Source organism: Pseudomonas sp. ArH3a, assembly GCF_022648765.1.
Taxonomy (GTDB): Bacteria; Pseudomonadota; Gammaproteobacteria; order Pseudomonadales; family Pseudomonadaceae; genus Aquipseudomonas.
The window spans coordinates 1,114,258-1,169,596 of the sequence record NZ_CP080330.1 but is presented as its reverse complement, the minus strand read 5'-3'; the positions used below and the strand labels follow the sequence as shown (position 1 = coordinate 1,169,596).

Below are 55,339 nucleotides of genomic sequence, written 5' to 3'. Positions count from 1 at the left end.
TACCAGCGCCTGCACCTGGACGCCCTGGCGACCACCAGCCTGGAAACCCTGAAACTCAACTACCCGGATCACCCAAGCCTGAAGGACGGCCAGTTCGTGCCTCAGGTTGCTGAAGCGGACAACCGTTCGTGGCTGAGCAAGTACACCTTGGGCCTGATCGAATCCCGTCCACCGCTGCCGCCGGGCGAAACCCGCGCCAACCAGGACGTGATGAAGCAGTTCCAGGATGCCAAGGAATCGATTCCTTCGGAGCTCAAGCCGCATGACGAAAACGGTGACGTGATCGAAGAGCAAGAGCCACAGGCCCTTGGCAACAACGAAGATCGCTCGTGGTTCAGCTACATGACGTTCGGCGTGTTTGACTGATTGCACCCGGCGTCATCAAGAAGGAGCCTTTCGAGGCTCCTTTTTTATTGCCGAGCATTATTGCGCTGTGCGCCTGCCACCACCTTGGCTAAACTGGCACATTCCCTGTCGAGAAACTGCCCATCATGCTCCGTCTACTGTTCTGGATTGCCGTCATTGCTGCCGCAGTATGGTTCTGGCGCAAATTCAAAAGCCCAGCCGCCAAACAGCAACGCGCCAGCGAGCCCGACGCCGCCTTGATGGTGCGCTGCGCCCACTGCGGCGTACACCTGCCGCAGAATCGCGCACTGAGCTCACGCCAAGAGTGGTATTGCACCCAGGCGCACCTGGAGCAAGGGCCGAAGTCTATCCAGCGTTGATCCGACCGGCGGGCGCATAGGGCGCCGGGTCGATGATCGGTGTACGCCCCAGCAACAAGTCGACAAACAACTGGCAGGATGCCGGGGCGAGCACCAGACCATTGCGGTAATGCCCGCAATTGAGCCACAGCCCTTTCACGCCAGGGACCTCGCCGATATAAGGAATACCTTCCGGCGAACCGGGCCGCAAACCGGCCCAGTGGCCCGCAACCTCGGCGTCCGCCAACGCGGGAATCAACTCCACAGCTGACGCTTTGAGGCTTTCCAGCGCCGATTCGGTCGGGGTCTTGTCGAACCCTTCATGCTCCAGCGTGCTGCCGATCAGAATGTGCCCATCCCGCCGCGGGATCGCATAGCGACCTTTGGCCAACACCATGCTCGATAAGAAATCCGACGCGCATTTGTACAAAATCATTTGGCCTTTGACCGGTTCTACGGGCAGTGACAAACCCAACGTGCCCAGCAACTCCCCGCTCCAGGCACCGGCAGCCAGTACGACCTGATCGCCAAGAACCTGCCCCGCAGCCGTGTTCACACCCACTACGTCTTCACCCTCAAGAACAAACCCAGCCACTTCGCACTGCTCATGGATGGTCACGCCGGGCAGCGCCAACAACGCCGACTTGAGGGATTTGACCAGTCGCGGGTTGCGCACATTGGCCACGTCCGCCATGTAGATCGCCTGGGAATACCCCCCGCCCAGCACCGGCACCGCATCATGGGCGGCCGACACATCAACTTTGCTCAGTGGTCGGCCTTCGCGTGCAGCCCAAGCCAGTGCCTCGGCCTCATCATCCAGGTCCAGCCAGTACAAGCCTGTGGTATGAACCTCTGGATCAATACCGGTGGCGGCGAACAATCGCTGCGCCAGTTGCGGGTAAAAATCCTGCGACCAGTGGGCCAGAGCAGTGACCGCCGGGCTGTAGCGCCACGGATACAGTGGCGAAACAATTCCGCCTCCCGCCCAAGAAGACTCCTGACCGAGGCCCGAACGCTCCAGCAGCACGACGGCCTGCCCTTGGGTGGCCAGGTTGTATGCCGTCAACAACCCGATTACTCCACCACCGACAATCACCACTTGCTGTTGCTTAGCCATCATTTGATCCAGCCGATAAAAAGGGAAAAGCGCACACGGCGCCCAATCATCCAGCACTCTCATCATTGCCCCCAGCACGCCTTGCGCGACATTTCAGGTGCCGCGCCCGGGTTGCTGCGCACACCTGAGCTGGTCAGGCTAAAGGCACCGCAAGGGTCGCCCACCATGACCGAGTCGACAACAGGCGTTGCCACCAGGCGAAATTCCTGGGGGTTTAATGCAGCGCTGATTCTATAGCGATCATTGCCCGCACTGACGCCGCTTGCATCAATAAAAGTGCCGTTGCGCGTGTAAAAACGCTCCAGGTAGTGCACTTGCTCGGACAACAACGCGACGATTTCTGCGCGATAGGCTTTTTTTACATGGCCGGTGTATCCGGGGTAAGCAATCCCGGCCAAAACCGCGATGATCGCTACAGCGATCAGTAACTCGATCAGGGTAAAACCTTGGCAATCCTTGCCCATTGATACGTACCTCATTGAAGTTGTCGCCATAAAACCCGACGAAATCGCGGGCCTGCCTCTTCGTTCACCTGGGCATACACCGTTTCCAAGACCGTGCGCGATTGGCCACTGAGCCCAACCGCCGTCACGCGGTACAACGCTGCAGCCGTTTGCGGCGGTAAACCCGCCAGCCCTATGCTCTGCCCCAGCGATTGAATGCCATACAAGCCGCCAGTCAAGGCAAACCAGCTGACCGCTGAAACAGGATTCGCCCCAACGCCCATTACCGAAAACGACTCCCCCGGCGGTGCGCAGGTACTGATCGACTTGCACAACGGCAGCACCACCCCTACGCGCCGGACAATCGACTCCCCAAGCCGCAAGCCGCTTTCGGCACTTTGAAATGATTGGTTGCGATGCCAGACGCCGCTGGCGATCTTTTGCTGGGACACGGCCCCTTGCATCGAGGCCAGGCCGATCAGTGACAACACCAACAAAAACACCAGACTAATTAGCAGGACCATGCCCGTCTGTCGCCGATAAAAGCAGTGATAGCTCTGCATGGTCGCCCTACCCCAACCGATTACGCAGCGCCGCCACGACACTGTAGGCCTGATCCTGAGCACGCCCGGCCGGGTCTTGCAGCGTCATCTGTATGCGTACGCTACGTATCAGCGACTCGTCAGCCGGGCTGGGGTCATAGCGTACGACCTGAGTCGAACCGGGTTTGGCCGCTACACCAAAACTGATGTCGAGCGCCTGTACGTTATCGACCAGCACCGTCCTGGCGGGCGTTGCGGGCGTGCTGACCTTCAATTGCCCTGCTTCAAAGGTGTAGGTGAGCTGGCGTATCGCAAACCGAATTTGGCCGGGTGCTGGCGGCGGCGAGCTGCCCGCATAGGCTTGGGCGGCGCTGGTGCAGTCGGAGAGTACCGTCCAGTCAGGCTTGCCACCCTCACTTGCTGCATCGGCGGTGACCACCGTCAATGACTTGGAGCTGCCTGTGGCACTCCACCCAACCGGTCGATCAAAGACCGCTGGCGCGTTATCGATGTAGGCCGTCGCCAAGCAGCCAAACATGCCCGCCTGGCGAATATCCTGAATCATCTTGCCTAGCACAAAGCGCGCATCATCCTGCAGCAGCATGGCGGCCTGCTGACTGGCGTGGGTAATCCGGGCACTGATGGCTACTTGGCTGACACCGAGTATCAGCACCAGCCCGACTGCCAGCGCCAGCAACAGCTCCACCAGGCTGAAGCCCCGCGAAAGGCGACTCATTGCGTCACCCCCAACTCGCCGGCAATGCGACTGGTGAGGGTGAAGGTTTCTCGCGCTCCACCGGTGTTCGCGCTTCTGGCGTCATCCCAGGTAATGCTGACGGTTACCTCGCTGCCGCTGACCACCACGGAACCTTTGGCGCTGGCCCCAGCGAACCCGACGATATTGGCTTCGAAATCATGCAGGTCCACGTCACGCACGCTGGCGCTGGAGGTAATGGGCGGTGCACCTTCAGTTCGGCCCCATGAGTAATTGACACCCGAGTTGGCGCGAACCCGGTCCAGCATGTCGTAGGCAATGAAACTGGCCTGGCTGATCATCCTTGCACCGTCGGTGTACTTGAGCGCATTGAGCTGAATCACCGCCGCACCCAGCAGGCCAACCGCGAGAATCAGTACCGCCACCAGCACCTCGATCAACGTCATGCCGGATTGGAGCCTGGGTAAAACACAGGCAGCGTGTGTGTTCGGGTAAGCAAGCATTACCGTCGTCATCCCTGTCGAAGGCCGAAAAAAAGCAGGAAAACCCTGCTGTGCGGCCCAAGACTAGCGCCGGTTTTTGACTCGTGCTGCTTCCGGAATAAAGGGAAATACTTTGGACATAAAGGCCATCATCCACCACCAGGACCGAGAGGCTATACCTATGCCTGTCACCGGCAACACTGACCACGTCCACGGAGGGACGGCACATGAGACAACACGGATTCACCCTGATCGAACTGCTGCTCAGCGTGGTTCTGAGTGGCATCTTGGCGAACCTGGCAATACCCGGTTTTAAAGGTTTACTTGAATCGCAGCAGCGACAAACTGCTGCGCAGGCCTTGGCCGGCGGGCTGCGCTACGCACGCACCGAGGCCATTGCACGCAATCGTGCGGTGGTCATTTATGCGCGGAATGAGGACTGGAGCCAGGGATGGCGGGTGATACTGGACGAGAGCGGGCGCGGCAACCTGGACGACGACAACCCGGTACTGCTGGAGCGACAGGACAGCGGGCGAATACCGATCGTGGGCAATGGGCCGGTGAAAAGCCAAGTGCGCTTCAGCGGGTTGGGCGAGCCGATATTTTCAGCGGGAGGTTTCCGCGCGGGCACCGTGCATGTGTGCGACGCGGACAAGGCGCAAAGCCTGTTTCAGGTGGTGCTCGCCCCCAGTGGACGCATCAGCCTGCGCAGTGAGGCCACCGAGCAGGCGTTGTGCCGGAATGATTCCGGCACCTTTGCACTCACAGCAGCGAGCGAACCCGCAGTTCCTTGGGCATGGAGAACGTGATGTTCTCTTCACGACCGGCCAATTCATCGGCACCGGTGGCGCCCCAGGCCTGCAGTTGCTGGATCACACCACGCACCAAGACTTCCGGAGCCGAAGCGCCGGCCGTAATGCCGATACGCTCAACACCGTCGAACCAGCTGCGCTGCATGTCTTCGGCGCCGTCGATCAGGTACGCCGGTGTGGCCATGCGCTCAGCCAACTCGCGCAAACGGTTGGAGTTGGAGCTATTAGGGCTGCCGACCACCAGCACTACATCGCATTCATCGGCCAGTTGCTTGACCGCGTCTTGACGGTTTTGCGTGGCGTAGCAGATGTCATCTTTGCGCGGGCCGCCGATGGCTGGGAAGCGCGTGCGCAGGGCATCGATCACACGGCTGGTGTCGTCCATCGACAACGTGGTCTGCGTGACAAAGGCCAACCGCTCGGGGTTTTGCACCTGCAAGTTGGCGACGTCTTTTTCGTCTTCCACCAGGTAGATGGCGCCGCCATTGCTGGCGTCGTATTGGCCCATGGTGCCTTCGACTTCCGGGTGGCCGGCGTGGCCGATCAGGATGCATTCACGGCCGTCGCGACTGTAACGTGCGACTTCGATGTGCACCTTGGTCACCAGTGGGCAGGTGGCGTCGAATACTTTCAGGCCACGGCCGGCAGCTTCGGTACGCACGGCCTGGGAAACGCCGTGGGCGCTGAAGATGACGATAACGTCGTCCGGCACCTGGTCGAGTTCTTCGACAAAAATGGCACCGCGTGCGCGCAGGTCTTCAACCACGAATTTGTTGTGGACAACTTCATGGCGCACGTAAATCGGCGGCCCGAAGACTTCCAAGGCGCGATTGACGATTTCGATCGCCCGGTCCACACCGGCGCAAAAGCCACGGGGGTTGGCGAGTTTGATTTGCATGCTGTGCCTCGTGTCTTGCAGGGCAAGAAATTGGATCATTGCAACCGCAGGCGCGGCTGGTCTCTATTTAACAACACGAATCAAATGTGGGAGCGGGCTTGCTCGCGAAAGCGGTGTGTCAGCCAACATATTTACTGAATGTGCCTCAGCATTCGCGAGCAAGCCCGCTCCCACACTTGCTATGTTTCGTCAGTTAGAGCGCTTTAACGTCGAAGATTTCAACGTCAAACGTCAAGGTTTTACCGGCCAGCGGGTGATTGAAGTCGATGGTCACTTGCGCGTCATCAAAGGTTTTCACCACACCGGGCAGCTCGGTATTCGCCGCATCGTTGAAGATCACCAGCAAGCCTTCCGACAGGTCCATGTCTTGGAACTGCGAACGCGGGATGATCTGCACGTTTTGCGGGTTGGGCTGGCCAAAGGCGTTTTCCGGCTGGATCTGCAGGGTACGCTTGTCGCCGGCCTTGAAACCGAACAGGGCCGCTTCAAAACCCGGCAGCAGGTTGCCATCGCCGACCTTGAAGGTCGCCGGTGCTTTGTCGAACGTACTGTCGACCGTGTCGCCATTCTCCAGGCGCAGTGCAAAATGCAAAGTGACTTCCGTGTTCTGGCCGATGCGTTGCTCAGCCAATACCTGATCAGTCATTGACGGTCTCTCCGGTTTTCTTACTTTTGAACATGTCCAACGCCAGCATAATTGCACCGACGGTGATGGCGCTGTCGGCAAAGTTGAACGCCGGGAAATACCAGCGGTTCTGCCAATGCACCAGGATAAAGTCGATCACATGGCCCAAGGCAATGCGGTCGTACAGGTTGCCCAGCGCGCCGCCCAGCACCAGGGCCAAGGCGATAGCCAGCCAGGTGTCATCGCGGCCCAAGCGTTTGAGCCAGACTACCAACACCGCACTGACCACCACGGCGATCACGGCGAACAGCCATCGCTGCCAGCCACCGCCATCAGCGAGGAAGCTGAAGGCGGCGCCGGTGTTGTAGGCCAAGGTCCAGCTGAAGTAGTCAGGAATGACCACGATCTGCTGGTACATCTGTAAGGCGCCTTCGAAATGAGCCTTGCTGAGCTGGTCGATAACCAGCACCAGCACGCTCAGTACGAGCCAGCCCAGACGTCCGAAACGGCTGGCTTTAGGCATAATGGCGAACCTCGCCGGCACCGCTGATGTTGTCGACGCAACGACCGCAGATTTCCGGATGCTCAGGGTTCATGCCAACGTCTTCACGGCAGTGCCAGCAACGCGCGCACTTAGGGAAGGCCGACTTGACCACTTGAAGCTTGAGACCAGGCACTTCGGTAGCCACGGCGTCCGCTGGCGCCTGGGCAAACGGTGCAAGGCTGGCGGTCGAGGTGATCAACACGAAGCGCAGTTCGTTGCTCAGTTTGGCCAGGTCGGCGGTCAGGCCTTCCTCGGCAAACAGGGTGACTTCGGCCTGCAAGTTGCCGCCAACAGCCTTGGCCGCGCGCTGCACTTCCAGCTCCTTGTTCACCGCAACCTTGACGGCCATCACGCCTTCCCAGTACTCGCGGCCCAGTTCGAAGTCTGCCGGCAGTTCGGTCAAGCCTTCGTACCAGGTGTTGAGCATCACCGATTCGTTACGCTCGCCCGGCAGGTATTCCCACAGCTCATCGGCGGTGAAGGCCAGGATCGGCGCGATCCAACGCACCAGCGCTTCAGAGATGTGATACAGCGCGGTCTGCGCCGAACGGCGCGCCTTGCTGTTGGCGCCGGTGGTGTACTGGCGATCCTTGATGATGTCGAGGTAGAAACCACCCAGCTCCTGCACGCAGAAGTTGTGGATCTTGGAATACACGTTCCAGAAGCGGTATTCGCCGTAGTGCTCCTGCAACTCACGCTGCAGCAACAGGGTACGGTCCACGGCCCAACGGTCCAAGGCGAGCATTTCCTCGGCTGGCAGGATGTCGGTGGCTGGATTGAAACCGGTCAGGTTCGACAGCATGAAGCGTGCGGTATTGCGGATACGGCGGTAGGCATCGGCGCTACGGGCCAGGATCTGGTCCGACACGGCGATTTCGCCCGAGTAATCGGTCGAGGCCACCCACAGACGCATAATGTCGGCGCCCAAGGTGTCGTTGATCTTTTTCGGCTCGATCACGTTCTTCAGCGACTTGGACATCTTGCGGCCCGTCTCGTCGACGGTGAAGCCGTGGGTCAGCAGTTCGCGGTACGGCGCGTGGTTGTCGATGGCGCAACCGGTCAGCAACGACGAGTGGAACCAGCCACGGTGTTGGTCCGAGCCTTCCAGGTACAGGTCGGCACGCGGGCCGGTCTCGTGGCCCATCGGGTGCGAACCGCGCAGCACGTGCCAGTGAGTGGTGCCGGAGTCGAACCACACATCGAGGGTGTCGCTGATCTTGTCGTACAGCGGCGCTTCGTCGCCCAGCAGTTCGGCGGCGTCCAGTTTGAACCAGGCTTCGATGCCTTCCTGTTCAACGCGCAGGGCCACTGCTTCCATCAGTTCGACGGTGCGTGGGTGCAGTTCGCCGCTTTCCTTATTCAGGAAGAACGGGATCGGCACGCCCCAGTTACGCTGACGGGAGATACACCAGTCCGGACGGTTAGCGATCATCGAGTGCAGGCGCGCCTGGCCCCAGGCCGGTACGAATTGGGTGTCTTCGATGGCTTTCAGCGAGCGCACACGCAGGGTGTCACCGCTGACCGGCTCTTTGTCCATGCCGATGAACCACTGCGCGGTGGCGCGGTAGATCAGCGGGCTCTTGTGACGCCAGCAGTGCATGTAGCTGTGCTTGATGGTTTCGGTTTGCATCAGCGCACCGACTTCACGCAGCTTGTCGATGATCGGCTGGTCGGCCTTGAAAATGAACTGGCCGCCGAAGAACTCCAGCGAAGGCGCATAAACGCCGTTGCTTTGCACCGGGTTGATGATGTCATCGTTGACCATGCCGTACTTCTTGCAGATCACAAAGTCGTCCACGCCATAGGCGGGCGAGCAGTGAACCACGCCAGTACCCGAACCCAGCTCAACGTAGTCAGCCAGGTACACCGGCGACAGACGGTCATAGAACGGGTGACGGAAGTTGATCAGTTCCAGCGCGGTGCCGGTAGTGGTGGCGATCACCGAACCTTGCAGCTCGTAGCGAGCCAGGCAGGCCTCCACCATTTCCTCGGCCAGCACTAGCAGGCGATCACCGACGTCCACCAGGGCGTAGGTGAATTCCGGGTGCACGTTAAGCGCTTGGTTGGCCGGGATGGTCCACGGGGTGGTGGTCCAGATCACGATGGCAGCCGGCTTGCTCAGGCTCGCCAGGCCAAAAGCCCCGGCCAGCTTGGCGTCGTCGGCGATCGGGAAGGCCACGTCGATAGTCGAGGACTTCTTCTCTTCGTACTCGACTTCCGCTTCGGCCAGGGCCGAACCGCAGTCAAAGCACCAGTTCACGGGCTTGAGGCCCTTGAACACGAAACCGCCCTTGACGATTTCGGCCAAGGCGCGGATTTCCCCGGCCTCGTTCTTGAAGTTCATGGTCTTGTACGGGTTGTCCCACTCGCCCAATACGCCCAGGCGGATGAATTCGGACTTCTGCCCTTCGATTTGCTCGGTGGCGTAGGCACGGCACAGTTCGCGGGTTTTATCCGCGCCCAGGTTCTTGCCGTAGGTCACTTCGACTTTGTGTTCGATCGGCAGGCCGTGGCAGTCCCAGCCCGGGACATAAGGTGCGTCAAAACCCGAAAGGGTTTTGGAGCGCAAGATCATGTCCTTGAGAATTTTGTTCAGCGCATGACCGATGTGAATCGTGCCGTTGGCATAAGGAGGGCCGTCGTGCAGGACGAATTTCGGACGATCCTTGCCAATTTCGCGCAACTTTCCGTACAGGCCAATACTGTCCCAGCGCTGCAGGATCTGCGGTTCGCGCTGTGGCAGGCCGGCCTTCATTGGGAAGGCGGTGTCCGGAAGGTTTAGCGTGGCTTTATAGTCGGTCATTTAAGGCTCTTCGGTTAGCGATGGGCGCTAGGTGCGGCTAGTGCACGGGCGGCGGCGACATCCGCATTGATCGCCGTTTTCAACGCCTCAAGTGAGGCGAAACGCTGCTCTTCACGCAGCTTCTGGTGGAAAACCACCGTCAAACGCCGGTCATACAAATCACCGGCAAAATCCAAAAGGTGAACTTCCAGGTGGGCCTTGCCATCACCTGCAACCGTGGGCCTGACGCCTATGTTGGCGACTCCCGGCCACGATTGGCCGTCGATGTCGACACTCACCAGATAAACCCCGGTGAGCGGTACACGACGGCGCTTGAGTTGCACGTTGGCGGTTGGCGTGCCCAGTTGGCGCGCCAGCTTCTGGCCGTGCAGTACCCGCCCGGCAATGCGGAACGGGCGACCGAGCAAACGCTCAGCCAAGGCGAAGTCGGCAGCGGCCAGGGCGTTACGCACCTGGGTACTGCTCACGCGCAGGCCGTCCAGTTCGACGGTTTGCGCGGCTTCGACGGTAAAACCTTGAATCACACCAGCGTGCTGCAGGAAATCGAAATCGCCGACGCGGTCGCAACCGAAGCGGAAGTCGTCGCCGACTTCCAGGTGCTGCACGCCCAGGCCGTCCACCAGGATACGGTCGACGAACTCGGCGGCGCTGAGGCTTTGCAAGCGCTGGTTGAAAGCCAGGCAAAGCACACGGTCCACGCCCTCTTCGGCCAGCAACTGCAACTTGTCGCGCAAGCGGGCCAGACGTGCCGGCGCCGTTTCCGGGGTGAAGAATTCCCGTGGCTGTGGCTCAAAAATCACCACGCAGCTGGGCACGCCCAACTCGACCGCACGTTCACGCAGCCGGCCCAGGATAGCCTGGTGGCCACGGTGAACACCGTCAAAGTTGCCAATAGTGGCGACGCAGCCCCGATGCTCGGGGCGCAGGTTGTGGAGACCTCGAACCAGCTGCATAACGCGCTTCTTGCTCATAAAGTGGTCGATTATAACCACACCCAGCCCCGGACGACAGGCAACAGCGCAGGCCAAATGGATCGAATCGATAAAACAACCGTTTTATCGCCGGAAAGTCTCTAGCTCAGCGACTTGCGATTGAAATCCCGCAGGCGAAAACCCTGCAGCAGCAACATCCCGAAGTACACCACCACACCGGCGACCACCAATACACCCAGGCGCAGGAAGCGCTCCAGCATATGGCCTTGGTCCCAGGCCGGCATAAAGTGCATCAGGCCAAGCAATACCGCCGACATGGCTGCCACCGCCACCACCAGCTTGAGCGCAAACATGCCCCAGCCTGGCTGCGGTTGGAACATCTGCTGCTTGCGCAGTTGATAAAACAGCAGGCCGGCATTGATGCAGGCACCGACGCTGATGGCCAGGGCCAAGCCGGCATGGGCCAGCGGGCCGATAAACACCAGGTTGAGCAGTTGCGTGACGATCAGGGTGAAAATCGCGATTTTGACCGGCGTGCGGATGTTTTGCTGGGCGTAGAAGCCCGGAGCCAGCACCTTGATCACAATAATGCCGAGCAGGCCGACGGAATAAGCCACCAGCGCGTGCTGAGTCATCAATGCATCATGTGCGTCGAATTGGCCGTATTGGAACAACGCGACGGTCAGCGGCTCGGCCAGGATCCCCAGCGCCAGGGAGCACGGCAGCACCAGCATAAAGCACAGGCGCAAGCCCCAATCGAGGATGCGCGAGTACTCCTGGCGGTCCTTGCTGGCATAGGTGCGCGCCAGGGTCGGCAGCAAAATCGTGCCCAAGGCCACGCCGAGCACACCGGACGGTAACTCCATCAGGCGATCGGCGTAATACATCCACGACACGGAGCCTGAGACCAACAACGAGGCGAACGCGGTGTTGATGATCAGGGAGATCTGACTGACGGAAACCCCGAGGATCGCCGGCAGCATGTTGCGCATCACGCGCCATACGCCGGTGTCTTTGAGGTTCAGGCGCGGCAGCACGAGCATGCCGATCCTTTTAAGGTGCGGCAGCTGGTAGAGCAACTGCGCCAGGCCGCCGGCCAGCACGGCCCAGCCCAGGGCCATCACCGGCGGGTCGAAGTACGGCGTGAGGAACAGCGCAAAAATAATCATGCTGACGTTCAGCAAGGTCGGCACGAAGGCCGGCACCGAAAAGCGGTTCCAGGTGTTGAGGATCGCCCCGGCCAGGGACGACAGGGAAATCAGCAATATATAAGGAAAGGTCACCCGCAACAGATCAGTGGTCAGCGCGAATTTTTCCGGGGTGTTGGCAAAACCTGGCGCCGTGGCCCAGATCACCCAGGGCGCGGCGAGCATGCCGGCGATGGTCACCAGCATCAGCACCAGGGTCAGCAGGCCCGAAACGTACGCAATAAAAGTGCGGGTCGCCTCTTCGCCCTGCTGGGTCTTGTATTCGGCCAGGATCGGCACGAAAGCTTGGGAAAAAGCCCCCTCGGCGAAGATCCGCCGCAGCAGGTTGGGCAGTTTAAAGGCAATAAAGAACGCATCCGTGGCCATGCTGGCGCCAAAAATACGCGCCAGCAGGGTGTCACGCACGAACCCTAATACCCGGGAAATCATCGTGATAGAGCTGACGGCAGCCAACGACTTGAGCAGATTCATTGAAAGAGTTTGCGCCTATAGATAAAGAGCAGGCGAACTAAGCGCCCACTTATGCGATACTGCGCGCCTGCAACAGCACAGAGCCAAAGCTCGCGAGTTTACAGGTCAAGCGCCGGAAATAAATCACCCGCCTCTTCAGATCGACCACTCAGCAGTTCGCATCAGCCGCCCTTGACAACCCATCAAGTCATCGGCATGATTCGCGGCCTATTTTGTTTGCTATTTCCTAAAAAGTCTTTCGAGGAGCTCGACGGTGGCCAACACACCTTCCGCCAAAAAACGTGCAAAACAGGCTGAGAAGCGTCGCAGCCACAACGCCAGCCTGCGATCCATGGTTCGTACCTACATCAAGAATGTAGTTAAAGCCATCGACACCAAAGACGCTGAAAAAGCCCAAGCTGCTTACGTTCTGGCCGTGCCAGTTATCGACCGTATGGCCGATAAAGGCATCATCCACAAGAACAAGGCCGCTCGTCATAAGAGCCGCCTGAATGGCCACATCAAGGCTCTGAACGTCGCTGCAGCAGCCTAAGTGGTAATAACTGCCGCGTAGCCTAGGTTACGTAACAGTTAAGAAATGCCCCGTACCGAAAGGTCCGGGGCATTTTTGTTTGTGCCTTATATAGACGGCGCGCGCAGTTCAAAATGTGGGAGCGGGGTGTGAGATAGATATTTTCAAACAAAAAAAACGCCCCGAACCAGTCGGGGCGTTTTTGCTAGCAGCTGATTAAACCATCAATCAGTGCTGGTGACCGCCTTCACCGTGAACGTGGCCGTGAGCAACTTCTTCTTGGGAGGCGTCGCGGATCGCAACGATCTTCACTTGGAAGTTCAGACGCTGGCCAGCCAGTGGGTGGTTACCGTCGACAGTCACGTCGTCGCCGTCCAGGTCGCGGATGGTGACGATCTGCATTTGGCCGTCCGGCGCGGAAGCGTGAAACTGCATGCCCACTTCCAGTTCGTCAACGCCTTCGAACATGCTGCGGCTCAAGGTGCTAACCAGTTCGGCGGAATATTCGCCGTAAGCCTCTTCAGGTTCTACGGCGACGGTCAGTTCGTCACCGACGTTCTTGCCTTCCAGAGCCTTTTCCAGGCCCGGGATGATGTTACCTGCGCCTTGCAGGTAGACCAGCGGCGCGCCGCCGGCGGAGCTGTCGATGACCTCACCAGCGTCGTTGGTCAGGGTATAGTCGATGGAGACAGCCTTGTTAGCGGCGATCGTCATGGGGCGAGACCTTTTGCATAAGAATGAAGAACGGACAAGTCTAAACAAGGATTTGCCCGAAAGCGAACACAACCCGGACAGACGGGGTCGATCAACGGCATCCTTCATCATCGGCTTTCGCCAGGATGACGACCAGCATTGGGTTGCCGAGCTGTCCTGCTGCCACACCCAACACCTGCGCCATCTGCCGCCCTGGCAGTCCCGCGCCTGGGTACTCGACCCCGCGCAACGCGTTGAAAAAATAGGCCAACCCTTTGCGTGCGGCTGGTGTGCGCAAGAGCACGAATAACGATAACCTTGGTGCCTGATTCCCGGTAGGCGCTCAACCATAGAGCGCCACCGAAGCCATGCACCTCCAGAGAATTCGCATGCAGACTTTTTTTATCGCGCCCACCGATTTTGGTGTGGGTCTGACCTCCATCAGCCTTGGGCTGGTGCGTACCCTTGAACGGGCCGGGCTGAAAGTCGGCTTTTTCAAACCGATTGCCCAGCCACACCCTGGCGACACCGGCCCCGAGCGCTCCACCGAGCTGGTGGCCCGCACCCACGGCCTGAAACCGCCGCAACCGCTGGGCCTGGCCCACGTGGAGCGCATGCTCGGCGACGGCCAGCTCGACGAGCTGCTCGAAGAAATCATCACCCTGTATCAGCAAGCCGCTGTGGGCAAGGACGTGCTGATTGTCGAAGGCATGGTGCCGACCCGCAGCGCCAGCTATGCGGCACGGGTCAACCTGCACTTGGCCAAGAGCCTCGACGCGGAAGTAATCCTGGTGTCGGCGCCGGAAAACGAAGTGCTCACCGAGCTCTCCGGCCGCGTGGAATTGCAGGCCCAGCTGTTCGGCGGCCCGAAAGACCCGAAAGTGCTGGGCGTGATCCTCAACAAAGTGCGCACCGACGAAAGCATGGAAGCGTTCTCGGCGCGCCTCAAAGAGCATTCGCCGCTGTTGCGCAGCGGTGAATTCCGCCTGCTCGGCTGCATCCCCTACCAGCCCGAACTCAACGCACCGCGCACCCGCGACGTGGCCGACCTGATGGGCGCGCAGATCCTCAACGCCGGCGACTATGAAAGCCGGCGCATGACCAAAATCATCATCTGCGCGCGCACCATGCGTAACACCGTGGAATTGCTCAAGCCCGGCGTGCTGGTGGTAACCCCGGGCGACCGCGATGACATCATCCTCGCCGTCAGCCTGGCCGCGATCAACGGCGTGCCGCTGGCTGGGCTGCTGCTGACCAGCGACACACTGCCCGACCCTCGCATTATGGATTTGTGCCGTGGTGCGTTCCAGGCCGGGCTGCCGGTGCTGTCGGTGAGCACGGGCTCCTACGATACGGCGAACCAACTCAACAGCCTCAACAAAGAAATCCCGATTGATGACCGCGAGCGCGCAGAAATCATCACCGATTTCGTCGCCAGCCACCTCGATGCGCGCTGGCTGCACCAACGCTGCGGCACGCCACGGGAGATGCGCCTGTCGCCGGCCGTGTTCCGCTACCAGTTAATCCAGCGCGCCCAAGCCGCCAACAAGCGCATCGTGTTGCCCGAAGGCAGCGAGCCACTGACCGTGCAAGCCGCCGCCATCTGTCAGGCACGCGGCATTGCACGTTGCGTGCTGCTGGCTAAACCTGCGGATGTGGAAGCGGTCGCCCGCGCCCACGGCATTGAGTTGCCTGAAGGCCTGGAGATTCTCGACCCTGACCTGATTCGCCAGCGTTATGTAGAACCGATGGTCGCGCTGCGCAAGAGCAAGAGCCTCAACGCGCCGATGGCCGAGCAGCAACTGGAAGACACAGTGGTGATCGCCACCATGATGCTCGCACTGGATGAAGTGGACGGCCTGGTTTCCGGGGTTATCCACTCCACCGCCAACACCATCCGCCCTGCCCTGCAGCTGATTAAAACCGCGCCCGGCTGCACGTTGGTCTCATCGGTGTTCTTCATGCTGTTCCCGGAGCAGGTGCTGGTCTACGGCGACTGCGTGATGAACCCGCACCCAAGCGCCGCAGAACTGGCGGAAATCGCCCTGCAAAGTGCCGACTCGGCGGCCGCGTTCGGCATCACCCCGCGCGTGGCGATGATCAGCTACTCCAGCGGCGATTCGGCCAGCGGTGAGGAAGTCGAAAAAGTCCGTGAAGCCACCCTGCTCGCCCACGAACAACAAAGCTCGCTGCTGATCGACGGGCCGTTGCAGTACGACGCCGCCGCCAACGAAACCGTGGCCCGGCAGTTGGCGCCCAACAGCCTGGTCGCCGGCAAAGCCACGGTGTTTGTGTTCCCGGACCTGAACACCGGCAACACCACGCACAAGGCCGTGCAACGCAGCGCCGATTGCGTAAGCCTGGGGCCAATGCTGCAAGGCCTGCGCAAACCGGTAAACGATCTGCCGCGCGGTGCCCAAGTGGATGACATCGTGTACACCATCGCACTCACTGCGATTCAAGCCGCCAACCGACCTATGGATATCTAAATGCTGGATTTTCTACCTGCCGCCGTGCGCGGGGTGATCGCGTCCTTATTGTTGGCGCTGAACACGATCCTGCTGTGCTCGTTTCTGTTTATCGTCGCGCTGTTCAAGGCGCTGCCGTTTGCCAAGCGCTTCAGCGAATGGCTGATGAACCACACCCACGAAGCTTGGGTGACCAACAATAAGGGCTGGATGAACCTGGTACGGCGCACGCGCTGGCACCTGACCGGCCTTGAAGGGCTGGACTATGAGCACTCCTACCTGGTGACCAGCAACCATCAGAGCTGGGTCGACATCATGGTGTTGCAATACGTGCTCAATCGCCGGATTCGCCCGCTGAAGTTCTTCCTCAAGCAGGAACTGATCTGGGTGCCGGTGATAGGCCTGGCGTGGTGGGCGTTGGGCTTTCCGTTCATGAAGCGCTACACCAAGGCCTACCTGGAGAAGCACCCGGAGAAGAAAGGCAAAGACCTGGAAACCACCCGCAAGACCTGTGCGAAGTTTCGTGACAACCCGGTGGGCATTTTCAACTTTGCCGAAGGCACACGCTTTACGCCAGGCAAGCATGCCCAGCAGAAGTCGCCGTTTCGCTATTTGCTCAAGCCTAAGGCGGGTGGGATTGCGTTTGTGCTGGATGCCATGGGTGAGCAGCTGAAGTCATTGGTCAACGTGACCATTCACTACCCTGGCGGGCGCCCAGGGTATTGGGATTTGCTGTGTGGGAATGTGAAGGATGTGGTGGTGCACTTTGAAGAGGTGCAGATTCCAGCCGGGTTTATCGGCAAGAATTATGAGCAGGATGGCGAGTATCGGTTGGCGTTTCAGGGGTGGATTAACCAGCTGTGGGAAGACAAAGACCAACTGCTCGCCAAACTGCACACAGATTTCCCAGACCGCCACTGATCAACATGTGGATGCAATTTAATGTGGGCGCTGGCTTGCCTGCGATAGCGGTGGGTCAGCAAAGTAAAAATAAACTGACCGTCCGCCATCGCAGGCAAGCCAGCTCCGACATTGACCGAGTCAACATTTGAAGTTGTGACGCAGAGCGTCACAGGATGCATTCCCACGCAGAGCGTGGGAACGATCAGCCCGCCACCGAGTGCTCGGTGGCGGGCTTTTTTGTGGCGGCGAGGTTTAGATCGCGCCGCGCTGACGCAACAGTTCCAGCACTTGCTTGACGCTGTCTTCCAGCGACAGGGCCTGGGTGTCGATCACCAGATCGGCATTCAACGGCACGTCGTACGGGAAGGATTCGCCCGGGATGTTATCCCCACCAGCGGCGTACAGGCCTTGCGGATCACGCTCGGCGCACACCAGTGGCGAGGCCTGGACGTAAACCGTCAGCAGGCGATCGGCGCCAATCAGCGCCTTGGCCTGTTCGCGGCCTTCGGCATCCGGGGCAACGAAGGCGGCCAGGGTCAGCAGGCCTGCTTCGTTGAACTGGCGCGCGACGTGAGCGGCACGACGCCAGTTTTCAGTACGCCCGGCACGGTCCTGCGGCAAGCCTTTGTTCAGGTCATGACGCAGGTTCTGGCCGTCCAGTACGAACACCGCACGGCCCATGTCGAACAGCTTGCGCTCAACCGCGTAGGCCAAGGTACTTTTGCCCGCGCCCGACAGGCCGCTAAACAACACGGTGGCCGGCTGCTGGCCGAAGCGCAGGGCGCGTTCTTCGGTGGCGACATGAGCGAGACTGCCGTGTTGCGCAGAACCGCCATGATTGACCGGCGGCGCGATGATCATGCCTGCGGCCACAGTGCCATTGGTCAAACGGTCGATGACGATAAACGCACCGGTGGTGCGGTTGCTGTCGTAACCGTCCAGCGCGATGGCGGCGTCGAGGCTGACCTTGACCCGGCCGATCTCGTTCAACTGCAGCGAACTCGCCGGGCCTTCGGCCAGGGTGTTCACGTCCACGCGGTGCACGATGCTGGTGATGGAACCCGGCACGTAGCTGGTCGCGCGCTTGATGTCGTATTTCTTGCCCGGCAGCATCGGCTCTTCGGCCATCCACACCAACATGGCGTCGAAGGCGTCAGTCACTTGCGGCACGTTGTCGGCATGCACCAGCAGGTCGCCACGGGAGATGTCGATCTCGTCTTCCATGGTCAGGGTCACGGCCTGGCCTGGGCCGGCGTGCTCCAGCTCACCTTCGAAGGTGACGATGGATTTGACGCGGCTGCTCTTGCCCGACGGCAGCACTACAACCTCGTCGCCCTTGTGCACGATGCCGCTGGCTAACGTGCCGGCGAAACCACGGAAGTTCAGGTTCGGACGGTTGACGTACTGCACCGGGAAACGCAGGTCGGTGTAGTTGCGGTCGTTGGCGATCTCGACAGTTTCGAGAATCTCCATCAGCGACTGGCCGGTGTACCAAGGCGAATGCTCGCTCTTGTTCACCACGTTGTCGCCCTTGAGCGCCGACATCGGCACGAAGGCCATGGTGCTTGGCTTGAAAGCAATACCGTCGGCGAACTTCAGGTAATCGGCCTTGATCGACTCGAAGATGCTTTGGTCAAAGCCATTGATGTCCATCTTGTTGACGGCGATCACGATGTGCTTGATGCCCAGCAACGAGGCGATATAGCTGTGGCGACGGGTCTGGGTCTGCACGCCGTAGCGGGCATCGATCAGGATAATCGCCAGGTCACAGGTGGATGCACCGGTGGCCATGTTGCGCGTGTACTGCTCATGGCCGGGGGTGTCGGCGATGATGAATTTGCGTTTGGCGGTGGAGAAGTAGCGGTAGGCGACATCGATGGTGATGCCCTGCTCACGCTCGGCCTGAAGGCCGTCGACCAGCAAGGCCAGGTCGATATCGTCGCCAGTGGTGCCGGATTTCTTCGAATCGCGGGTGATGGCTTCCAAGTGATCTTCGTAGATCATCTTGGAGTCGTGCAGCAGGCGCCCGATCAGGGTGCTCTTGCCGTCGTCGACGTTGCCGCAGGTCAGGAAGCGCAACATTTCCTTGCGCTCGTGCTGGCCCAGGTAGGCGAGGATGTCCTCGCTGATCAAATCAGATTGATGGCTCATTGCATTCAAGCTCCAAGCTGTAAGCTTCAAGCGGCAAGCTTGTCGGCGTACAGCTAGTCAGAAATTTTGTTGATCAGGCCGCAGAGCATTTTTGAGCGCTCGCGAGTTTCTGTAATCCAGTTTTCAGCCAGCGGGCGGGCGATGTAAGTGATGTCACGGCCAATGAAAATCTGAGTGCGTAGCTCCCCACAGGAAGCTTTTACAATCCAAAGAAAGTGAGCTTTCTCTTTGTTGCTGCGACGTTCCATACCTTCCGCAATATTGGAAGGTACCGAAAGTGCGGACCGGGTGGTTTGATCCTTGAAACCGAAACCCCCGCAGCCCGCAAACTCTTTATAGATTTTCACCGCCAAACACTTGCTTCTCTGCCAGACAATCAGTTTCTCGAAACCCATTACGAGTCACTCAATAGCGGCTCGCAACAACCGGCTGCAAGCACCAAACTGCAAAATTACGCATACCGCCTCTAACTTGCAGCTTGCCGCTTGTAACTCGAAGCTTAAAAGTACCCCTGACGTTTTTTATCTTCCATCGAGCCTGCGCCATCGTGGTCGATGACCCGGCCCTGGCGCTCGGAAGTTCGCGTCAGGAGCATTTCCTGAATGATGTCCGTCAGCGTTTCGGCTTCGGACTCCACCGCGCCCGTCAACGGGTAGCAGCCAAGGGTACGGAAACGTACTTTCTTTTTGACGATTCGGGCTTTGTCTTCGTCGGACAAGTGCTCGAGGATGCGGTCGTCGTCGATCATGATCAACGTGCCGTTCTTCTCGATCACGTCGCGCTCGGCGGCGAAGTACAGCGGCACAATCGGGATGCCTTCCAGGTAGATGTACTGCCAGATGTCCAGCTCGGTCCAGTTGGACAGCGGGAACACGCGGATCGACTCACCCTTGTTGACGTTGCCGTTATAAACGTTCCACAGCTCCGGGCGCTGGTTCTTCGGGTCCCAGCGGTGCTTGCTGTCGCGGAATGAGTACACGCGCTCTTTGGCGCGGGATTTCTCTTCATCACGACGGGCACCGCCGAACGCTGCGTCGAAACCATGCTTGTCCAAGGCCTGCTTGAGGCCTTCGGTTTTCATGATGTCGGTGTGCTTGGCGCTGCCGTGGGTGAACGGGTTGATGCTCTGCGCCACACCATCGGGGTTGACGTGGGTGATCAGGTCCAGGCCAAGCTCTTCGACCATTTTGTCGCGAAACTTGTACATCTCCTGGAATTTCCAGCGGGTGTCGACGTGCATCACCGGGAACGGCAGCTTGCCCGGGAAGAAAGCCTTGCGCGCCAGGTGCAGCATCACGGCGGAGTCTTTACCGATCGAGTAGAGCATCACCGGGTTGTCGAACTCGGCGGCGACCTCGCGGATGATGTGGATGCTTTCCGCCTCCAGCTGTTTCAGATGCGTCAGTTTGTCGACCATGGCTACTCACGGAAAAACGATCTTATGGACGGCCAGCGGGCCGTGTTCGAGCGGGGCATGCTAGCACAGCGCCTACTTCTATTCAGGGCGCCAGCTAGATCGAAACGGTATATGAATATGCCGCGAGGTTTGGCCCAACTCGGTCGAATGTGGGAGCGGGTTTGTGTGGGAGCGGGCTTGCCTGCGATGCAGGCACCTCGGTGTATCAGTGACACACAGTTTATGCCATCGCAGGCAAGCCGGCTCCCACATGTTGTCCCTCGCCGAGGTTAGATCGGGTTCGGGCAATCGATGAACAAATGCTCCAGGGCAAACCGCCGAGCCAGGTAATCGCCCAGCGCTTGGACGCCGTAGCGCTCAGTGGCGTGATGCCCGGCAGCAATAAAGCTGATGTCGTTTTCCCGCGCACAGTGGAAGGTTTGCTCGGAGGCTTCACCGCTCAGGTACAGGTCGACACCGGCGGCAATCGCCTGGTCGATATAGCCCTGGCCACCACCGGTGCACCAGCCGACGCGGCGGATCATCTCGCTGCCTTCGATCAACAGCGGCTCACGGCCCATCACATCCTGCACACGACGGGCGAAGTCGCGGGGCGACAATGGCTCGGCGAGAGAACCGACCAGCCCGACGATTTTCGGATTGCTCGGGTCCAGCGGGCCCTCGACAGTGATGTCCAGCTGACGGGCAAGTTGCACGTTGTTGCCCACGTCCGGATGCAGATCCAGCGGGAGGTGGTAGGCCAATAAACTGATGTCATGCTTGAGCAGGGTTTTCAGGCGGCGCTGCTTCATGCCGGTGATGCACGGGTTTTCGCCCTTCCAGAAATAACCGTGGTGCACCAGCACCAAATCAGCTTGGGCTTCGACGGCGGCATCCAGCAGGGCTTGGCTTGCGGTCACGCCGCTGACGATGCGCATCACCTGCGGGCGGCCCTCGACCTGCAGGCCATTGGGGCAATAATCGGCAATTTTTGCACTGCCAAGGTAGCGGTCCGCTTCCTCGACGAGGGTGGTAAGGGGGACGGCCATAAAAGACTCCTAAATATCCCGTTCCGAGGCGCTCGCAGCCTCGTATAATGCGCGACATTATGGGCGCTCTCCCGCCCCCTGCAACCTGTCAGGACTTACTTGATGCTCAAGGCACTGCGTTTTTTTGGATGGCCATTGTTGGCTGGCGTGCTGATCGCGATGATGATTATTCAGCGTTACCCCCAATGGGTGGGCTTACCCAGCCTTGATGTGAACCTGCAACAGGCCCCGCAGACCAACTCGGTGGTGCAAGGCCCGGTGACCTATGCCGACGCCGTGGTCATCGCCGCGCCCGCCGTGGTTAACCTGTACACCACCAAGGTCATCAACAAACCGGCGCATCCGTTATTTGAAGACCCGCAGTTTCGGCGCTATTTCGGCGACAACGGGCCCAAGCAGCGCCGGATGGAATCCAGCCTCGGTTCCGGGGTGATCATGAGCCCGGAAGGCTACATCCTCACCAACAACCATGTGACCACCGGCGCCGACCAGATTGTGGTGGCCCTGCGTGACGGCCGCGAAACCCTGGCCCGCGTGGTCGGCAGCGACCCGGAAACTGACCTTGCGGTGCTGAAGATCGACCTCAAGAACCTGCCCTCGATCACCATTGGCCGCTCCGAAGGGCTGCGCGTCGGTGACGTCGCGCTGGCCATCGGCAATCCGTTCGGCGTCGGCCAGACCGTGACCATGGGCATCATCAGCGCCACCGGGCGTAACCAGTTGGGGCTCAACAGCTACGAAGACTTTATCCAAACTGACGCGGCGATCAACCCGGGCAACTCCGGCGGCGCATTGGTGGATGCCAATGGCAACCTGACCGGCATCAACACGGCGATTTTCTCCAAGTCCGGCGGCTCTCAGGGCATCGGCTTTGCGATCCCGGTGAAGCTGGCGATGGAAGTGATGAAATCGATCATCGAGCACGGCCAGGTGATTCGCGGCTGGCTGGGCATCGAAGTACAGCCGCTGACCAAGGACCTGGCCGCGTCGTCCGGCTTGACCGGGCGCCCAGGCATCGTCGTCGCCGGTATCTTCCGCGACGGCCCGGCGCAGAAAGCCGGCCTGCAATTGGGCGATGTGATCCTGAACATCGACGGCGAACCCGCCGGTGATGGCCGCAAGTCGATGAACCAAGTCGCGCGGATCAAGCCGACCGACAAGGTGTCGATCCTGGTAATGCGCAACGGCAAAGAGATCAAGCTGTCGGCAGAGATCGGTCTGCGCCCACCACCTGCCCCGGTGAAAGAAGAGGAATGACAGCTGCGGGAGCCCGTTCGCGGGCTCCTGTTACCTAATATTTCAAAAGAAATCCATTCTCATCGGTCATGTTATATTGTTTCAATATCGCTATTGGAACGCTCTATCATGCCGTCTCGAAGATTCGCCCCCGTGGCTGGCCTGGCCTTGGGTTTGCTGCTCGACCCCGCCTACGCCGACGACAACACTGTAGAACTGGACACTATCAACGTCACCAGCGACGCCTATGAATCCGCCACCGACCCGGTCACAGGTTATCGCGCCACCCGTTCCGCCAGCGCCACCAAGACGGACACCGCACTGCGCGACATCCCACAATCAATCAGCGTGATTCCTGCCACGGTGCTCAAAGACCTGGGCAGCACCAGCGTGGAACGCGCCCTGGAGTTTGCCGGCGGCGTGTCCAAGCAGAACAACTTCGGCGGCCTGACGCTTTACGAATACAGCGTGCGCGGCTTCACCACATCGGAGTTCTACCAGGACGGTTTCAGCGCCAACCGTGGCTACCCGAGCACGCCGGACGCGGCCAACATCGAGCGCATTGAAGTGCTCAAAGGCCCCGCTGCCAGCCTTTACGGGCGCGGCGACCCCGGCGGCACGGTGAATATCGTCACCAAAAAACCCCAGCCGCAAGCCTTCACCACCGTGCAAACCAGTGCCGGCAGTTGGGACCGCTATCGCACCGCGCTGGATGTGAACACCCCGCTGGACAGCGAAGGCCGCCTACTGTCGCGCGTGAACCTGGCGGTGGAAGACAACCACAGCTTCCGTGATCACGTCGACGCCAAGCGTGTATTCGTCGCGCCGTCGTTCAGCTGGCAGTTGGACCCGGACACCAGCCTTCTCGTAGAAAGCGAGTTCGTGCGCCACAGCTCCACCTTCGACCGAGGCATCGTCGCCAACCATGGCATGTCCCGCTCCACCTTCCTCGGCGAGCCCAACGACGGCAATATCCGCAACCACAACAACCGCATCCAGGCCGCGTTGGAGCATCACCTTAATGACGCCTGGAAACTGCGCCTGGCCAGCCACTACAAACAAGGCAGCCTGTGGGGTGACGCCTCGGAAAGTCGTGCGCTGAATGCCGACGGCCATACCGTCAACCGCCGCTACCGCGAACGCTCCACCGGTTGGCACGACAGCATCACCCAGCTGGAACTGCGCGGCCTGTTCGACATTGGCAGCTGGCAGCACGAACTGTTGATCGGCAGCGAATACGAGGACTACCGCAAGAAGGAGCGCGTGTCGGCGATTGCCGGCAGCCTCTACCCCATCGACATCTATAAACCGATCTACGGCCAGACCAAACCCAATGGCGCACGCACCGGCACCGACGCCTTCGAACAGACGAAAAGCCAGGCGCTGAACCTGCAAGACCAGATCGTCTTCACCGACCGCCTGCGCGGCATGCTCGGTGCGCGCTTCGAACACGTCGAGCAAAGCACCGTCGACTTCACCCGCAACCACGCCAAGAGCCGGCAAACCCACGACGCCCTCACCCAACGCGCCGGTTTGCTCTACCAACTCACGCCGCAAGTCGGTGTGTTCGCCAACGCGTCAACCTCGTTCAAACCCAACAACGGCTTGGACGCCGGCGGCAAATCCTTCACGCCGGAAGAAGGCGTAGGGTATGAAGTGGGGATCAAGAGCGAGCTGTTCGACGACCGCCTGAGCACCACCCTCGCCGCCTTCCATATCGAAAAGGAAAATGTCCTGGCCTTGGACCCGGCCACCATCAACAACAGCCGCGCCATAGGCAAGGCGCGCAGCCAGGGCTTTGACCTGCAACTGAGCGGGCAAGTGACTGACGCGGTAAGGGTCATCGGCGCCTTCGCCTACATCGACGCCGAAGTGACCAAGGGCGACAAAGCCATCCCCACCGGCAGCCGGATTCTCGGCGTGGCCAAGCGCAGTGGCAGCCTGCTGGGCGTGTATGAATTCCAGGATGGCGCGCTACGCGGCTCGGACCTCGGCGCGGCGTTCACCTACGTCGGTGATCGCTCCGGCGAAGCCGGCAGCCAGTTCGAACTGCCCGCCTACCACACCGTCGACCTGCTGGCGCATTACAAGGCCAGCGACAACGTCACCGTGGGCCTGAACCTCAACAACCTATTCGACGAAAAGTACTACGAGCGCTCCTACAGCAACTACTGGGTCACGCCCGGCGAGCCGCGCAACTTCACCGTCAGCCTGACCCTCAACCTGTAAAAGGACGCCCCCATGCAAGCCTTCAAATCCTTGGCCGTGATCGGCCTGCTGTTTGCCAGCCAAGTCTCGGCCCACGGCCTGTGGACCGAACAACGGCGCGGTAATATCGAAGTGATCTACGGCCACGGCGCCGAAGACAATGCCTTCAAGGCACAGAAAATCAGCGGTGCCTGGGCGTATGACGCCAGCGGCAAGATGATCCCGGTCACCGTGGAGCGCCTCGCCGACCACGCACGCCTCAAGCCGCTCAAATCGCCCGCCGTTTTAGCCGTGGCGTTGGATAACGGGATGTGGTCGCAGACGCCAGACAAGAAGTGGATCAACCAGGGCCGTAGCCAAGTGCCTGGCGCGATTGAGTCGACCCAGACCTTCAAATACAGCCTGGCGATTTACCAGCCGGGGGCGAAGTTGCCGAAGCTGGATCAGATCAAGCTGCTGATCCTGCCGGAAGTTGATCCGCTGACCGTAGGACCGGGCAGGTCACTGCCGGTGCGGGTGCTGCTGGATGGCAAGCCGGCGGCGGGGATAAAGTTGGTGGGCGATTATCGCAATGCGCCGAACACCTTGAGCACCGAGACCGACAAGGATGGCCGGGCCGAGGTGCTGGTGCGTAATGAAGGGTTGAATGTGATTACGGCGCAGGTGGAGCTGCCGCTAAAAGATGCTGATGTGGCAACGCGCGGGTTGTTCACTTCGCTGACGTTCCTCGGTGAACCGCATCACGAATAACACCAAAATCTAGAGTGGGCACAGTCAGTGTGGGAGCGGGCTTGCTCGCGAAGGCGGTGGGTCAGCCAATACATTAGGTGGCTGACACACTGCATTCGCGAGCAAGCCCGCTCCCACATTTAGTCCTCACTCGGCTGGGCTAGAGTGCCAACGGCGCCCTTTCGCACAAGGTGTTCAGCGCCGCCGCCCACTGCGGGTCATCATTCAAGCACGGCACCAACACCAACTCCTCGCCACCCGCTTCGCGGAACTGCTCCAACCCGCGGTCACCAATCTCTTCCAGCGTCTCAATGCAGTCCGCGACAAACGCCGGGCACATCACCAGCAGCTTTTTCACGCCTTGCTGGGCCAACGCCTCAAGGCGGGCTTCGGTGTAGGGTTCGATCCACTTCGCCCGGCCCAGGCGCGATTGGAACGCCACCGACCACTTGCCCTCCGGCAAGCCCATGCGCGCGGCAAAGTCCCGTGCAACGCTGAAGCATTGGGCGCGATAACAGGTGGCAAGCACCTCAGGCGAGGCGTTCTGGCAGCAGTCGGCATCCTTGAAACAATGCCCGCCGGTAGGGTCGAGCTTTTTCAGATGGCGCTCAGGCAAGCCGTGAAAACTCAGCAGTAAATGATCGTAATCCTGTTCTACGTACGGCCGGGCGCTCGCGACCAGCGCATCGAGGTATTCCCGCTGATCGTAGAAAGGTTGCAGGATCGAGAACTGCACCTTGAGCTTTTTCTCACGCACCACGCGCCTGGCTTCTTCAATCACCGTGGTCACGGTGCTGTCGGCAAACTGCGGGTACAACGGTGCCAGGGTGACTTTCTCAATGCCCTGGGCCGCGAGGCGCGTCAACGTCGTTTCAAGCGATGGCTCGCCATAACGCATCGCCAGCTCCACCGGGCCCTGAGTCCACTGCGCAGTCATTTGCTGTTGCAGGCGGCGGCTCAGGACTACAAGCGGCGAGCCCTCGTCCCACCAGATCGACGCGTAGGCATGCGCCGACTGCTCGGGGCGCTTGATCAGGATCAGCGACACCAGCAAACGCCGCACCGGCCACGGCAGGTCGATCACGTAAGGGTCCATCAGGAACTGATTGAGGTAGCTGCGCACATCGGCCACCGAAGTGGACGCCGGTGAACCCAGGTTGACCAGTAACAACGCGTGATCCGTCATGCAACATCCTATGGCTAGAGGCGGCTGGACAAGTCTTCCAGGGCCGCATGCAACTCAGTGAACTGAAAAGTGAAACCGGCAGCCAGCAGCCGTTCGGGAACGGCCCTCTGCCCGCCCAGCAACAACCCGGACAATTCGCCCAGCAAGGCCTTCAAGGCCAATGCCGGCATCGGCATGAACGCAGGGCGGTGCAGCACCCGGCCCAAGGTCTTGGCAAACTCGCGGTTACGCACCGGGTGTGGCGCGCAGGCATTATAAGGACCGCTGGCATCCTCCTTGTGCAGAAGAAAATCAATCAGGGCGATTTGATCTTTGATATGCACCCACGGCATCCACTGCCGACCATTGCCGATAGGCCCGCCCAGCGCCAGTTTGAACGGCAGCAGCAGCCGCGACAAAAAGCCGCCCTGCGCCGCCAACACCAGGCCGGTGCGCACCAGCACCACGCGGATGCCCATGGCTTCGGCGCGCAGGGCGGTTTCTTCCCAGGCGATACACAACTGGCTGGGGAAGTCGTCCTGCACCGGGCCGCTGGCCTCGGTCAATTCACGTTCGCCACCGTCGCCGTACCAGCCCACCGCCGAACCTGAAATCAGTACCGCCGGTTTTTGCGCCAGCCCGTCCATCCACGCCAGCAGGGTTTCGGTGAGGCTGATGCGGCTGCTCCACAGTAACGCCTTGCGCTTTTTGGTCCACGGGCGATCGGCGATGGGTGCACCGGCCAGGTTGACCACCGCATCCACGTTGCCGATTACGTCTTGCAAGCGGCCGACACCCAACACCTCAGGGCCGCACCATTTGGCGACGGTGTCCGGTTCGCGGCTCCACACGGTCAGGCGATGCCCTTGGGCAAGCCAACGTTGGCAGAGCTGACGACCGATCAAGCCTGTACCGCCGGTCAGCAAAATGTGCATGGAACACTCCTCATGTAACGTTCGCCGCCGATCACTGGTCTATTTTATAAGCAGGGATCATTTGTAGTACGGCGCGGCTTTTCGTTTAAGCCCACGCTTTAACCATAGGCCACGCCGTAAGAACAGGTACGCCAAAACTTATACCAAAAAACAATATTGTACAGCTATTGGTGTCGGCGTAGTCTGTACCCAACGGTAAAACGAGGCCTCCCATGACTGTTCCCATCGCGATCATCGGCACCGGCATCGCCGGTCTCTCCGCCGCCCGAGCGTTGCAAGACGCGGGGCACGTCGTACAACTCTTCGATAAAAGCCGCGGCAGCGGTGGCCGCATGTCCAGCAAGCGCAGCGACGCTGGCGCACTGGACATGGGCGCGCAGTACTTCACCGCCCGCGACCGGCGCTTCGTCAACGAAGTGCAGCGCTGGCAAAGCCACGGCTGGGCCGAGCAGTGGAAGCCGCAGCTGTACAACTTCAAGTCCGGGCAACTCACGCCCTCCCCCGATGAGCAAATACGTTGGGTCGGCACGCCGCGCATGAGCGCGATCACCCGCGCATTGCTCGACGACTTGCCGGTGGAGTTCGGTTGCCGCATCACCGAAGTGTTCCAAGGCAAACAGCACTGGAACCTGCTCGACGCCGACGGCGGCAATCACGGCCCCTTCAGCCATGTGGTCATCGCCACGCCGGCGCCCCAGGCCACCGCCCTGCTGGCCGCCGCGCCCAAGCTGGCGAGTGCCGCCGCCGGGGTAAAAATGGACCCGACCTGGGCCATCGCCCTGACCTTCGACAAACCCTTGGATACACCGATGGAAGGCTGCTTCGTGCAAGACAGCCCCCTCGATTGGCTGGCGCGCAACCGCAGCAAACCTGGGCGCGACACCACCCTCGACACTTGGGTACTGCATGCCACCAGCACCTGGAGCAAGGCGAACCTGGACCTGCCCAAGGAAGCCGTGATCGAACACCTGCACGGTGCCTTCGCCGAATTGCTGCACAGCGCCATGCCCGCGCCGTCGTTCAGCCTGGCGCATCGCTGGCTCTACGCCCGACCTTCCAGCGCCCATGAATTCGGGGTGCTGGCCGACGCCGACCTGGGCTTGTATGTATGCGGCGACTGGTGCCTGTCCGGGCGCGTCGAAGGCGCTTGGCTCAGCGGTCAGGAAGCTGCGCGCCGCTTGATCGAGCACCTGCAATGAACCGCATCAATCCCGCTAAATTGCTGCTGTCGAAGTGGACAGCAGCGCGCCCGCGCAATAAGGAAAAACACTTTCTGGTCACCGAACTGTTTCGGGATGAAGAAGGCACCGTGCTCGAAATCGAGCTGCAAGCTGTCATGACCCGCCGTGCGGAACGCCTGACCTGGCAAACCCTGCAGAACGCTGAGGACTGGCGAATCGGCTGGAAATAGCTCAGCCGAAAATACTTATACAAACTATTTGACTTGTACAGCTTCGAATCTATGATGAGATTTCGTTGTACAAGTTTTATAGCGTGTACAGGAATTATGCAGAGGTTCGGCCATGTCCAGCACCGTCAAACCAAAGATTGCCATCAGCGCCTGCTTGCTGGGCGAGAACGTGCGCTTTAACGGCGGACACAAACAATCCCTGCTGTGCAGCCAAACCCTCGCCGACTACTTCGACTTTGTGCCGCTGTGCCCCGAAGTCGCGATCGGCCTGGGCATCCCCCGCGAACCGATTCGCCTGGTAGGCGACCCGGCCCGGCCGCAGGCCGTCGGCACGGTGCGCCGTGAGCTGAATGTCACCCAGCCGCTGGACGATTACGGCCAGCAGATGGCCCAGGAACACACTGACCTGTGTGGTTACATCTTCATGCAGAAATCGCCGTCGTGCGGCCTGGAGCGGGTCAAGGTTTACCGCGACAACGGCACGCCCGTCGACGGCGGCGGGCGTGGCATTTACGCCCAGGCGTTTTGCGCGCGCCACCCCAACCTGCCGGTGGAAGAAGACGGCCGACTGAATGACCCAGTGTTACGGGAAAACTTCCTGACCCGGGTCTTCGTCTACGCCAGCTGGCAGCAACTGCTGGCTGAGGGCCTGACCCGCCACCGCCTGTTGGCCTTTCACTCACGCTACAAATACTTGCTGATGGCCCACAGCCCGGTGCATTACAAAAGCCTCGGCCACCTGCTCGGCAGCATGGGCAAGGCCACTGATCTGGACGCGCTAGCCGCCAACTATTTCAGCGAGCTGATGACCGGCCTGAAAAAGTGCGCCACCCGTGGCACCCATACCAATGTGCTGCAACACATCAGCGGCTACCTCAAGCAGGCCATCAGCGCTGACGACAAGCAGGAAATGCAAACCGTCATCAGCCAATACCGCAGCGGCATCGTGCCGTTGGTGGTGCCGCTGACCCTGCTCAAACACCACTTTCGCCAACACCCTGATCGCTACATTGCGCAGCAGGCCTACCTGCAGCCGCACCCGGAAAACCTCAGCCTGCGTAATGCGATCTGACCCATGAAAAGACCATCATGAAAGCAGCCCCCCAAGACGAACCCGGCGTAGACATCGCCCAAGCCCTCCAAGACGGCTGGCTGCCAATACGCGAAGTGGCGCGCCAGACCGGCGTCAACGCCGTAACGCTGCGCGCCTGGGAACGCCGCTATGGCCTGATCGTGCCGCAGCGCACGCCCAAGGGTCATCGGCTGTTCAGTGCCGAACATGTACAACGCATCCACACCATCCTCACCTGGCTCAACCGCGGTGTACCGGTCAGCCAGGTGAAAAGCCTGATCGACTCAGCCCAAGCCAGCCCCGACACCGTCGAAAACGAATGGCACGCCCTGCGCCAGAACCTGGTGAATGCGATCAGCGAGTTGGCCGAACGCAGGGTCGACGACGCCTTCAACCAAGCCATGGCGTTGTACCCGCCGCGTACCTTATGCGGGCAATTGATGCTGCCGCTGCTCAAGGCGCTGGAGCAACGCTGGCAAGGCCAGTTCGGCGCGCAGATGGAGCGGGTGTTTTTCCTGTCCTGGCTGCGCAGCAAGTTTGGCGCGCGCATCTACCACAACAACCGCCAACTGCAAGGCGCCCCGTTGCTGTTGGTCAACCACTCCGACCTGCCGCTGGAGCCGCACCTGTGGCTCAGCGCCTGGCTGGCCAGCAGCGCCGACTGCCCGGTGGAAGTCTTCGACTGGCCATTGCCGGCGGGCGAACTGGCCCTGGCGGTGGAACACCTGCAACCGCGCGCCGTGCTGCTGTATTCGAGCAAGGCTATCCATGTGCCGGCACTCAGTAAACTTTTGGGCGGTGTCCGCTGCCCAACCTTGATTGCCGGACCAACGGTATGCATCCACCAGGCAGAGTTGGCCGTATTAACCCGTGACACCCCTGAATTGTTCGTGGCCGAAGACCCGTTGTCGGCCCACCAGATACTGATCCAGCGTGGAATTGTTTAAATGCACTTGATCTGGCTGCGCACCGACCTGCGCCTACACGACAACACCGCCCTCGCCGCCGCAAGCCAGCGAGGCCCCGTTGCAGCCGTGTACCTGATCACCCCCGAACAATGGCGGGCCCACGATGACGCGCCGTGCAAAGTCGACTTCTGGCTGCGCAACCTGCGGCACCTGAGCCAGGCGCTCGGCGAGCTGAACATTCCCTTGCTGATCCGCACCACCGCGACCTGGGACCAGGTACCCGGCGTATTGAGTACGCTGTGCCGGGAACTGTCGGTTGAATCGGTGCACGTCAACGAGGAGTACGGCATCCACGAAAGCCGTCGCGACACCGCCGTGGCCCAGGCGCTGGAAGCCGATGGCGTGAAGTTCCACCGTTACCTGGACCAACTGTTCTTCCAACCCGGCAGTGTGCTGACCAAGACCGGCACTTATTTCCAGGTGTTCAGCCAGTTCCGCAAGGTTTGCTACAACCGCCTGCACAGCGCCCTCCCACGTCAGGTGGCAACCCCGAACGCCCAGGCGCCCACCGAGCTGAAAAGCGACCCGGTCCCTGAGCAGGTCGAAGGGTTCGCGCCACCCAGCGAAAGCTTGCGCGCCCTCTGGCCGGCCGGTGAAGACGAAGCGCGCCGCCGCCTCGATGCCTTCGCCGATCAACAAATCAGCTACTACAAAGACGAGCGCGACTTCCCGGCCAAACCCGGCACCAGCCAGCTTTCGGCTTACCTCGCCGCCGGTGTAGTTTCGCCGCGCCAGTGCCTGCATGCCGCCTTGCAAGCCAACCAGGGCGAGTTCGAAAGCGGCGACATCGGCGCGATCACCTGGATCAACGAGCTGCTGTGGCGCGAATTCTACAAACACATCCTCGTAGGCTACCCACGGGTGTCCCGCCACCGCGCCTTTCGCCCCGAGACCGAAGCGGTGGCGTGGCGCGATGCGCCCAAAGACCTCGCCGCCTGGCAGGAAGCGCGCACCGGCCTGCCGATCATCGACGCCGCCATGCGCCAGTTGCTCGAAACCGGTTGGATGCACAACCGCCTGCGCATGGTGGTGGCAATGTTTTTGACCAAGAACCTGCTGATCGACTGGCGCGAAGGCGAGCGTTTCTTTATGCGCCACTTGATCGACGGCGACCTGGCGGCCAACAACGGCGGCTGGCAGTGGAGTTCTTCCACCGGCACCGATTCGGCCCCGTACTTCCGGATTTTCAGCCCATTGAGCCAATCGGAGAAATTCGACAGCGAAGGCGTGTTCATCAAGCACTGGCTGCCAGAGCTGGCCGCGCTGAATAAAAAGGAAGTGCACAACCCCGAGGCAGTCGGCGGCCTGTTTGGCGTGGCGGACTATCCGCGTGCGATTGTCGACCTGAAAAAATCCCGCGAACGCGCGTTGGCAGCCTTCCGCAGCCTGCCTTCACGTCAGGAGGTTGCCGAGCATGAGTGACTTCCTGCCCAGGTTCGCCCAGGCCTTTGCGACCCTGGACAAGCACAACCTGCACCGGCTCGACAGCCTGTACAGCAAGGACATCACCTTCACCGACCCGCTGCATGAAGTGCACGGGTTGCCCGCGCTGCGCCGCTACTTCGCCGAGATGTACGGCAATGTCAGCCAGCTACGCTTCGACTTCCACGGTTTCGACCAAGTGGCCGAAGGTGAAGGCTATTTGCGCTGGAAAATGAGTTTCTGCCACCCACGGCTCAACAGCGGCAAGCTGATCCGCGTGGAAGGCTGCTCGCACCTGCTGTGGCGCGACAAGGTCTACCGCCATCGCGATTATTTCGATGCCGGCGCTCTGCTCTACGAACACCTGCCAGTACTCGGCCGCGTAGTCAGTTGGCTGAAAAGGAGAATGGGATGAGCCTTACACCACCCCGCCGTTATTGGCTGACCGGCGCCAGCAGTGGCATCGGTGCTTCGCTGGCCGTGGAGTTGCTCAACAGCGGCGCCCATGTGGCACTCAGCTCGCGAACCAAAGGCCCACTGGAAGCACTCGCCCACCGTTACCCGGGGCAAGTATTGGTGGTAGCCGGCGACCTGACCAACAGCCAGACCGTGCGTGAGATCGGCGAGCATATCGGTGTGGTCTGGGGCTCACTCGACACGGTGATCCTGAATGCCGGCACCTGTGAATACGTGGACGCTCGGCAGTTTGACGCCTCTATCGTCGAGCACGTGGTACGCACCAACCTGCTGGCGAGCAGCTATTGCATCGAAGCGGCGCTGCCGTTGTTGCGCAAAGGGCTCACCCCACACTTGGTCGGTGTGGCCAGCGCCGTAACCTACCTGCCGATGCCACGCGCTGAAGCTTATGGCGCCTCCAAGGCCGGGCTGCGCTACCTGTTTGAATCCCTGCGCATCAGCCTGTCGCCCGAGAACATCGACGTCACGGTGATCAGCCCGGGCTTTGTCGACACGCCGCTGACCGAACGCAATGACTTCCCGATGCCCTTGAGCTGGTCGGCCGACAAGGCCGCGCGGCATATCTTCGCCAAGCTGGACAAGCGCCCGCTGGAAATTGCCTTCCCCGCTATGTTTATCGCCACCTTGTGGCCGTTGTCGAAGCTGCCCAACCGCGCGCAACTGTTCATCGGCAAGCGCATGTTGCGCAGCCCGCCGCCGCAGAAGGACAACCTGTGAAAATCGCCATTATCGGCAGCGGCATCGCCGGGCTGACCAGCGCCTACCTGCTCAGCCGCCGCCACGACATCACCGTGTTCGAAGCCGGCGTGCGCATCGGCGGGCATACCCACACGGTCAACGTGACGGTCGAGAGTAAAAGCTATGCGGTGGACACCGGTTTTATCGTGTTCAACGACTGGACCTACCCCAACTTCATTCGCCTGCTGGGGCAAATTGGCGTGAAGTTCAAACCCACCGAGATGAGCTTTTCGGTGTGCGACCAGAACGAAGGCTTCGAGTACAACGGCAATAACCTCAACAGCCTGTTTGCCCAGCGCAGCAATATACTGTCGCCGGGGTTCTGGGGCATGTTGCGCGACATTCTGCGCTTCAACCGCCAGGCGCCGCTGGACCTGCAAGAACAGCGCATCAGCGCCGACATGACCTTGGGCGATTACCTCGAAGCCGGGGGTTACGGCCCGCGGTTTATCCGGCATTACATCGTGCCGATGGGCGCGGCGATCTGGTCGATGTCCCTGGCGGACATGCTCGGTTTTCCATTGCAATTTTTTGTAAGGTTCTTCAAGAACCACGGTTTGCTCTCTGTGAACAACCGGCCGCAGTGGTGCGTGATCGAAGGCGGGTCGAGCAGCTACATCGAGCCGCTGACGCGCAGCTTTCGCGAACAGGTGCGCCTCAATTGCCCTGTGCATAACGTCGAGCGCACCGACGACGGCGTAGTTATCCACAGCGCCGCCGGCAGCGAGACATTTGATCGGGTGGTGTTTGCCTGTCACAGCGATCAGGCCCTGGCCTTACTGGCCGACCCAAGCCAGGCCGAACAGGAGATCCTCGGCGCCCTGCCTTACGCCGACAACGACGTGGTGCTGCACACCGACACGCGCCTGCTGCCCGACCGCAAACTCGCCTGGGCCAGCTGGAACTACCGGCTGACCGGCACCGCGCAGACCCAGGCCGCCGTCACTTACGACATGAACATCCTGCAAGGCATCGACAGCGCCACGACCTTTTGCGTGAGCCTTAACCAGACGTCGATGATCAACCCGATGAAGGTCCTCGCGCGCTACACCTACGCACATCCGCAATACAGCCTCGCGGCGGTAGCTGCCCAAGCGCGCTGGGAAGAATTGGCCGGCGCACGCAACACCTTTTATTGCGGCGCCTACTGGGCCAACGGTTTCCATGAGGATGGCGTGGTCAGCGCATTGCGCGTGGCCCAGGCCTTTGGAGAAACCTTGTGAACAGCGCCCTGTACAGCGGCTGGATCGCCCATCGCCGGTTTGCGCCCAAGGCCCACGCCTTTCGCTACCGCATCGGCCTGCTGTACCTGGATTTGAGCGAACAAGACGAAGTGCTCGGGCTCTCGCCCCTGGCCGGCGCAGGCCGCCTGGCACCCTTCGGCTTTCGCCAGCAGGATTACCTGCGTGAATTCACGCGCCACGGCATGAGCTTGAGCGATGCCGTGCGCCAGGAAGTTGGCAAGGCGCTGGGGCGTGAGCCCCAGGGCGTTATCTGCCTACTGACCCAGGCCCGCAGTTGGGGCCTGGCTTTTAACCCGGTGAGTTTCTTCTACTGCTTCGAGGCCGATGGGCAACTGGCCGCGATCCTGTGTGAAGTGACCAACACCCCGTGGCGTGAGCGCTATCACTACGTGCTGCCGGCCCAGGCCCTTGGCGCCGATGAGCATCAGCACTTCGCCGTGGCCAAGGCCTTCCATGTGTCGCCGTTTTTGCCGCGCGACCTGGAATACCGCATGAGCTTCAGCCCGCCCGCCGCCAAGCTCGGCGTGCACATGGCCGACTGGCAGGGCGAGGTGAAAGTCTTTGACGCCACCTTGAGCCTGCACAGAGAAGCGCTCAGCCGCGCCAGCCTGCATCGCTACTTGTGGCGCTTCCCGTGGATGACCGCCAAGACTTGCCTGGCGATCTACTGGCAGGCCATGCGCTTGTTGCTCAAACGCACTCCGATTTTTTCCCATCAGGCCGCCGATGGCGCCTCTCGCACCGCAGTCGGGTATACCAAGGATCGCCGCCATGAAATCCCCTAGCTTATCGGTCAAAACCAGCCGCCTGAATGTCAATGGCATGACCAGCGCATTGCTGCGCAAGGCCGTGCTGCGCCAACTCAGCCAACTGCGCCACGGCCAGCTGGTGGTGATCGAGGATGGCGAACGCCAAGTGTTCGGCGCACGCGAAGCGCACCTGCTGGGGGAGATCCAGATCCTCGATTCGGCGGTGTGGGGCCTGGTGGCGGCCAACGGTTCGATCGGCGCCGGCGAGGCGTTTATCCACGGTTATTGGACCAGCCCGGACCTGACCGCGGTAGTGCGGGTGATGGTCAGCAACCTGGAGGTGCTCGATGCCATGGAAGGTGGCCTGGCGCGCCTGGCACGCCCGTTCACCCAAGGCCTGCATTGGCTCAACCGCAATACGCGCAAAGGCTCGCAGAAAAACATCGCCGCCCACTACGACCTGGGCAACGACCTGTTCGAAGAATTCCTCGACCCGACCATGATGTATTCGGCGGCGCAGTTCCTGACGCCCGACGACACCCTGGAACAGGCACAGTTGAACAAACTGGAGCGCATCTGCCAGAAACTCGCGCTCAAGCCTACCGACCACCTGCTGGAAATCGGCACCGGCTGGGGCAGCATGGCGCTGTATGCGGCGCAGCATTACGGCTGCAAGGTCACCACCACGACCTTGTCCAAAGAGCAGTTTGCCTATACCGAAAAACGCATCGAGGCGCTGGGGCTCAAGGACCAAGTGACGTTGTTGCTGCAAGATTACCGCGACCTGAGCGGCCAATACGACAAGCTGGTGTCCATCGAGATGATCGAAGCGGTGGGCCATCGCTTTCTGCCGACCTACTTCAAGCAGTGCGCGCACTTGCTCAAGAGCGACGGCCTGATGCTGCTGCAAGCCATCACGATTCGTGACCAGCGTTTTGAGCAGGCGAAGAACAGCGTCGACTTTATCCAGCGCTACATCTTCCCCGGTGGCGCTCTGCCCTGTATGCAGAACATGCTGCACATCGTCAGCCGCGACACCGACATGAACCTGCTGCACATGGAGGACTTCGGCCTGCATTACGCGAAAACCCTGCGCCTGTGGCACGAGAACTTCCGCCGCGCCCATGGCCGTCTTGCAGAGTTGGGCTACGATGAGTACTTCCTGCGCTTGTGGGAATTCTACTTGTGCTACTGCGAAGGTGGCTTCATGGAACGTACGATTGGTACCGCGCAGCTACTACTGGCCAAGCCGGCGGCAATCAACCCGCCGTTGCTCGGGCGTTTCAATGCTTAAACCGCTGGCCAATGCCGTACTGTTCCAGTGCGGCTGGTTTGCCTGCGTGCTCGGTGGCGACAGCCGCTGGCTGCTGGTGGCCGCCGCCGTACTGGCCATCCACCTGCTGTGGATAAGTTCATGGTCTGCCGAAGGGCAAGTGATCCTCGCCGTGACCTTGCTGGGTACAGTGGTCGACACTTCGTTGCGCACCTTCGGCGTGTTTCATTTCAGCGTTCCGGGGCCGCTGATTCCGTTCTGGCTGATGCTGCTGTGGGCGTTGCTCGCCACCACGCTGCGCCATTGCCTGGCCTGGAGCGCACAGCCCTGGTGGCGCGCCAGCGTATTAGGTGCAGTCGGCGGGCCAGTGTCTTATTACGCCGGCAGCCAATTGGCCGGCGTGAGTTTCGGTTATGGCACAGTGCCGACGATGATCGGCTTGGCGCTGCTGTGGGCGCTGCTGTTCCCCATGCTGCATTGGATCGCCCGGCAACTGGGGCACTGACGTCTGTCAGAGTGTTCACACCTACCCGACGTGCTTGCCTTACACTGCGCGCCTATGACCAACATCCCCCACACTCAAATCACCGAACCCGCCGTGACCTGTTCAACGTGCGCGGCCTGCTGCTGCCAACTGGAAGTCATGCTGATCACCGACACCGGCGTGCCGGAACGCTATATCGATACGGACGACTGGGGCGGCGAAGTGATGCTGCGCCTGGACGACGGTTGGTGCGCGGCGCTGGATCGGGACACGATGATGTGCACGATTTACGAGCGACGACCGCTGATCTGCCGGGAGTTCGAGATGGGCGCGCCGGAGTGCTTGACCGAGCGTGAAGGGATTGCGACGGCGTATCGCTGAACCTGAAGGTGGCGCTAATCAACTGTGGGAGCTGGCTTGCCTGCGATGCAGATACCTCGGTCTGTCGGTTACACCGAAGTGATGCTATCGCAGGCAAGCCAGCTCCCACATTAGTCAGCAGGTGCCTGATGGCTTACAACGGGTAGGTGTAGTGCAACGAGTAACTCTCTACCCCGTCGTTATTGCTGCTGATGCCCGCGTTGGAATAGTGCGTGGCACGAATGCCCACTTCATGCCCACCGGTAAAGCGCAAACCAAAGCCCAGGCGGTCTTCGAACTGGAAGGCCTGGCCGATATTGTTGTCTTCAACCCGCGTGCGTGAGAACACCGCTACGCCGATCCCCGCTTCGATGTAAGGCTTTACCGACTCACCGGCAAACTCATACACAAACACCGGCGAGAACGACAGGCTGCTGACACTGGCGCGCTTGTCGCCATCCCAATAGGTGTAGGCCCCGCTCCAGTAGCCGGTCAGTCGACCTACGTCGCTCTGCCACCAGCTTTTATCCCAATCCGACGTCAGCCCCAACCGATAGGTCATGGTCGAATCGCCGGTGCTCCCCACACCCAGTTCCAGGCCGGCGGCCTGGGCCGAAACAGAGTGTCCTACCACCACGGCCGCAAACGCAGCCAAACAGAACAAGCGCTTCATAAGAAACAGTCCTTTGAGAACGAGGTTGTATGTTTTTGCACAGACTAACTCGCTATAGAAGCCGACGTAGAGTCAGAAGTTCAGCGTCTTATTGCGTTATTTCACAAAATTTTCACACGTCGAAGCTTCGCACAACTCCAGGATGTTTCCATAGTGTCGGTAGGATACTTCTCAGGTGGTCGACGTGACCGCTGGTCCAGAACTGGGCAGGTTCAGGATTGCCGGTGGCCAACAGGTCGCGCTCGCCCAATAGACGTTTGAGCTGACGCGCCACGGCGGCGCCGGTGTCGATCAGGATGATGCTCGGGGGGAGCATGTGCGCCAGGAGCGGCTTGAGGAAGGGATAGTGGGTGCAGCCGAGAATAATCGTGTCGCAACCGGCGCTGAGCAGCGGTTCGACATAGCCGTGCAACATCTGGCGCAGTTCGGGGCTATTGAGATCGCCGCTTTCAATCAACTCCACCAGGCCCGGGCAGGGCTGGGTGATCACGCGCACATCGGTGGCAAAGCGGTCGAGCAAGGCGGCGAACTTGGCGCTTTGCAGGGTGCCGGTGGTGGCGAGTACACCGACCACGCCGCTGCGGGTGGCGGCGGCGGCGGGTTTGACGGCGGGTTCCATGCCTACGAGCGGCCAGTCGGGATAGTCCTGGCGCAAGTCGGCAACAGCCGCGACGGTCGCCGTATTGCAGGCAATCACAAAGGCCTTGGCGCCTTGCTCGCGGAAAAACTCGGCGACGCGCCGGGAGCGGTCAAGAATGAACGCCGGGGTTTTCTCGCCGTAAGGGATATGCCCGCCATCGGCCACGTACAGCAGCGACTCATGGGGCAATAACTGCTGAATTTCGTCCAGCACGGTCAAGCCGCCGATACCGGAGTCGAACACACCGATGGGCGCGCTCTTAACCATGCTGCGTCCCGCAGACACTGCAGCCAGGATCACGCTTGACCCGCAATTCACGAAAACGCGTGGTCAACGCATCGATCAGCAACAAGCGGCCGACCAATGGCTCACCGAAACCGGCCAGCAGTTTCAGGGCTTCCAGCGCTTGCAGGCTGCCGACCAGGCCCACCAATGGGCCAACGACGCCGGCTTCGCTGCAGGTCAGTTCGGTGTCGCTGCCGTGCCCGTATAAACAGTGGTAGCACGGGCTGTCGACGCGGCGCGGGTCGAACACCGACAACTGGCCCTCAAGGCGGATCGCCGCGCCGCTGATCAATGGCTTGGCGGCGGCGACACAGGCGGCATTGACGGCTTCACGGGTGGCGAAGTTGTCGCTGCAGTCGAGCACCACGTCGACCGCTGCCACTGCCACCGCGAGTGAGTCCGCATCCAGGGCCGTGCGATGGGCGAGTAAGGTGACTTCGGGGTTGATCGCGGTCAGACGGCGCATGGCCGAGTCGACCTTGGTCTGCCCGACGCTGTCGGTGTCGTGGATGATCTGGCGTTGCAGGTTGGTGAGGTCGACGGTATCGAAATCGGCCAGGTGCAACTCGCCGACGCCGGCGGCGGCCAGATACAGCGCGACTGGCGCGCCCAGCCCACCGAGGCCGACGATCAACGCGCGGCCGTTTTTCAGGCGCAATTGGCCGTCGATGTCGACATGTTGCAACAGAATCTGTCGGCTATAGCGCAACAGTTCATGATCGCTCAGCACGGGCGACGTCCCAGTGTGATGCGCTCGTGGCCACCGAGGTCGATGCGGCTGTGTACGTCTTCAAAGCCTGCGCCAAGCAACAGGTCACGCACGGCCGCAGCCTGATCGTAGCCGTGCTCGAGCAACAGCCAGCCAGCCGAATTCAAGTGGGCTGGCGAGTCGGCAATGATCAGCCGCAAGTCGTCCAGGCCATCATGCCCCGCCACCAGCGCACTGGCCGGTTCAAAACGCACGTCACCGGCCACCAGATGGGGATCGTTATCGGCGATGTAAGGCGGGTTGCTGATGATCAGGTCGAACGTTTGGCCTTGCAGGGCGCTGAACCAGTGGCTGTTCAACACCGTGGCGTTTTTCAGGTGCAGGCGCTGGCGATTACGTTCGGCCAGGGCCACGGCTTCCAGCACGCGGTCGACCGCCGTGACCTGCCAGGCCGGGCGTTCGCTGGCCAGGGCCAGGGCGATAGCGCCGCTGCCGGTGCCCAGGTCGAGGACCTTGGCCGGCGTGGCAGGCAACAATTCCAAAGCGGCTTCCACCAGCAGCTCGGTTTCCGGACGCGGGATCAGCGTGTGAGGCGCGACCTCCAGGTCCAGTTTCCAGAAGCCTTGCTGACCGAGGATATACGCCACTGGCTCACCGCCACGGCGGCGTTGCAGGTAGTCGGCAAAGGTCAGCGCAGCTTCGCTGCTGACGATTTTTTCCGGCCAGGTGTGCAGGTAGCTGCGCGATTTGCCCAAGGCAGCGGCCAGCAACAGTTCCACATCCAGGCGCGCAGTAGGCGAGTCAGGCAGGTCGGCGGCGCGCAGCAGGCTGGCAATGATGGTCATTTATTCACCTATCGCCGCCAATTGGTCGGCCTGATATTCGGCGAGCAACGGCTCGATTACCGCGTCGACGCCACCGGCGAGAATCTCGTCGAGGGAATAAAGCGTGAGGTTGACCCGATGGTCGGTGACCCGGCCCTGGGCAAAATTGTAGGTGCGGATGCGCTCGGAGCGGTCGCCCGACCCCACCAGCAATTTGCGCTCGCTGGCAATCGCGTTGGCGGCGGCGCTGGTCTGCTGGTCGTTGAGTTTGGCCGACAGCCAGGACATGGCCCGCGCACGGTTCTTGTGCTGGGAACGTTCTTCCTGGCACTCCACCACGATGCCCGACGGCAAGTGCGTAATACGGATCGCCGAGTCAGTCTTGTTGACGTGCTGACCACCGGCGCCCGATGAGCGGTAGGTGTCGACACGCAAGTCCGCCGGGTTGATCTCGATGGCTTCCTGCTCGTCCGGCTCGGGCAATACGGCCACGGTGCATGCCGAGGTGTGGATACGGCCCTGGGATTCAGTCGCCGGCACCCGCTGCACGCGATGCACGCCGGATTCGAACTTGAGCTTGCCGTAGACGTTGTCGCCTTCAACCCGGGCGATGACTTCTTTATAGCCGCCGTGTTCACCGATGTTCTCGGACAAAATCTCGACACGCCAGCCGCGACGCTCGGCAAAACGCGAATACATGCGGAATAGGTCGCCGGAGAAGATCGCCGCCTCGTCGCCACCGGTGCCGGCGCGGATTTCGAGGAACACGTTGCGCCCATCGTTAGGGTCTTTGGGCAGCAACATGCGTTGCAGGTCGCCTTCCAGCTCAGCCAGTTTTTCCTTGGCTTCGCGGACTTCTTCCACGGCCATTTCGCGCATGTCCGGGTCGCTGTCCTTGAGCAGCGCCTGGGCGCCTTCGAGGTCGGCCTGCACCTTGGTCAGGTGCTTGTAGGTGGCCACAATCGGCTCAACTTCGGCGTATTCCTTGGAATAGGCACGGAATTTGGTCTGATCGGAGATGACCTCGCCATCGCCGAGCAAGGCGGTCAGTTCTTCGAAACGGTCCTGGAGCACGTCCAGTTTATTGAGCAGTGACGCTTTCATTGCGGTTTTTTATCCGAAGAGCTATCTGACGCGCCCTCACCGAGGGCAAAGAGTTCCTGGGCCATGGCCAGCGCATCGAGGCGGCCTTCGGCGGTAAGCTTTTTCAACTGAACGCTGGGGGCGTGGAGCAACTTGTTGGTCAAGCCACGGGCCAGTTGCATCAGCACTTCTTCGGCGCTGCTGCCGTTGGCCAGCAAACGCTGGGCCTTGATCAACTCTTCGTCACGCAGGCGTTCGCCCTGCTGACGATACGCCTTGAGCACGTCGACCGCCGCCAATTCACGCAGGCGCACCATAAAGTCTTCGGCGCCGACGCTGACCATTTCCTCAGCGGCCTGGGCTGCGCCCTGGCGACTCTTAAGGTTTTCGGCGACCACTTCGTGCAAATCATCGACGCTATAGAGGTAAACGTCGTCCAAATCGCCGACTTCCGGCTCGATATCCCGAGGAACGGCGATATCTACCATGAAAATCGGTTTGTGCTTACGCAGCTTCAGCGCGCTCTCGACCGCGCCCTTGCCGAGGATCGGCAACTGGCTGGCGGTGGAGCTGATGACGATATCACTGCGCACCAGTTCGGCCGGAATATCCGACAGCAACACGGCGTGAGCGCCGAACTGCTCGGCCAGGATGCTCGCGCGCTCCAGGGTACGGTTGGCGACCACAATACGTTTCACGCCCAACTCATGCAGATGACGGGCGACCAAGGTGATGGTTTCACCGGCGCCGATCAGCAGCGCCTGGCTGCGCTGCAAGTCGCTGAAAATCTGTTTGGCCAGGCTGACGGCGGCAAACGCGACGGACACCGGGTTTTCACCGATGGCCGTGTCGGTACGCACCTGCTTGGCGGAATTGAACGTGGCCTGGAACAGCCGGCCCAGCAGCGGCCCTACGGTTCCGGCCTCACGCGCGACGGCGTAGGCAGATTTCATCTGGCCGAGGATCTGCGGCTCGCCCAACACCAGCGAGTCGAGCCCTGCGGCGACGCGCATCATGTGACGAACTGCCGCATCCTCTTCGTGCACATACGCACTGGCGCGCAGGTCATCGAGGTCCAAATGGTGGTAATCGGCCAGCCAGCGCAGTACCACATCCGCGCAAAGATGTTCCTGCTCTATATAAAGCTCACTGCGATTGCAGGTCGAAAGGATCGCAGCTTCGCGGCTGTCGGTGAGCCGGCAGAGCTGCTGCAAGGCCTCAACCAACTGCTCTGGCGTAAACGCCACGCGCTCGCGCACGTCTACGGATGCAGTCTTGTGGTTAATACCGAGTGCAAGGAAGGCCATTCAATATCGCTGATGATGTCGGGAAGCCGACAATTGTCCTACTTCGAAAGACCCAGAACAACCACCGTCGTCTATTGTCCTAGTAGCTTATGCCTATAAAGGCGCCAACTGAGACTCGGTTATGTTTGGCCGAAGGCTTGTGTCATGATGATCCGACCGCAGGTTAGTCGTCCTCTTCCTATATGAATAGATCTTCCGCGTTGCTCCTTGCTTTTGTCTTCCTCAGCGGCTGCCAGGCCTTGGCACCCGTGTCGCCGGACGGTACGCCGCCGGTCGAAGACAGCACCCCCGCCCCTGAAAAGCCCAAGGTTTATTCCTCGTTCAATGAAGAAACGATCTACAGCCTGCTGACCGCGGAACTCGCTGGCCAGCGCAATCGTTTCGATATTGCTCTGGATAACTACGTGACCCAGGCCATCAATACCCAGGACCCGGGCATTTCGGAACGCGCGTTTCGCATCGCCGAATACCTGGGCGCCGACCAGGCAGCGCTGGACACCTCGCTGATCTGGGCGAAAAACGCGCCGGACGACTTGGAAGCGCAGCGGGCCGCAGCCATTCAGCTGGCGCGCGCGGGGCGCTATGACGACTCCATGGTTTATATGGAGAGAGTCCTGCAGGGCAAGGGCGACACGCATTTCGACTTCCTCGCGCTGTCGGCCGCCGACACCGATCAGGACACGCGCAATGGCCTGATGAAGAGTTTCGACCGCCTGCTGCAAAAGCACCCAAAGAACAGCCAGTTGATTTTCGGCAAAGCGTTGCTGCTGCAACAGGATGACGAAGCTGACGCCGCATTGAAGCTGTTGGAGCAGAACCCACCGGACGACGGCGAGATCGCGCCGATTTTGCTGCGCGCACGCTTGCTGCAGACCCTTAATCGCGGCAAGGAAGCGATTCCGTTGCTGGAAAAAAGCATCAAGAAGTATCCGGACGATAAGCGCCTGCGCCTGACGTATGCGCGCACGCTGGTTGAGCAGGACCGCATGGAAGACGCCAAAGTGCAGTTCGCCAACCTGGTCCAGCAATACCCGGAAGACGATGAATTGCGCTATTCCCTGGCACTGGTGTGCCTGGAGGCCAAGGCCTGGGACGAGGCCAAGGGTTATCTGGAAGAGCTGATTCAGCGCGAAAGCCATGTGGATTCGGCCCACCTGAACCTCGGTCGTATCGCTGAAGAGCACAACGACCCGCAGGCCGCCCTGCTTGAATACGCCCAGGTCGGCCCCGGCAATGACTACCTGCCTGCCCAATTGCGCCAAGCTGACATCCTGATGAGCAATGGCCGCACCGACGAGGCGGAAAAACGCCTGGCGGCTGCGCGCGCTGCCGAACCGGACTACGCGATTCAGCTGTACCTGATCCAGGCTGAGACCTTGTCAGCCAACAAACAGGGCGAACGCGCCTGGAAACTGCTGCAACAGGCCTTGCTGCAGTACCCCGATGATTTGAACCTGCTGTACACCCGCGCCATGCAGGCGGAAAAACGCAATGACCTGGCGCAGATGGAAAAAGACCTGCGCCTGATCATCAAGCGCGACCCGGACAATGCCATGGCGCTGAACGCCTTGGGCTACACCCTGTCTGACCGTACAACGCGTTACGCCGAAGCCAAGGTGCTGATCGAACAAGCCCACAAGCTCAACCCGGAAGACCCGGCGGTGCTCGACAGCCTGGGCTGGGTGAATTACCGCCTGGGCAACCTGGACGAAGCCGAACGCTTGCTGCGCCAGGCACTGGAACGCTTTCCCGACCAGGAAGTGGCCGCCCACCTGGGTGAAGTGCTCTGGGCCAACGGCAAACAGCGCGAAGCGCGACAAATCTGGGAAAAATTCCTCAAGGAACAACCCGAAAGCCCCATCCTGCGCGGCACCATCAAGCGCCTGACCGGATCCGAGACCCTTTAAGCTTATGTTCTTGCGCCACGTTATTGTTTTCAGCCTCATCGCCTTGCTCGCCGGTTGCGCGGGCATAGGCAGCCGCGAATCCGTTGAAGGCCAGGGCACCCCGGCGCAATGGAAACAGCACAAGGACCAGCTCAGCAGCATCGACGGCTGGCAGATCGAAGGCAAGGTCGGGGTTCGCGCGCCGAAAGATTCCGGCAGCGGCACCTTGTTCTGGCTGCAACGCCAGGACTATTACGACATTCGCTTGTCTGGCCCATTGGGCCGAGGCGCCGCGCGCCTGACCGGCCGACCGGGCCAAGTGAGCCTGGAAGTGGCCAACCAGGGACGCTATGAAGCGGCGTCGCCGGAAGAACTGCTGGAACAGCAGATGGGCTGGAAGCTGCCGGTTTCGCACTTGGTGTGGTGGGTTCGCGGTTTGCCTGCGCCAGGCAGCAAAAGCCGCCTGAGCCTCAATGGCGACAGCCGTTTGGCCACCCTTGAACAGGATGGCTGGCAGGTCGAGTACCTCAGCTACGTACAACAAAGCGGTTATTGGCTGCCCGAACGCATCAAGCTGCACGGCACCGACCTTGATGTCACGCTGGTGATCAAGGACTGGCAACCGCGCAAGCTGGGGCAATAACCGTGTCTTTTTCAGAAACTCGCACGCTGTCTCTGCCCTCCCCCGCCAAACTCAATCTGATGCTGCACATCCTGGGTCGCCGTGAAGACGGCTATCACGAGTTGCAGACACTGTTTCAATTTCTCGACTACGGCGATGAACTGACCTTCGCCGTACGCGATGATGGCGTGATCCAGTTGCACACCGAATTCGAAGGCGTGCCCCACGACAGCAATCTGATTGTGAGGGCCGCAAAAAAACTTCAGGCGCAATCCGGTTGCCCGCTCGGCATCGACATCTGGATCGATAAAATCCTGCCCATGGGTGGCGGCATCGGTGGCGGCAGCTCAAATGCCGCGACCACGCTGCTCGGCCTGAACCATTTGTGGCAGCTGGGTTGGGACCACGATCGCCTGGCCACACTGGGCCTGACACTGGGCGCCGACGTCCCGGTTTTCGTGCGTGGGCATGCAGCTTTTGCCGAGGGCGTGGGCGAGAAACTCACCCCGGAATACCCCGAAGAGCCGTGGTATGTCGTGCTTGTTCCGCAAGTATCTGTAAGTACAGCAGAAATTTTTTCAGATCCACTGTTGACACGTAACTCTCCTCCCATTAAAGTGCGCCCCGTTCCCAAGGGAAACAGTCGAAATGACTGCTTACCGGTTGTAGCAAGGCGTTATCCAGAGGTACGTAACGCTTTGAATTTGTTAGGTAAATTTACCGAAGCAAAATTAACCGGAACTGGAAGTTGTGTGTTTGGGGGCTTCCCAAGCAAAGCTGAAGCTGATAAAGTCTCGGCCCTTCTTACAGAGACCCTTACAGGGTTTGTAGCAAAGGGAAGCAACGTTTCGATGTTGCATCGCAAGCTGCAGAGTCTGCTCTAAAAGGAACCGAGTACTGGGTACTCGTTGCAACAAATACAGGGGCGTCGCCAAGCGGTAAGGCAGCAGGTTTTGATCCTGCCATGCGTTGGTTCGAATCCAGCCGCCCCTGCCATTTTCTAATACTCATCCAGGTTACCCTCAGCCTCTAGGTACTGCGCGTGTCCAAGATGATGGTCTTTACGGGGAACGCCAACCCCGATCTGGCTCGACGTGTCGTACGTCAGCTGCATATCCCTCTCGGTGACATCTCTGTCGGTAAATTCTCCGACGGCGAAATTACAGCCGAGATCAATGAAAATGTCCGCGGTAAAGACGTTTTCATTATTCAGCCGACTTGCGCTCCGACCAACGATAACCTGATGGAACTCGTCGTGATGGCTGATGCCTTCCGCCGCTCCTCAGCGACTCGAATCACAGCTGTAATCCCCTACTTTGGTTATGCCCGTCAGGATCGCCGTCCGCGTTCTGCACGTGTAGCTATCAGCGCGAAAGTCGTGGCTGACATGCTCACCGTGGTAGGCATTGACCGTGTTCTCACGGTTGACCTGCACGCTGACCAAATCCAAGGGTTCTTCGATATTCCGGTAGATAACATCTACGGCTCCCCAGTATTGGTGGATGACATTGAAGACCAGCGCTTTGAAAACCTGATGATCGTGTCCCCGGACATTGGTGGCGTCGTGCGTGCACGGGCTGTTGCCAAATCCCTGGGCGTGGACCTCGGGATCATCGACAAACGCCGTGAAAAAGCTAATCACTCTGAAGTGATGCATATCATCGGTGATGTCGAAGGGCGTACCTGTATTCTGGTTGATGACATGGTCGACACCGCCGGCACGCTGTGCCACGCGGCTAAAGCCTTGAAAGAGCACGGTGCAGCAAAAGTCTTCGCCTACTGCACACACCCTGTGCTGTCGGGCCGAGCGATCGAAAACATCGAGAACTCCATGCTGGACGAACTGGTGGTGACTAACACCATCCCGTTGTCCGCAGCAGCTCAAGCCTGTTCGCGTATCCGTCAACTGGATATCGCACCGGTAGTTGCCGAAGCGGTTCGCCGCATCAGCAACGAAGAATCGATCAGCGCGATGTTCCGTTAAGGGTCAAACCTTACGAAACATCCCACTGACGAAAAGCGCCCCGCCCCAACCTACTGTTGGGGCGGGGCTTTTTTGCCCATATCGCCTTTAGCGCTGGTCGCAAACGCTGGGGCGAATGTGGTTATTTTGGAGATACAACATGAACGAATTTACTTTGAATGCTGAACTGCGTTCCGACCTGGGGAAAGGTGCGAGCCGCCGCCTGCGTCGTCTCGCAAGCCTGGTTCCAGCTGTAGTTTACGGTGGCGAAAAAGCCCCTGAATCCATCAGCATGCTGGCTAAAGAAGTTGCCAAACTGCTCGAAAACGACGCGGCTTACAGCCACATCATCGAGCTGAACGTTGGTGGCTCCAAGCAGAACGTCATCATCAAGGCACTGCAACGTCACCCAGCTAAAGGCCACGTGCTGCACGCTGACTTCGTTCGCGTAGTAGCCGGTCAGAAACTGACCGCTATCGTGCCTGTGCACTTCGTTGGCGAAGCTGCTCCGGTCAAGAAAGGCGGCGAAATCTCGCACGTTGTTGCCGAGATCGAAGTGACCTGCCTGCCGAAAGACCTGCCTGAGTTCATCGAAGTCGACCTGTCGGCTGCTGAAATCGGCGACATCATCCACCTGTCCGACCTCAAAGCCCCTAAAGGCGTTGAGTTTGTCGCACTGGCTCACGGTGATGACAAAGCTGTTGCAAACGTTCACGCTCCACGCGTTGCACCAGAAGCTGAAGAAGGCGCTGCAGAGTAATTCACTCTGTACTGCCGGAGCTTGAGGAAACATCGCGGACCGAAACGTAGCGAGAAAGCGGGCGATAACGCGGCGTTTACTCTTGAGTAAATGATCTTTTGTTGTCCACTTTCGCCGCACGTTGGTCGCGGCGATGTTATCCACAACTCCAAAGGAAGGGCCCCTGTCGTGACTGCCATTAAACTGATCGTTGGCCTGGGAAATCCAGGCGCCGAATACGAACAGACCCGGCATAACGCGGGGGCCCTTTTTGTTGAGCGTATCGCCCACGCCCAAGGTGTAAACCTGGTGGCCGATCGCAAGTATTTTGGCCTGACCGGGCGCTTTTCGCATCAGGGTCAGGATGTTCGTCTGCTGATTCCCACCACCTACATGAACCGCAGCGGCCAGGCTGTCGCGGCGCTTGCGGGCTTCTTCCGGATCAAACCCGAAGAAATCCTGGTGGCCCATGACGAACTGGACCTGCCACCCGGCGTTGCCAAGCTCAAGCTCGGCGGCGGGCATGGCGGGCACAATGGCCTGCGCGACATCATCGCGCAGTTGGGTAATCAGAATAATTTTTACCGCCTGCGGCTCGGCATTGGCCACCCAGGCGTTGCCAGTATGGTTTCAAATTTCGTCCTGGGTCGTGCGCCACGCGCCGAACAGGAAAAACTCGATGCCAGCATCGACTTTGCCCTCGGCGTGCTGCCGGATATCTTCGCCGGTGAATGGAACCGTGCGATGAAAAACCTGCACAGCCAGAAGGCCTGACTCTTACCGAGGGGAAACACCATGGGATTCAATTGCGGCATCGTCGGCCTGCCCAACGTCGGCAAATCCACCCTGTTCAACGCCTTGACCAAGTCCGGTATTGCGGCGGAGAACTTCCCCTTCTGCACCATCGAACCCAACAGCGGCATCGTGGCCATGCCGGACCCGCGCCTGCAGGAACTGGCGGCCATCGTCAATCCCAAGCGCATCCTGCCGACCACCATGGAATTCGTCGACATCGCAGGCCTGGTAGCCGGCGCGTCGAAAGGTGAAGGCCTGGGCAACAAGTTCCTGGCCAACATCCGTGAAACCGATGCCATCGCTCACGTGGTCCGCTGCTTTGAAGACGAGAACGTGATTCACGTCTCCAACAGCGTCGACCCGAAACGCGACATCGAGATCATCGACCTGGAACTGATCTTCGCCGACCTCGACAGCTGCGAAAAGCAGTTGCAGAAAGTCGCGCGTAACGCCAAAGGCGGTGACAAAGATGCAGTGGTTCAGAAAGGCCTGCTGGAGCAGTTGATCGCTCACTTCACCTTAGGCAAGCCCGCGCGCAGCCTGATGAAGAGCATGAACGCTGACGAAAAAGCGGTGATCAAGGGCTTCCACCTGCTGACCACCAAGCCGGTGATGTACATCGCCAACGTCGCTGAAGACGGCTTCGAGAACAACCCATTGCTCGACGTGGTCAGGGCCATCGCCGAGGAAGAAGGCGCGATCGTGGTGCCGGTGTGCAACAAGATCGAAGCGGAAATTGCCGAGCTCGATGACGGCGAAGAGAAAGACATGTTCCTCGAGGCCCTGGGCCTGGAAGAGCCTGGCTTGAACCGCGTGATCCGCGCCGGCTACGAAATGCTGCACCTGCAGACCTACTTCACCGCCGGTGTCGAAGAAGTCCGCGCCTGGACCGTCAAAGTCGGCGCCACCGCGCCACAGGCTGCCGGCGTGATCCACACCGACTTCGAAAAAGGCTTTATCCGCGCCGAAGTCATCGCCTACAACGACTTCATCCAGTACAAGGGTGAAGCCGGTACCAAGGAAGCCGGTAAGTGGCGCTTGGAAGGCAAGGAATACATCGTTAAAGATGGCGACGTGATGCACTTCCGTTTTAACGTGTAAGTAACGCCCGCGGTTTCACCGCAAACAAAAAGCCGATGCATTGCATCGGCTTTTTTGTGGGCGACTGCTTAAGAAAAAACAGTACTTTTTATATCCAAACATCTCACTCTTTAAGACTTTTCTTATTAACCCTACAAGCATATCCGCATTAAAACCTGGGAAAGATAAACCCTAAACCTATCTAACTTTTCCTACACCATCCGCGCAAGTTCCTACTTAAAAATGAGCATATAAAATCTATAATCTCGTTCTGCTGACCGCTTCCTGACAAATACACAGTGATAATGGAGCACCTACTTGATGTCGGACTCCTACCCCAGGGAAATTGAAACGGACCTTTCAATCATTGAAGGTTCAGACATTGAAAGCACGCTTAACAGCACCGCATCACTCAATATTGACATCCTGCTACTCGGCGAGACCGGTACAGGCAAAGATACGCTGGCCCAACGGGTTCATCGCTTGTCGAGGCGAAAAGGTAACTTCGTTGCGGTGAACTGTGCGGCCATCCCCGAAAGCCTCGCTGAAAGCCAATTGTTCGGCGTCAACAGCGGCGCCTTTACCGGGGCCTTGCAGTCGCGGGCCGGGTTTGTCGAAGCCGCTCATCTGGGCACCCTGTACCTCGATGAGATCGACAGCATGCCCTTGAACCTGCAAGCCAAATTGCTGCGAGTGCTAGAGTCGCGTGGCGTCGAGCGCCTGGGCTCAACGCGCTTCATCCCGGTAGACATGCGCGTTATTGCATCAGCCCAGCAGTCGCTGCACCAAATGGTCGAACAGGGCACCTTCAGGCGCGACCTGTACTTTCGTCTGAATGTGGTCAGCCTCGAGCTTCCAGCTCTGCGCGACCAGCGAGAAAGGATCATTCCGCTGTTCCTGACGATGGTCCAGCAAGAAGCCGACCACTTCAAATGCCCTGCCCCGACCCCGCCTGGTGGGTTATTGCAACAATTGCTGTGCCACTCCTGGCTGGGCAATATCCGCGAATTGCGTTCGACGGCCAAGCGGTTTGTGCTAGGTCTGCCAGCGCTCTCAACTCCCAAGGGCAAACCACAGGACAGCGAAATGAGCCTGAAGGCTCGCCTGCAGCAAATTGAAAAAGCCCTGATTGAAGAGTCGCTGCGACGTAACGACCACTGTGTCGATAACGTGGCAATTGAGCTGAAGGTCGCCAAGCGCACTCTTTACTACCGCATGAAACAACTCGCAATATAACAACTACCGAGCATTCTGGAGAGGTGAGAAAAAAACACAACGAATATGGAACGCTTTCACTTCCTTTGGCCACACAATAAATGAGCAACCTACAAGTTGCTCATTACACCACAGGCAGCTAACAATAGCTGACAGTCATTATTTCTCACTCAAATAGGTGGCCTATGTCTCAAGTCTCCGGCAGCAACGCCTCATCAACCCAAGCTCAAATTAACCAACTCGATAACCAAAAAAGACTAGAACTCGTAGAAGAGACCAGGCGCGGTATCGAAAATGAGAAGTGTACTGCGGCGGCCGCTCGTTGTGGCAAGATCCGGTTCGGTTAAAAAATGCCAGCCTCCTCTGCTCGACAGGCCGAGGAGGTTTTCACTGTCATTGCAGGCGTAACAATCGATAGAGGTTCCAATGTACATCACCAACAAAGGTTTCGCTGTAAACGAAAACATTACCCCTCAGGCTGAAATGCCTGCCGCGATCAACCGAACGTCTGACATCAATTTTTTTAACGCTCAAGTGAGCCAGACCGAACACTCCGGCAAAGGAATCGTTCCCGCCATGGCATCACCCTCTTTTTCATGGGGTTCTACCGAGTCGGCTACGTTATCCAGACGCGTATCCAAAGCATTTCGGGACGCGAGTCAGAACAAGAAGACCACGGAGGCAAATGAGTTCCCCCAATTGCTCGCCGAAGCGCACATTGAATTGACGTCACGTGTCAAGGTCATTAGCGCTCTCGCAAAAGGCATCGATAAAATTTCAAGCATGGGCTAGATGCATGCTCCGTCATCTGTCCACCCTAGTGCTCTTATCATCGGTGTTGATGCTGTCTGGCTGTGGTGACAGCGTAGAACTTCATCGCAATATTTCTGAGCAGGAAGCCAATGAAGTCGTCGCGGAACTGGCAGACAAGCAAATACGTGCCCAGAAGATTCCAGGAAAAGATGGCGTCGCAGTTCGCGTCAAGTCCAGTGACATCAGTCGGGCTGTCCGTACCCTGGACGCCGCGGGGCTGCCCAGAACAGCCCGCTCGACACTGGGGGATATCTTTCGCAAAGAAGGTGTCATCTCCACGCCACTGGAAGAGCGCGCACGCTATATTTACGCCCTGTCCCAGGAACTGGAATCGACGCTGTCAAACATAGATGGTGTTATCGTCGCGCGGGTTCACGTGGTACTGCCTGAGCGCGTAGCGCCAGGTGAGCCGGTACAGCCGGCCTCCGCCTCGGTATTCATCAAGCACGACCCGCGACTGGAACCAGACAATATTAACCCGCGCGTGCGCAGGATGGTGGCCAGCAGCATTCCGGGCATGGCCTCAGCCCTGGACAACACCACAAAACTGACCGTCATCTTTGTACCCGCCGCGGCCTACACCGAGCAGCGACAACTTTCCTATCTCGGCCCTTTTCTGGTGCCAGAGCAGGACCTTGGCTTCTGGCGCGCCAGCTTCATAGCGCCCCTGGCTATCCTCCCGCTGGGAGGCATTGCCTGGATGTTCTGGCGACGCAGGAAAACGCTTACACCCGCACCCGCCCCGGCGATAGCAAACGCTCATGAGTGAAGATCTCAGCTGGATAAGATGGTGGGCGTTTCCATGGAAAAACGCCCATATCGACTGGCTAACGCAAACGGGCTTTGTCGATACCACAGCGCTCTCATACAGCCATCATAGCCGGGTGAGTAGCCTGTTCGGCATCGAACCCGAGCTTCCTCCTCCCACGTCGCCGGCCTTACTCCAACTGGTACTGAGCAGCGCCCAACAACGAGACCTGGTATTGACACTGGTCAGTGAGGTGTACAACGCGCGCCACGACAGCCGGTTGAATCAAGATCAGCGGCTATGGTGCCAGCGCCTGGCCAAGGCACTGCCACCTAGCTCAATACCGGTGGGCATCGAAGACCCCTTGCACGCTCTGCGCGCGTGGGTTTCCCCCGAAATCTGGCGCCGACTACGCTTGAGCTTTGCTCGACCAACGGTGCTTGAGGTGGAGCAGCATCCTGAATTGGCGGACACGCATGGTCGGTTGGATACCCTGTGGAAAGCCACTATTTGGCGCGCAACCTCTACCGCAGTCGGCGACGCGCCACACGCCCCAAACGAGAAGTCCGACCATGTTTTGCGCCCACAAGATTGAGCTGAACCCCCTCGCCCATAATCTGCCGACGGCCCTGATTCCCAGGGAAATGCTTTCTGACTACACCCAGGCCCGGCAATTGCTTGAACACGCCGAAACCCAGGCGCAGGTACTCATAAGCCAGGCCCAGGCGCAATGCGAGACGATACTTGAAAGTGCCAGTGACGAGTTCTGGCAACTCGCCAATGCCCAACTGCAGCGCTGGGAGTCAGAACGCCAGGCGATGGCCGAGAACCTGGAACAGGCCGCCACCTGCGTCATCAACACGGCCATCCGAAGCCTCTTGCAGGACACCGTACCCGCTCAACGCCTCTCTGCACTGCTCAATAAACTGTTGGAGGCGCAATTGCCGACCGTCGAGGCACACTTAATGTGCAGCCCGCAGGACCGTGAACATGTCGAGCTATGGCTCAGCCTCCACTGTGGCGTGCCATGGACACTTCGAGTGGAAGAAGGGCGTGCTGCACAGTCGCTGTTGCTTGAGACCGAAGATGGCGGCTTTCACATCAACTGGGCGCATGCCCTCGACAACCTGGTGGCGATCCCACCCCAGGCCAAATCAAGTGACAACTTTTCTTGGTAAAAGCTTTTCTTTTTTTACAAAACAGGCAGTTGATGGAACTGGTCATCAATCTGGCGCCACACAGGGATACAACTCACTGGAGGTAAAGCGATGAATGGTGACACTCGCGTACTCAATAGCTTCTACAGGCAGCAAGCCCGCTCCGAAAAAGATATCGCAAGCATTGGTAGCGATAGTTCATACAGCGGAGAGATCGAGGACACCAATAGGTTCTTGGAGCTTCTGAATGAAGAAAAGGCCAAGCTTATTAACAATTATGCCGTGAGCTCGACCTACCTCAGCTTTAAGCACGAAACAATTAAGTCGAGTATCAATGTCGTCTAGTGGCAGGCCAGCAAAAGCTGACCGAGCGTTTGAATAGCCGCGAGCAGAATACTCTGCGGTTTGAACAGGCGATGAGGTCAGCATTGCCTTGGCTCCAGACATAGGCCATCTCTGGTTGGTGCAATGCCGGCACGGGATTGCAGGTCAGGAACACCCGCTGAAATCCCCTGAGGCACCTCTCAACCAACGTAACACCTGGCGCAGCGTAACTGCACGCCTGATAAAGGCTGGGCGCAAACTCCGGCCCACTTCCCTACGTAAGCTACCGCACTGAAACAGAGAACCAGTCATGTATAGCAAGATCAACAAGCACACCAGCTTGCGTTTAAACTCGCCCGCTGCTCTGGCAAAACGCGCTCACTGGCGTTGTGTGCTCGCGCTGCCCTTGTTGTTGGCGCCGCTGCACAGCACCCTCGCCGCTATCCCCTCCGAATGGAAAAACACGGCCTATGCCTATGAAGCCGAGCATAAGCCCCTACGCGATGTACTGGAGGACTTCGCTCAGACGTTTGGCACC

At 59.7% G+C, this 55,339-nt stretch carries 60 protein-coding genes and 1 tRNA gene (2 of these 61 running past the window's edge); 37 read left to right on the top strand and 24 right to left on the bottom strand.

Annotated features, from left to right (window positions below):
• A protein-coding gene (locus K0P33_RS05160) for an outer membrane protein assembly factor BamD (RefSeq protein WP_094948938.1) crosses the window boundary here: on the top strand, positions 1 to 366 show its 3' end. It extends 660 nt beyond the left edge of the window; the window shows 366 of its 1,026 coding nt (coding positions 661-1,026); its start codon lies beyond the left edge, outside the window; it ends in the stop codon at positions 364 to 366.
• A 125-nt stretch (positions 367 to 491) separates the two neighbouring features.
• Positions 492 to 725 (top strand): PP0621 family protein, encoded by a 234-nt coding sequence (locus K0P33_RS05155; RefSeq protein ID WP_094948937.1) that lies wholly within the window; start codon positions 492 to 494, stop codon positions 723 to 725.
• Here K0P33_RS05155 and thiO read toward each other — a convergent pair.
• The 5 genes from thiO to pilV form a co-directional block, all read right to left on the bottom strand.
• Positions 712 to 1,821, bottom strand: a complete 1,110-nt coding sequence (thiO, locus tag K0P33_RS05150; RefSeq protein ID WP_242154302.1) for a glycine oxidase ThiO — start codon at positions 1,819 to 1,821, stop codon at positions 712 to 714. The genes K0P33_RS05155 and thiO overlap by 14 nt on opposite strands.
• Before the next feature lie 62 nt (positions 1,822 to 1,883).
• Complete coding sequence (locus K0P33_RS05145) at positions 1,884 to 2,285, bottom strand: type IV pilin protein (protein ID WP_242155994.1); 402 nt, start codon at positions 2,283 to 2,285, stop codon at positions 1,884 to 1,886.
• Positions 2,286 to 2,296: 11 nt separating this feature from the next.
• Entirely contained in the window at positions 2,297 to 2,788 is a 492-nt protein-coding gene (locus K0P33_RS05140; RefSeq protein WP_094948934.1) for a PilX N-terminal domain-containing pilus assembly protein, read from the bottom strand.
• Positions 2,789 to 2,834: 46 nt separating this feature from the next.
• Positions 2,835 to 3,542, bottom strand: a complete 708-nt coding sequence (locus tag K0P33_RS05135; protein ID WP_242154300.1) for a prepilin-type N-terminal cleavage/methylation domain-containing protein — start codon at positions 3,540 to 3,542, stop codon at positions 2,835 to 2,837.
• Entirely contained in the window at positions 3,539 to 4,024 is a 486-nt protein-coding gene (pilV, locus tag K0P33_RS05130; RefSeq protein WP_094948932.1) for a type IV pilus modification protein PilV, read from the bottom strand. The genes K0P33_RS05135 and pilV overlap by 4 nt, the downstream gene beginning before the upstream one ends.
• A gap of 206 nt (positions 4,025 to 4,230) precedes the next feature.
• On the opposite strand from pilV, the gene K0P33_RS05125 reads away from it, so the two are divergent.
• Positions 4,231 to 4,812, top strand: coding sequence for a GspH/FimT family pseudopilin (locus K0P33_RS05125; RefSeq protein WP_242154291.1), 582 nt, complete (start codon positions 4,231 to 4,233; stop codon positions 4,810 to 4,812).
• On the opposite strand, the gene ispH is transcribed toward K0P33_RS05125, so the two are convergent.
• From ispH to murJ, 6 genes are all read right to left on the bottom strand, one after another.
• A complete protein-coding gene (gene ispH, locus K0P33_RS05120) occupies positions 4,766 to 5,713 on the bottom strand; it encodes a 4-hydroxy-3-methylbut-2-enyl diphosphate reductase (protein ID WP_083360219.1) in 948 nt (315 codons plus the stop codon). The genes K0P33_RS05125 and ispH overlap by 47 nt on opposite strands.
• Before the next feature lie 193 nt (positions 5,714 to 5,906).
• Positions 5,907 to 6,344, bottom strand: coding sequence for an FKBP-type peptidyl-prolyl cis-trans isomerase (gene fkpB, locus K0P33_RS05115; protein ID WP_176462883.1), 438 nt, complete (start codon positions 6,342 to 6,344; stop codon positions 5,907 to 5,909).
• Positions 6,345 to 6,351: 7 nt separating this feature from the next.
• Positions 6,352 to 6,861 carry a signal peptidase II gene (gene lspA, locus K0P33_RS05110; RefSeq protein ID WP_094948929.1) on the bottom strand — a complete coding sequence of 170 codons (510 nt, stop codon included), beginning with the start codon at positions 6,859 to 6,861 and terminating at the stop codon, positions 6,352 to 6,354.
• Positions 6,854 to 9,685, bottom strand: a complete 2,832-nt coding sequence (gene ileS, locus K0P33_RS05105) for an isoleucine--tRNA ligase (protein ID WP_094948928.1) — start codon at positions 9,683 to 9,685, stop codon at positions 6,854 to 6,856. The genes lspA and ileS overlap by 8 nt, the downstream gene beginning before the upstream one ends.
• Before the next feature lie 14 nt (positions 9,686 to 9,699).
• Positions 9,700 to 10,638 carry a bifunctional riboflavin kinase/FAD synthetase gene (ribF, locus tag K0P33_RS05100; protein ID WP_094948927.1) on the bottom strand — a complete coding sequence of 313 codons (939 nt, stop codon included), beginning with the start codon at positions 10,636 to 10,638 and terminating at the stop codon, positions 9,700 to 9,702.
• Positions 10,639 to 10,757: 119 nt separating this feature from the next.
• Positions 10,758 to 12,296 (bottom strand): murein biosynthesis integral membrane protein MurJ, encoded by a 1,539-nt coding sequence (murJ, locus tag K0P33_RS05095; RefSeq protein WP_242154289.1) that lies wholly within the window; start codon positions 12,294 to 12,296, stop codon positions 10,758 to 10,760.
• A gap of 253 nt (positions 12,297 to 12,549) precedes the next feature.
• Between murJ and rpsT the strand changes: the two genes are divergently transcribed.
• Entirely contained in the window at positions 12,550 to 12,828 is a 279-nt protein-coding gene (rpsT, locus tag K0P33_RS05090) for a 30S ribosomal protein S20 (RefSeq protein ID WP_003171647.1), read from the top strand.
• A 207-nt stretch (positions 12,829 to 13,035) separates the two neighbouring features.
• On the opposite strand, the gene K0P33_RS05085 is transcribed toward rpsT, so the two are convergent.
• The gene (locus K0P33_RS05085) at positions 13,036 to 13,521 is read right to left on the bottom strand and encodes a peptidylprolyl isomerase (protein WP_094948925.1); all 486 of its coding nucleotides are present in this window, start codon (positions 13,519 to 13,521) and stop codon (positions 13,036 to 13,038) included.
• On the opposite strand from K0P33_RS05085, the gene K0P33_RS05080 reads away from it, so the two are divergent.
• From K0P33_RS05080 to K0P33_RS05070, 3 genes are all read left to right on the top strand, one after another.
• Complete coding sequence (locus K0P33_RS05080) at positions 13,490 to 13,810, top strand: DUF3565 domain-containing protein (RefSeq protein ID WP_347341850.1); 321 nt, start codon at positions 13,490 to 13,492, stop codon at positions 13,808 to 13,810. The two genes, K0P33_RS05085 and K0P33_RS05080, sit on opposite strands and share 32 nt — an antisense overlap.
• Positions 13,811 to 13,889: 79 nt before the next feature.
• Positions 13,890 to 15,989: a phosphate acetyltransferase gene (gene pta / locus K0P33_RS05075; protein ID WP_094948924.1), complete on the top strand. Its 2,100-nt coding sequence runs from the start codon at positions 13,890 to 13,892 to the stop codon at positions 15,987 to 15,989.
• Positions 15,990 to 16,889 (top strand): acyltransferase, encoded by a 900-nt coding sequence (locus K0P33_RS05070; protein ID WP_094948923.1) that lies wholly within the window; start codon positions 15,990 to 15,992, stop codon positions 16,887 to 16,889. It begins immediately after the preceding gene.
• A 234-nt stretch (positions 16,890 to 17,123) separates the two neighbouring features.
• Here K0P33_RS05070 and cysN read toward each other — a convergent pair whose 3' ends face one another.
• From cysN to K0P33_RS05050, 4 genes are all read right to left on the bottom strand, one after another.
• Entirely contained in the window at positions 17,124 to 19,022 is a 1,899-nt protein-coding gene (gene cysN / locus K0P33_RS05065; RefSeq protein ID WP_094948922.1) for a sulfate adenylyltransferase subunit CysN, read from the bottom strand.
• A gap of 53 nt (positions 19,023 to 19,075) precedes the next feature.
• On the bottom strand, positions 19,076 to 19,417 hold the full coding sequence (locus tag K0P33_RS05060) for a four helix bundle protein (RefSeq protein ID WP_242154287.1): 342 nt from the start codon (positions 19,415 to 19,417) through the stop codon (positions 19,076 to 19,078).
• A 104-nt stretch (positions 19,418 to 19,521) separates the two neighbouring features.
• On the bottom strand, positions 19,522 to 20,439 hold the full coding sequence (cysD, locus tag K0P33_RS05055) for a sulfate adenylyltransferase subunit CysD (RefSeq protein WP_242154285.1): 918 nt from the start codon (positions 20,437 to 20,439) through the stop codon (positions 19,522 to 19,524).
• A 269-nt stretch (positions 20,440 to 20,708) separates the two neighbouring features.
• On the bottom strand, positions 20,709 to 21,467 hold the full coding sequence (locus K0P33_RS05050; protein WP_094948919.1) for a Nif3-like dinuclear metal center hexameric protein: 759 nt from the start codon (positions 21,465 to 21,467) through the stop codon (positions 20,709 to 20,711).
• A gap of 102 nt (positions 21,468 to 21,569) precedes the next feature.
• Here K0P33_RS05050 and algW point away from each other — a divergent pair, with 102 nt between their 5' ends.
• From algW to K0P33_RS05035, 3 genes are all read left to right on the top strand, one after another.
• Entirely contained in the window at positions 21,570 to 22,724 is a 1,155-nt protein-coding gene (gene algW, locus K0P33_RS05045) for a Do family serine endopeptidase AlgW (protein WP_094948918.1), read from the top strand.
• A gap of 108 nt (positions 22,725 to 22,832) precedes the next feature.
• Positions 22,833 to 24,932 carry a TonB-dependent siderophore receptor gene (locus K0P33_RS05040; RefSeq protein WP_242154283.1) on the top strand — a complete coding sequence of 700 codons (2,100 nt, stop codon included), beginning with the start codon at positions 22,833 to 22,835 and terminating at the stop codon, positions 24,930 to 24,932.
• A 12-nt stretch (positions 24,933 to 24,944) separates the two neighbouring features.
• Positions 24,945 to 25,661, top strand: coding sequence for a DUF4198 domain-containing protein (locus K0P33_RS05035; RefSeq protein ID WP_094948916.1), 717 nt, complete (start codon positions 24,945 to 24,947; stop codon positions 25,659 to 25,661).
• Between the two features lie 139 nt (positions 25,662 to 25,800).
• Here K0P33_RS05035 and hemH read toward each other — a convergent pair whose 3' ends face one another.
• The gene (gene hemH, locus K0P33_RS05030; protein WP_242154281.1) at positions 25,801 to 26,826 is read right to left on the bottom strand and encodes a ferrochelatase; all 1,026 of its coding nucleotides are present in this window, start codon (positions 26,824 to 26,826) and stop codon (positions 25,801 to 25,803) included.
• A 14-nt stretch (positions 26,827 to 26,840) separates the two neighbouring features.
• Positions 26,841 to 27,740: a TIGR01777 family oxidoreductase gene (locus K0P33_RS05025; protein WP_242154279.1), complete on the bottom strand. Its 900-nt coding sequence runs from the start codon at positions 27,738 to 27,740 to the stop codon at positions 26,841 to 26,843.
• A 212-nt stretch (positions 27,741 to 27,952) separates the two neighbouring features.
• Between K0P33_RS05025 and K0P33_RS05020 the strand changes: the two genes are divergently transcribed.
• The 12 genes from K0P33_RS05020 to K0P33_RS04965 all read left to right on the top strand — a co-directional run bounded on the left by K0P33_RS05020 (position 27,953) and on the right by K0P33_RS04965 (position 37,959).
• Positions 27,953 to 28,939 (top strand): NAD(P)/FAD-dependent oxidoreductase, encoded by a 987-nt coding sequence (locus K0P33_RS05020; protein WP_242154277.1) that lies wholly within the window; start codon positions 27,953 to 27,955, stop codon positions 28,937 to 28,939.
• Complete coding sequence (locus K0P33_RS05015; protein WP_094948912.1) at positions 28,936 to 29,151, top strand: TIGR02450 family Trp-rich protein; 216 nt, start codon at positions 28,936 to 28,938, stop codon at positions 29,149 to 29,151. Before K0P33_RS05020 ends, K0P33_RS05015 begins: the two co-directional genes overlap by 4 nt.
• Positions 29,152 to 29,263: 112 nt before the next feature.
• A complete protein-coding gene (locus K0P33_RS05010) occupies positions 29,264 to 30,223 on the top strand; it encodes a DUF523 and DUF1722 domain-containing protein (RefSeq protein ID WP_094948911.1) in 960 nt (319 codons plus the stop codon).
• Between the two features lie 17 nt (positions 30,224 to 30,240).
• Positions 30,241 to 31,170, top strand: a complete 930-nt coding sequence (locus tag K0P33_RS05005) for a MerR family transcriptional regulator (RefSeq protein WP_242154275.1) — start codon at positions 30,241 to 30,243, stop codon at positions 31,168 to 31,170.
• The gene (gene phrB, locus K0P33_RS05000) at positions 31,171 to 32,613 is read left to right on the top strand and encodes a deoxyribodipyrimidine photo-lyase (RefSeq protein WP_242154273.1); all 1,443 of its coding nucleotides are present in this window, start codon (positions 31,171 to 31,173) and stop codon (positions 32,611 to 32,613) included.
• Positions 32,606 to 33,028: a nuclear transport factor 2 family protein gene (locus tag K0P33_RS04995; protein ID WP_094948908.1), complete on the top strand. Its 423-nt coding sequence runs from the start codon at positions 32,606 to 32,608 to the stop codon at positions 33,026 to 33,028. Before phrB ends, K0P33_RS04995 begins: the two co-directional genes overlap by 8 nt.
• Positions 33,025 to 33,807, top strand: a complete 783-nt coding sequence (locus K0P33_RS04990) for an SDR family NAD(P)-dependent oxidoreductase (protein ID WP_094948907.1) — start codon at positions 33,025 to 33,027, stop codon at positions 33,805 to 33,807. The genes K0P33_RS04995 and K0P33_RS04990 overlap by 4 nt, the downstream gene beginning before the upstream one ends.
• Positions 33,804 to 35,051 (top strand): FAD-dependent oxidoreductase, encoded by a 1,248-nt coding sequence (locus K0P33_RS04985; protein ID WP_094948906.1) that lies wholly within the window; start codon positions 33,804 to 33,806, stop codon positions 35,049 to 35,051. Before K0P33_RS04990 ends, K0P33_RS04985 begins: the two co-directional genes overlap by 4 nt.
• Positions 35,048 to 35,857, top strand: a complete 810-nt coding sequence (locus tag K0P33_RS04980; RefSeq protein ID WP_094948905.1) for a DUF1365 domain-containing protein — start codon at positions 35,048 to 35,050, stop codon at positions 35,855 to 35,857. Before K0P33_RS04985 ends, K0P33_RS04980 begins: the two co-directional genes overlap by 4 nt.
• Positions 35,844 to 37,115 carry a cyclopropane-fatty-acyl-phospholipid synthase family protein gene (locus K0P33_RS04975; protein ID WP_094948904.1) on the top strand — a complete coding sequence of 424 codons (1,272 nt, stop codon included), beginning with the start codon at positions 35,844 to 35,846 and terminating at the stop codon, positions 37,113 to 37,115. Before K0P33_RS04980 ends, K0P33_RS04975 begins: the two co-directional genes overlap by 14 nt.
• On the top strand, positions 37,108 to 37,599 hold the full coding sequence (locus tag K0P33_RS04970; protein ID WP_094948903.1) for a DUF2878 domain-containing protein: 492 nt from the start codon (positions 37,108 to 37,110) through the stop codon (positions 37,597 to 37,599). The genes K0P33_RS04975 and K0P33_RS04970 overlap by 8 nt, the downstream gene beginning before the upstream one ends.
• 54 nt (positions 37,600 to 37,653) lie before the next feature.
• Positions 37,654 to 37,959 carry a YkgJ family cysteine cluster protein gene (locus K0P33_RS04965; RefSeq protein WP_016977069.1) on the top strand — a complete coding sequence of 102 codons (306 nt, stop codon included), beginning with the start codon at positions 37,654 to 37,656 and terminating at the stop codon, positions 37,957 to 37,959.
• A gap of 133 nt (positions 37,960 to 38,092) precedes the next feature.
• Here K0P33_RS04965 and K0P33_RS04960 read toward each other — a convergent pair whose 3' ends face one another.
• From K0P33_RS04960 to hemA, 6 genes are all read right to left on the bottom strand, one after another.
• On the bottom strand, positions 38,093 to 38,611 hold the full coding sequence (locus K0P33_RS04960; RefSeq protein WP_094948902.1) for an acyloxyacyl hydrolase: 519 nt from the start codon (positions 38,609 to 38,611) through the stop codon (positions 38,093 to 38,095).
• Positions 38,612 to 38,723: 112 nt separating this feature from the next.
• Positions 38,724 to 39,518: a glutamate racemase gene (gene murI, locus K0P33_RS04955; RefSeq protein WP_094948901.1), complete on the bottom strand. Its 795-nt coding sequence runs from the start codon at positions 39,516 to 39,518 to the stop codon at positions 38,724 to 38,726.
• On the bottom strand, positions 39,511 to 40,266 hold the full coding sequence (locus K0P33_RS04950; protein WP_242154271.1) for a molybdopterin-synthase adenylyltransferase MoeB: 756 nt from the start codon (positions 40,264 to 40,266) through the stop codon (positions 39,511 to 39,513). Before K0P33_RS04950 ends, murI begins: the two co-directional genes overlap by 8 nt.
• Positions 40,260 to 41,090, bottom strand: a complete 831-nt coding sequence (gene prmC, locus K0P33_RS04945) for a peptide chain release factor N(5)-glutamine methyltransferase (RefSeq protein ID WP_094948899.1) — start codon at positions 41,088 to 41,090, stop codon at positions 40,260 to 40,262. The genes K0P33_RS04950 and prmC overlap by 7 nt, the downstream gene beginning before the upstream one ends.
• Entirely contained in the window at positions 41,091 to 42,173 is a 1,083-nt protein-coding gene (gene prfA / locus K0P33_RS04940; RefSeq protein ID WP_094948898.1) for a peptide chain release factor 1, read from the bottom strand.
• A complete protein-coding gene (gene hemA, locus K0P33_RS04935; protein ID WP_094948897.1) occupies positions 42,170 to 43,459 on the bottom strand; it encodes a glutamyl-tRNA reductase in 1,290 nt (429 codons plus the stop codon). Before hemA ends, prfA begins: the two co-directional genes overlap by 4 nt.
• Before the next feature lie 182 nt (positions 43,460 to 43,641).
• Between hemA and K0P33_RS04930 the strand changes: the two genes are divergently transcribed.
• The 15 genes from K0P33_RS04930 to sctC form a co-directional block, all read left to right on the top strand.
• Entirely contained in the window at positions 43,642 to 45,366 is a 1,725-nt protein-coding gene (locus tag K0P33_RS04930) for a tetratricopeptide repeat protein (RefSeq protein WP_094948896.1), read from the top strand.
• A gap of 4 nt (positions 45,367 to 45,370) precedes the next feature.
• A complete protein-coding gene (gene lolB, locus K0P33_RS04925; RefSeq protein WP_242154269.1) occupies positions 45,371 to 45,988 on the top strand; it encodes a lipoprotein insertase outer membrane protein LolB in 618 nt (205 codons plus the stop codon).
• Between the two features lie 59 nt (positions 45,989 to 46,047).
• Positions 46,048 to 46,851 (top strand): 4-(cytidine 5'-diphospho)-2-C-methyl-D-erythritol kinase, encoded by an 804-nt coding sequence (ispE, locus tag K0P33_RS04920; protein WP_094948979.1) that lies wholly within the window; start codon positions 46,048 to 46,050, stop codon positions 46,849 to 46,851.
• Positions 46,852 to 46,888: 37 nt separating this feature from the next.
• Positions 46,889 to 46,963: transfer RNA gene (locus K0P33_RS04915), tRNA-Gln, on the top strand.
• A gap of 46 nt (positions 46,964 to 47,009) precedes the next feature.
• Positions 47,010 to 47,951: a ribose-phosphate pyrophosphokinase gene (locus K0P33_RS04910; protein WP_003208392.1), complete on the top strand. Its 942-nt coding sequence runs from the start codon at positions 47,010 to 47,012 to the stop codon at positions 47,949 to 47,951.
• A gap of 139 nt (positions 47,952 to 48,090) precedes the next feature.
• Entirely contained in the window at positions 48,091 to 48,690 is a 600-nt protein-coding gene (locus K0P33_RS04905; RefSeq protein ID WP_094948894.1) for a 50S ribosomal protein L25/general stress protein Ctc, read from the top strand.
• Positions 48,691 to 48,858: 168 nt separating this feature from the next.
• Complete coding sequence (gene pth, locus K0P33_RS04900) at positions 48,859 to 49,443, top strand: aminoacyl-tRNA hydrolase (protein ID WP_010213318.1); 585 nt, start codon at positions 48,859 to 48,861, stop codon at positions 49,441 to 49,443.
• 21 nt (positions 49,444 to 49,464) lie between these two features.
• Positions 49,465 to 50,565 carry a redox-regulated ATPase YchF gene (ychF, locus tag K0P33_RS04895; protein ID WP_094948893.1) on the top strand — a complete coding sequence of 367 codons (1,101 nt, stop codon included), beginning with the start codon at positions 49,465 to 49,467 and terminating at the stop codon, positions 50,563 to 50,565.
• Between the two features lie 300 nt (positions 50,566 to 50,865).
• Entirely contained in the window at positions 50,866 to 51,780 is a 915-nt protein-coding gene (locus K0P33_RS04890; protein WP_242154267.1) for a sigma 54-interacting transcriptional regulator, read from the top strand.
• Between the two features lie 405 nt (positions 51,781 to 52,185).
• Complete coding sequence (locus K0P33_RS04885) at positions 52,186 to 52,551, top strand: hypothetical protein (RefSeq protein WP_094948891.1); 366 nt, start codon at positions 52,186 to 52,188, stop codon at positions 52,549 to 52,551.
• A gap of 4 nt (positions 52,552 to 52,555) precedes the next feature.
• Positions 52,556 to 53,341, top strand: a complete 786-nt coding sequence (gene sctJ / locus K0P33_RS04880) for a type III secretion inner membrane ring lipoprotein SctJ (RefSeq protein WP_094948890.1) — start codon at positions 52,556 to 52,558, stop codon at positions 53,339 to 53,341.
• Entirely contained in the window at positions 53,334 to 53,915 is a 582-nt protein-coding gene (locus tag K0P33_RS04875) for a type III secretion protein (RefSeq protein ID WP_094948889.1), read from the top strand. The genes sctJ and K0P33_RS04875 overlap by 8 nt, the downstream gene beginning before the upstream one ends.
• Positions 53,893 to 54,498 (top strand): type III secretion system stator protein SctL, encoded by a 606-nt coding sequence (gene sctL / locus K0P33_RS04870; RefSeq protein ID WP_242154265.1) that lies wholly within the window; start codon positions 53,893 to 53,895, stop codon positions 54,496 to 54,498. The genes K0P33_RS04875 and sctL overlap by 23 nt, the downstream gene beginning before the upstream one ends.
• 90 nt (positions 54,499 to 54,588) lie before the next feature.
• On the top strand, positions 54,589 to 54,822 hold the full coding sequence (locus K0P33_RS04865) for a hypothetical protein (protein WP_094948887.1): 234 nt from the start codon (positions 54,589 to 54,591) through the stop codon (positions 54,820 to 54,822).
• 289 nt (positions 54,823 to 55,111) lie between these two features.
• A protein-coding gene (gene sctC, locus K0P33_RS04860; protein WP_242154263.1) for a type III secretion system outer membrane ring subunit SctC crosses the window boundary here: on the top strand, positions 55,112 to 55,339 show its 5' end (the start). Its footprint extends 1,899 nt past the window's final position; the window shows 228 of its 2,127 coding nt (coding positions 1-228); the start codon lies at positions 55,112 to 55,114; its stop codon lies off the right edge, out of view.

What these genes read in the sequence shown, in the direction of transcription:
- K0P33_RS05085 (WP_094948925.1), bottom strand. Translation starts at nt 13,521, where the DNA reads ATGACGATCGCCGCTAACAAGGCTGTCTCCATCGACTATACCCTGACC.
- ileS (WP_094948928.1), bottom strand. Translation starts at nt 9,685, where the DNA reads ATGACCGACTATAAAGCCACGCTAAACCTTCCGGACACCGCCTTCCCA.
- cysN (WP_094948922.1), bottom strand. Translation starts at nt 19,022, where the DNA reads ATGAGCCATCAATCTGATTTGATCAGCGAGGACATCCTCGCCTACCTG.
- lolB (WP_242154269.1), top strand. Translation starts at nt 45,371, where the DNA reads ATGTTCTTGCGCCACGTTATTGTTTTCAGCCTCATCGCCTTGCTCGCC.
- K0P33_RS05020 (WP_242154277.1), top strand. Translation starts at nt 27,953, where the DNA reads ATGACTGTTCCCATCGCGATCATCGGCACCGGCATCGCCGGTCTCTCC.
- ychF (WP_094948893.1), top strand. Translation starts at nt 49,465, where the DNA reads ATGGGATTCAATTGCGGCATCGTCGGCCTGCCCAACGTCGGCAAATCC.
- prmC (WP_094948899.1), bottom strand. Translation starts at nt 41,090, where the DNA reads ATGACCATCATTGCCAGCCTGCTGCGCGCCGCCGACCTGCCTGACTCG.
- K0P33_RS05135 (WP_242154300.1), bottom strand. Translation starts at nt 3,542, where the DNA reads ATGAGTCGCCTTTCGCGGGGCTTCAGCCTGGTGGAGCTGTTGCTGGCG.
- sctL (WP_242154265.1), top strand. Translation starts at nt 53,893, where the DNA reads ATGTTTTGCGCCCACAAGATTGAGCTGAACCCCCTCGCCCATAATCTG.
- K0P33_RS05140 (WP_094948934.1), bottom strand. Translation starts at nt 2,788, where the DNA reads ATGGTCCTGCTAATTAGTCTGGTGTTTTTGTTGGTGTTGTCACTGATC.
- K0P33_RS05070 (WP_094948923.1), top strand. Translation starts at nt 15,990, where the DNA reads ATGCTGGATTTTCTACCTGCCGCCGTGCGCGGGGTGATCGCGTCCTTA.
- K0P33_RS04970 (WP_094948903.1), top strand. Translation starts at nt 37,108, where the DNA reads ATGCTTAAACCGCTGGCCAATGCCGTACTGTTCCAGTGCGGCTGGTTT.
- K0P33_RS05005 (WP_242154275.1), top strand. Translation starts at nt 30,241, where the DNA reads ATGAAAGCAGCCCCCCAAGACGAACCCGGCGTAGACATCGCCCAAGCC.
- K0P33_RS05035 (WP_094948916.1), top strand. Translation starts at nt 24,945, where the DNA reads ATGCAAGCCTTCAAATCCTTGGCCGTGATCGGCCTGCTGTTTGCCAGC.
- K0P33_RS04960 (WP_094948902.1), bottom strand. Translation starts at nt 38,611, where the DNA reads ATGAAGCGCTTGTTCTGTTTGGCTGCGTTTGCGGCCGTGGTGGTAGGA.
- ispH (WP_083360219.1), bottom strand. Translation starts at nt 5,713, where the DNA reads ATGCAAATCAAACTCGCCAACCCCCGTGGCTTTTGCGCCGGTGTGGAC.
- K0P33_RS04865 (WP_094948887.1), top strand. Translation starts at nt 54,589, where the DNA reads ATGAATGGTGACACTCGCGTACTCAATAGCTTCTACAGGCAGCAAGCC.
- ribF (WP_094948927.1), bottom strand. Translation starts at nt 10,638, where the DNA reads ATGCAGCTGGTTCGAGGTCTCCACAACCTGCGCCCCGAGCATCGGGGC.
- K0P33_RS05010 (WP_094948911.1), top strand. Translation starts at nt 29,264, where the DNA reads ATGTCCAGCACCGTCAAACCAAAGATTGCCATCAGCGCCTGCTTGCTG.
- K0P33_RS04905 (WP_094948894.1), top strand. Translation starts at nt 48,091, where the DNA reads ATGAACGAATTTACTTTGAATGCTGAACTGCGTTCCGACCTGGGGAAA.
- murJ (WP_242154289.1), bottom strand. Translation starts at nt 12,296, where the DNA reads ATGAATCTGCTCAAGTCGTTGGCTGCCGTCAGCTCTATCACGATGATT.
- K0P33_RS05080 (WP_347341850.1), top strand. Translation starts at nt 13,490, where the DNA reads ATGGAGACAGCCTTGTTAGCGGCGATCGTCATGGGGCGAGACCTTTTG.
- cysD (WP_242154285.1), bottom strand. Translation starts at nt 20,439, where the DNA reads ATGGTCGACAAACTGACGCATCTGAAACAGCTGGAGGCGGAAAGCATC.
- K0P33_RS05015 (WP_094948912.1), top strand. Translation starts at nt 28,936, where the DNA reads ATGAACCGCATCAATCCCGCTAAATTGCTGCTGTCGAAGTGGACAGCA.
- K0P33_RS05155 (WP_094948937.1), top strand. Translation starts at nt 492, where the DNA reads ATGCTCCGTCTACTGTTCTGGATTGCCGTCATTGCTGCCGCAGTATGG.
- K0P33_RS05050 (WP_094948919.1), bottom strand. Translation starts at nt 21,467, where the DNA reads ATGGCCGTCCCCCTTACCACCCTCGTCGAGGAAGCGGACCGCTACCTT.
- ispE (WP_094948979.1), top strand. Translation starts at nt 46,048, where the DNA reads ATGCTGCACATCCTGGGTCGCCGTGAAGACGGCTATCACGAGTTGCAG.
- pilV (WP_094948932.1), bottom strand. Translation starts at nt 4,024, where the DNA reads ATGCTTGCTTACCCGAACACACACGCTGCCTGTGTTTTACCCAGGCTC.
- K0P33_RS04995 (WP_094948908.1), top strand. Translation starts at nt 32,606, where the DNA reads ATGAGTGACTTCCTGCCCAGGTTCGCCCAGGCCTTTGCGACCCTGGAC.
- K0P33_RS04965 (WP_016977069.1), top strand. Translation starts at nt 37,654, where the DNA reads ATGACCAACATCCCCCACACTCAAATCACCGAACCCGCCGTGACCTGT.
- murI (WP_094948901.1), bottom strand. Translation starts at nt 39,518, where the DNA reads ATGGTTAAGAGCGCGCCCATCGGTGTGTTCGACTCCGGTATCGGCGGC.
- K0P33_RS05145 (WP_242155994.1), bottom strand. Translation starts at nt 2,285, where the DNA reads ATGGGCAAGGATTGCCAAGGTTTTACCCTGATCGAGTTACTGATCGCT.
- prfA (WP_094948898.1), bottom strand. Translation starts at nt 42,173, where the DNA reads ATGAAAGCGTCACTGCTCAATAAACTGGACGTGCTCCAGGACCGTTTC.
- lspA (WP_094948929.1), bottom strand. Translation starts at nt 6,861, where the DNA reads ATGCCTAAAGCCAGCCGTTTCGGACGTCTGGGCTGGCTCGTACTGAGC.
- K0P33_RS05060 (WP_242154287.1), bottom strand. Translation starts at nt 19,417, where the DNA reads ATGGGTTTCGAGAAACTGATTGTCTGGCAGAGAAGCAAGTGTTTGGCG.
- algW (WP_094948918.1), top strand. Translation starts at nt 21,570, where the DNA reads ATGCTCAAGGCACTGCGTTTTTTTGGATGGCCATTGTTGGCTGGCGTG.
- K0P33_RS04875 (WP_094948889.1), top strand. Translation starts at nt 53,334, where the DNA reads ATGAGTGAAGATCTCAGCTGGATAAGATGGTGGGCGTTTCCATGGAAA.
- K0P33_RS04885 (WP_094948891.1), top strand. Translation starts at nt 52,186, where the DNA reads ATGTACATCACCAACAAAGGTTTCGCTGTAAACGAAAACATTACCCCT.
- K0P33_RS04890 (WP_242154267.1), top strand. Translation starts at nt 50,866, where the DNA reads ATGTCGGACTCCTACCCCAGGGAAATTGAAACGGACCTTTCAATCATT.
- phrB (WP_242154273.1), top strand. Translation starts at nt 31,171, where the DNA reads ATGCACTTGATCTGGCTGCGCACCGACCTGCGCCTACACGACAACACC.
- thiO (WP_242154302.1), bottom strand. Translation starts at nt 1,821, where the DNA reads ATGGCTAAGCAACAGCAAGTGGTGATTGTCGGTGGTGGAGTAATCGGG.
- pta (WP_094948924.1), top strand. Translation starts at nt 13,890, where the DNA reads ATGCAGACTTTTTTTATCGCGCCCACCGATTTTGGTGTGGGTCTGACC.
- K0P33_RS04975 (WP_094948904.1), top strand. Translation starts at nt 35,844, where the DNA reads ATGAAATCCCCTAGCTTATCGGTCAAAACCAGCCGCCTGAATGTCAAT.
- hemH (WP_242154281.1), bottom strand. Translation starts at nt 26,826, where the DNA reads ATGACGGATCACGCGTTGTTACTGGTCAACCTGGGTTCACCGGCGTCC.
- hemA (WP_094948897.1), bottom strand. Translation starts at nt 43,459, where the DNA reads ATGGCCTTCCTTGCACTCGGTATTAACCACAAGACTGCATCCGTAGAC.
- K0P33_RS05125 (WP_242154291.1), top strand. Translation starts at nt 4,231, where the DNA reads ATGAGACAACACGGATTCACCCTGATCGAACTGCTGCTCAGCGTGGTT.
- K0P33_RS05040 (WP_242154283.1), top strand. Translation starts at nt 22,833, where the DNA reads ATGCCGTCTCGAAGATTCGCCCCCGTGGCTGGCCTGGCCTTGGGTTTG.
- K0P33_RS04930 (WP_094948896.1), top strand. Translation starts at nt 43,642, where the DNA reads ATGAATAGATCTTCCGCGTTGCTCCTTGCTTTTGTCTTCCTCAGCGGC.
- sctJ (WP_094948890.1), top strand. Translation starts at nt 52,556, where the DNA reads ATGCTCCGTCATCTGTCCACCCTAGTGCTCTTATCATCGGTGTTGATG.
- K0P33_RS05025 (WP_242154279.1), bottom strand. Translation starts at nt 27,740, where the DNA reads ATGCACATTTTGCTGACCGGCGGTACAGGCTTGATCGGTCGTCAGCTC.
- K0P33_RS04990 (WP_094948907.1), top strand. Translation starts at nt 33,025, where the DNA reads ATGAGCCTTACACCACCCCGCCGTTATTGGCTGACCGGCGCCAGCAGT.